Source organism: Mastigocladopsis repens PCC 10914 (genome assembly GCF_000315565.1).
Taxonomy (GTDB): Bacteria; Cyanobacteriota; Cyanobacteriia; order Cyanobacteriales; family Nostocaceae; genus Mastigocladopsis; species Mastigocladopsis repens.
This window is the reverse complement of the sequence record NZ_JH992901.1, coordinates 921,442-979,112: the sequence shown is the minus strand read 5'-3', so window position 1 is coordinate 979,112 and position 57,671 is coordinate 921,442. Positions and strand designations below refer to the sequence as shown.

The following is a 57,671-nucleotide window of genomic DNA, read 5'->3' as shown; positions in this document are numbered from 1 at the left end:
CAGATATTAGTGGCGATCGCCACAGGTCGAATTGGGGATATAGCCCTTGACGACTTACATCGCCCACAAACCTTCTTCAACACCTATACCCAAACAGGTTGCACCCGCAACATCCACTTTGCCTACAAAGCATCAACCACCGAATTTGGTCAGCGTAAAGGATGCTTATTCTACGACTTAGGCTGTCGTGGACCAATGACCCGTTCCTCCTGCAACCGCATTTTGTGGAACCGCGTTTCCTCCAAAACCCGCGCTGGAATGCCTTGTCTAGGTTGCACCGAACCCGAATTCCCCTTCTACGACCTCAAACCCGGAACCGTATTTAAGACACAAACCGTAATGGGAGTTCCCAAAGACTTGCCCGCAGGAGTGAACAAAAAAGATTATGCCCTAGCCTCCATCGTAGCAAAAGACACAATGCCTCCTTGGGCAGAAGACGACTTTTTTACGGTTTAAGACCTTCTATGAAAATGTCAATTGTTTAAAAATGAAACCACAGATGCACACAGATACACACAGATAATTTATCTGCGTCCATCTGCGTCCATCTGCGGTTCCAAATACTCTTAAACCGGATTTTTGCAGGAAATCTATTAGTAGCAAAGGACAAGACAAAATGGGAATTCAAACATTAGACATATCGCCACTGGGGAGAGTAGAAGGCGATTTAGATGTGCGAGTGGAAATAGAAGATGGGCAAGTCGTCAACGCTTGGACACATGCCGAACTCTTCCGAGGATTTGAAGTTATCCTACGCGGTAAAGACCCCCAAGCAGGATTAATTGTCACACCTCGTGTGTGCGGTATTTGCGGCGCTTCCCACCTCACCAGTGCAGCTTGGGCATTAGATACTGCTTGGGGAACAGAAGTCCCGCGCAATGCGATTTTGGCAAGAAATTTAGGTCAAATTGTTGAAACAATCCAAAGCATACCCCGCTACTTTTACGGTTTATTTGCAATTGATTTGACCAATAAAAAGTATCGCTACAGCCATTTTTATCCAGAAGCTTGCAGACGCTTTGCAGCATTTACTGGTAAGTCTTACGAACTTGGCATCACAATTTCTGCCAAACCTGTAGAAATTTACGCCCTCTTCGGCGGTCAATGGCCCCATTCTAGTTATATGGTTCCTGGTGGCGTGATGTGTTCGCCTACCTTAACAGACGTGACTCGCGCTTGGTCAATTCTGGAATATTTCCGCACCAATTGGTTAGAACCAGTGTGGTTAGGTTGTTCTTTGGAACGCTACGAAGAAATCAAGACCTATGAAGACTTTATGGTCTGGTTGGATGAAAGCCCAAGCCATGCCAATTCTGATTTAGGTTTCTATTGGCGCATGGGTTTAGATATTGGTCTACATAAATATGGTGCTGGTGTGGGTAGATATGTCAGTTGGGGATATTTACCTCATGAGGCAAAATACCAGAAGCCAACGATAGAAGGGCGAAATTCTGCCCTGATTATGAAGAGTGGAGTGTACGACAGTTTCACCGACACCCACACCCTCATGGATCAGGCTTTTGTCCGGGAAAATACAACTCACTCGTGGTATGAGGAACTGACAGAGGACATTCACCCCTATGATCGCACGACCAAACCAGCCCAGAACAATGCCAAAGACTTCCAGGGCGCATATTCTTGGTCAACAGCAGTGCGTCACAAAGAACTCGGACGCTTGGAAGCAGGACCACTCGCACGTCAGTTAGTGGCGGGTGGTAAACATGGAGAATCTTGGCAGCACTTCGACGGGTTTATCCTAGATGCCTTCAGGCAAATGGGTGGTGCCAGTATCCATCTGCGGCAGCTAGCACGAGTTCACGAAATTGTCAAGCTATATCGCCAAGCAGAACGCTGCTTACGCGAGTTCCGCCTGAATGACCCCTGGTATATCAAACCCAAAGAAAAAGATGGACGTGGTTGGGGTGCAACAGAAGCCTCAAGGGGTTCCCTGTGTCACTGGCTGGAGATTGAGGGCGGTAAAATTAAAAATTACCAGATTATGGCTCCTAGTACTTGGAATATCGGACCCCGTGACGCTGAAGGAATACGCGGACCCATTGAGGAAGCTTTAGTTGGGACACCGATTTTCGACTCGACAGACCCAGTGGAGGTCGGTCATGTAGCGCGATCGTTTGACTCTTGTCTAGTTTGCACTGTTCACGCCCATGATGCGAAGACAGGTGAGGAGTTGGCGCGTTTTCGTACTGCTTAATATTGCGTTGGGTGCGTTAAGCGATCGCCTAACGCACCACCTTATCACATTCGCCTCAACGGACAGATAAAATCTTTAGATAATCAGTGGCGACCCAACCATCAGAAGAAACCCATTGGTTGGATTTCACCTGAATCCAACGCAACCCGTCATTATCTCTGCCTTCACCATACACGGAGATTCTTGACCCATTGGGAATCGAACCGAGTACACGCGCACTTGTGTCGGGACTTTCCCGAACATTTAAACCAGTCGAAGCATTGATGACCACGGCTTCTACAACAGCACCAGAAGTTTCTGGTTGGATATCTACGTGCGTTTTAAAGACATACCAGGTGTCGAATTGAGGACATCCAGGATTTCCCAGTTTCTCAAACAAAGTCACTCTGTAGTGGTCTGTGTCTGCCTCTGCTCTATCCCTAACTCTAAATGACTTCCCACTGCTAAGATTATACTTTTCACAAAGTCCTAGCTCATTTGCTTGCTTGAGACTCTGTTTGAAATTCGTTCCGTCTGAGTATGTGACTTTCAACAGGTAAGCCATCGACACATCTCCTTGTTGGATTTTTCAGCACCAATTAAATGGTAGTGTGTTTTGGAGAACACGCACACTGAGATTATTAGAACCGCAGATGCACGAGCCAGCGCCTTGCGGAGCCAGCACTGTTCGCGCAGCGTGCCCGTAGGCCTTAAACGGGTTTCCCGTCGCAGGTGGCTGGCGTTGGGGTTCCCCCCGCAACGCACTGCCTCGTCCATCTGTGGTTTTTTTTCAGAAAATCGACTTTTGTAAGAGGTTTAATACACGGCTGTAGAGACGTAGCATGCTACGTCTCTACATTATTCATGGTGGTGTATGTGATTCAAATGAGAACCGCTATAGTCAGAGCGAGCAAGAATTTCTCATTTCTATCTTACTCGTGCATAAGTTGATTTTTCTTGCACTTAATTAAAGGAGGGTGCTGGAGCTTGAAAATGGAAATATTCGCGATAGGTGGGGTATTGGTAGGGCGCTAACTAGGGATAAAAAAGGAGCTATTGAAAACTTTGAGGCATATACAAAATCGACTCATAAATATAAAGAAAACGCACAACAGGAACGTTGAATTAATGCGCTCAGTTCTAGTGAAAATCCTTTTACGGAGGAGATGAAGCGTTTATTAGAATGAGTAATACCCATGTCAAAACCATTTTAATTCTGGCAGCAAATCCGACAAATAGCTCAAGGCTGCGACTTGATGAAGAGGTACGGGAAATTGATGAAGGATTACGACGCGCTAACAAACGAGAGCAGTTTAAGCTAGAGCAAAAATGGGCAGTGCGTCAAAGGGACTTCTACCGCGCCATGTTAGATTGTCAGCCCCAGATTGTTCACTTTTGCGGACATGGTGCTGGGCAAGATGGCATAGTTTTAGATGATGAGACGGGACAGCCAGCATTAATCTCTGCAGACCCACTGGGGAGTATGTTTAAGCTGTTTGCTACCAAAGGAGTCGATTGTGTCCTTTTGAACGCTTGTTATTCAGAAGTGCAAGCTGCGGCAATTAGCCAACACGTCAATTATGTGATTGGCATGACTCAGACAGTAGGGGATAAAGCAGCTGTTGCCTTTGCGGTGGCGTTTTATGATGCGATCGCAGCAGGGGAAGAGGTGGAATTTGCCTATGAGCTTGGCTGTTCTCAAATGTTCGGTTTTTTGGCACAGCAAATTCCGGTACTGAGAAAAAAACAGTCAATTATCCCCACAGCACCCCAAATAGAAGTTATTCCTCCCAACCCCTACCAAGGATTGTCTGCATTTGGGGAAGAAGATGCAGCATTCTTTTTTGGACGAGAGATGTTTGTGAATAGCTTAGTTCAAGCGGTTCACAAACAGCCCTTGATAGCAGTGATTGGTCCTTCTGGGAGTGGCAAATCTTCTGTAGTGTATGCAGGACTGATTCCACAGTTACGAGCAGAAGGAAGTTGGCTGATTGAATCTTTCCGTCCTGGAAACCAACCGTTTTATCAGCTTGCTTCTGCATTGGTGAGTCAATTAGAACCAGAACTGGGTGAAATTAGACAACTGCGGGAAGCCGCTGGACTAGCAACAGATATGCAACAAGGCAAAGTGACCTTGCAGCAGGTAGTTTCTCGCATTACAGAACGCAATCCTGACAAACGTCTGTTGCTAGTCGCAGACCAATTTGAGGAACTTTACACCCTTTGCCAGGTGAAGGAAGAACAAGAGCGCTTTGTTAATACGTTGCTCGAAGCTATCCATCTGAAAAGTTTAACATTGGTTTTCACTTTACGGGCTGACTTCTACGGCTATGTCCTCTCCTACCGTCCATTTCGGGATGCCTTGCAGGAGTTTACACCCCAATTAGTCAGTTCTATGAGTCGGGAGGAACTACAAGCGGCGATCGCGCTACCTGCACAAAAGCTGGAAGTACAACTAGAAGATGGACTGACTCAACGAATTCTCGACGATGTGGGGCTTGAACCTGGTAACTTACCACTGTTGGAATTTGCTCTCACCCGAGTTTGGGAGAAACAACAAAACCGTGTGTTAACTCACCAGGCATATGATGAGATTGGCGGTGTAAAAAAAGCGTTAGCTAATCATGCCGAGCAAATTTATCGTCAACTTGGTGAGGGAGAAAAAAAGCAGGCACAGCGAATTTTTCTGCAATTAGTGCGTCCGGGCGAGGGAACAGAGGATACTCGGCGGCTAGCAACCCGTGCAGAAGTTGGGAACCAGAATTGGGGATTGGTGAGTTATTTAGCAGGATACCAAGCCCGTTTGGTTGTGACGGGACGCGATGACAACTCAGGAGAAGATACGGTAGAAGTTGTTCATGAAGCGCTGATTCGGGAATGGATCACTTTACGAGAGTGGATGAATGCTAACCGTCAGTTTCGCGTTTGGCAAGAACGTCTGAAGGTAGCAATCCGAGAGTGGCAAAATAACAACCATGACTCAGGAGCATTGTTGCGAGGCGTATCCTTGACCGTAGCCGAAGAATGGTTACAGAAACGCTCAGATGAAATGACGCAGGAGGAGCGAGACTTTATTCAGGCTAGCGCAAGTCAACGGGATAGGGAGAAACTGGAACGCGATCGCCGGAGGCAAAGGACAATGATTGGACTCAGTAGCTTTTCTGCGGTAGCTCTGATTTTAGCAGGCGTCGCTGGTGTGGGCTGGTGGAGAGCCGCAATAAGAGAAATTACTTCTCTTACGACTACTTCAGATGTGCTGTTGAATTCAGATGGGGTAAAAGCCCTAAAAGAAAGTTTAAAAGCTGTTGTGAAAATGCAACATACACCCTTGGTAGATGCGGATACCCGCACACAGGTAGAACTGACATTACTGAATACAGTTGACAATGTCACCGCACCGAACACCTTAGGAAGACACGCAAAAGCGGTTATTGGCGTCACCTTCAGCCCGGATGGCAAAATCCTGGCCTCTGCCAGTGCTGACAAGACGGTGAAACTGTGGGATACTGCCACAGGTCAAGTAATTCAAACCCTGAGTGGGCATACAGCCTCGGTTTGGGGCGTCAGTTTCAGCCCGGATGGCAAAATCTTGGCATCTGCAAGTCGTGACAAGACGGTGAAACTGTGGGATCCTGCCACAGGTAAAGAAATTAAAACCCTGAGTGGGCATATAGACGTGGTTAATGGCGTCAGTTTCAGCCCGGATGGCAAAATCCTGGCTTCTACTAGTGCTGACAAGACGGTGAAACTGTGGGATACTGCCACAGGTCAAGTAATTCAAACTCTGAGTGGGCATATAGACGCGGTTAGTGGCACGAGCTTCAGCCCGGATGGCAAAATCTTGGCATCTGCAAGTCGCGACAAGATGGTGAAACTGTGGGATACTGCCACAGGTAAAGAAATTAAAACCCTGAGTGGGCATATAGACGTGGTTAATGGCGTTAGTTTCAGCCCGGATGGCAAAATCCTGGCTTCTACTAGTGCTGACAAGACGGTGAAACTGTGGGATACTGCCACAGGTCAAGTAATTCAAACCCTGAATAGGCATAAAAAGACGGTTAATGGCGTCAGTTTCAGCCCGAATGGCAAAATGCTGGCTTCTACTAGTACTGACAATAACGTGAAACTGTGGGATACTGCCACAGGTCAAGTAATTCAAACCCTGAGTGGGCATACAGAAACGGTTAATGGCACGAGCTTCAGCCCGGATGGCAAAATCCTGGCAACGGCTAGTTTTGACAAGACGGTGAAACTGTGGGATACTGCCACAGGTAAAGAAATTAAAACCCTGAGTGGGCATACAAACGAGGTTAGGGGCGTCAGCTTCAGCCCAGATGGCAAAATCCTGGCATCGGCTAGTTTTGACAAGACGGTGAAACTGTGGAATTCCTCCACAAGTCAAGTAATTAAAAACCTTGGGCATACAAACGAGGTTTTTAACGTCAGCTTCAGCCCGGATGGCAAAATCCTGGCAACGGCAAGTTATAACAACACGGTGAAACTGTGGGATTCTGACACAGGTCAAGTAATTAAAACCCTAAGTGGGCATACAGACGCGGTTAATCGCGTCAGCTTCAGCCCGGATGGCAAAATCCTGGCATCTGCAAGTCGTGACCAGACGGTGAAACTGTGGGATTCTGACACAGGTCAAGTAATTAAAACCCTGAGTGGGCATACAAACTGGGTTAATGACACGAGCTTCAGCCCGGATGGCAAAACCCTGGCATCTGCAAGTCGTGACCAGACGGTAAAACTGTGGGATTCTGACACAGGTCAAGTAATTAAAACCCTGAGTGGGCATACAAACTGGGTTAATGACACGAGCTTCAGCCCAAATGGCAAAATCCTGGCATCTGCAAGTCGTGACCAGACGGTGAAACTGTGGGATACTGCCAAAGGTCAAGTAATTAAAACCCTGAGTGAGCATACAGACCAGGTTTATGGCACGAGCTTCAGCCTGGATGGCAAAATCCTGGCATCTGCAAGTGCTGACAAGACGGTGAAACTGTGGGATACTCCCAAAGGTAAAGAAATTAAAACCCTGAGTGGGTATACAGACACGGTTTATGGCGTCAGCTTTAGCCCTAATGGAAAAATGCTGGCAACGGCAAGTTATGACAACACGGTGAGACTGTGGAGATGGGATTATGATAATTTACTCAGGGAAGGGTGCGCGTTCATGGGTGAGTATTTCAAAACTAATCCCGATGATGCCGATACTGAAATTGGCAAGATGTGCGATGAACGCGTACCAAATCAGTAGACATCTCCAGAAATTAATTGTGCGTTGACCATAACCCTTGTAGAGACGCGCTGTTTGAAGCGTCTCTACAGGGATTGAAATGAGTGCAGATGTGGTTCATTGATTTGAAAACCGCTGTAAAGATGCCTCGTCTGTTGGGCAAAATCAAAACTTTAATAGACATCTCCGGAAAATAAATAATTCCTGGTAAAATCATATACAAATGTATTTTTACCAAACTATTGTGGGTTCTCTATTTGAGCATATTCAACATCATCCTCTAGATGCACAGCGTTTAATTGGTCTCAAGTATGAGCAATTAGAGCAACTTTTAGAACAAGCGAGAGAGGTGCATAACCAAAAACAAGTATCATCTGAGTCTAAAAAGGTAAGAATTATTGCGGGTGGAGGAGGTCGCAGACCTAAACTGTCGTTGGAAGAGCAAATAATTTTAACTTTGACATATCTCAGACATTTAACAACATTTCAATTGCTGGGCATCCAATTTGGGGTAAGTGAGACAACTGCAAACGATACATTCAATTATTGGTTTCCAATTCTAGGAGAATTATTACCACCAAGCCTACTTGAGCAGGTAAAAAAAAACTCAAGTGACTACCAAGTTGTTCAAGAAATTTTAACCGAGTTTGAGCTAATAGTAGATAGCTATGAACAGCCAAGAGAGCGGCCTGGGGAATATGAAGAGCAAAAAGAATATTACTCTGGCAAAAAGAAAAACCATACTATGAAAAATCAAATTATCGTTTTACCTGAGGGGAAAGATATTATTGATGTAGTAGCAGGAAAACCAGGAACAAAAAGTGACATCAATTTATTTCGAGAACATCAAAAAGGATTTGACCCCAATCAGAGGTTTCATGGTGACAAAGCATACGCAGGAGAAGAATCAATCAAGACCCCAACGAAAAAGCCAAAAAAACAAGAATTAACTCCGGAACAAAAAGAACGAAATAAAGAATTGGCCAAGGAACGAATATTTGTTGAACATTTAATTCGTGTCGTGAAAATATTCCGAGTAGCCCAAGAACGGTTTCGGTTAAATCCTAATAAATATGAACAAATAATTATGACTATTTGTGGACTTGTAAGACTCCGACTTGGAACCTTAGTTTTCTCATCATAAAAGAGCGGAATAATTCTCAAGTACAATTCCTGTACATAGCCACTTATTTTTGCCCTCTTCTTAATAAGAAACATCTCAAACCCTTATTGTTACGTGTTGTCTAGCTCACTTTTGGAATTGGCGATTGCGCGAAGCGCAGTGCCCCTTGGGCAATCGCACGCTAAAAGTCACTTCGGCAAACAATTTGAGTATTTTCGGAGATGTCTAATGCAAAAGGTGCAGTAGTTCCAACGTCAACGCCGAAAAATCTCCAGACTCGTCATACTTAACAACCAATTGTTGCATCTCGGAGGCTGTCACTAGCCAATTTGCTATCATAGTAAAGGAAGTGCCAACACTTACTTTGGCTGGACAACTCACAGAAACGCCGTCAGGTAAAAAGAAAGTTTCGTGTCCTTCCCAGTCCCAGTGTAACTGAGTAGCTATGGGCGCAGAAATCTTTAAATCAGGAGTCATAGTTACAGCGGTTCCTTGCCAATTACCGGTTAAATTTCGTTCCGGTAATTGATTGACTTCACTTGACCAGTATTGACTAGGAAAGCCAGTCGCATCTTCGCGAATATTTGCCGTTCTGGACAAACTACCATGTTCGTCATAAACAATGCCTACACTATGTCTTAATTCGTTGTATCTAAAAAATAATTCAACTCCAAAATATGAGCCTGTTTTCAACTTGGTTCCAACCCAAGCAGCATGACCTGATTCAAAGAAAACGCCCTTCATCGATTCATTTTGTGGATGAAAAAGCCCATCAGGTAAGCTATTTGAGAGTTGGTTATATTCCCAACTTTGTTCCAATCTTCTGCCGTCAGCGTATGCGTAGCGATTAGTTTGAACGATTTCGGTTTCCTGTGGATTACCCCGAAAGCTTCTAAGACTTTGAAACGATTCTGTTACCTCGCCTTGGGGAGAATATCTTGTCCAAATCCCGTACCAGTCACGCAAATGGTTAGCAGTGAAATTTTTCCAATTTTGCTCTTTTAAATCCATAAAATATAGTTTTTTTAATTTTCAGGTAGTGTAACACGCCATTGTTTAACTATAGCTATTAGCCCTAAAATGTTCACAATTATTGGTTGCGGAAATCTTAACCGCAGTGACGACGCTGTAGGTGTAATAATTGCCCAACGCTTACAACAATATCTTGCTCAACATCCTCATCCTCATGTGCGAGTTTATGACTGTGGTACCGCAGGGATGGAAGTCATGTTTCAAGCAAGAGGTAGCAAAAAGTTAATTATTATTGATGCAAGTTCAACAGGTTCTGAACCAGGCGCTGTTTTTAAAGTTCCTGGGAAAGAACTTGAAGCCTTACCGGAACCGAGTTATAACTTGCATGATTTTCGCTGGGATAATGCTTTAGCCGCTGGGCGAAAAATCTTTAAAGAAGATTTTCCCCAAGAGGTGACAGTTTATTTAATTGAAGCGGACAATCTTGGTTTTGGACTAGAGTTAAGTTCTCGTGTCCAACATTCTGCTGACTTGGTTTTAGAAGAAATCACTGGAATTATTAAGCAGTATATCTTTCAGTTTTAGAATATGGAGGTTCGCGCAGCGTTCCCGATAGGAATCATTAGACTTCTTGCAAAAGTATGATTAATGGATATTTAAAACCACAGATGGACACAGATGGACACAGATAATTTATCTGCGTTTATCTGCGTGCATCTGCGGTTTTTTTTCATAAAATTGACTTTTGCAAGAGGTCTATTTTGTTTAGGTTGTAGAGACGTGCTATGGCGCATCTCTACAAAGTTTCTAAGCCGAATCGCGGTAAACTGATAGTTCATCGACTCTCATTTCAAAAGGTATTCCCTCACTTTTGGGAGGACAGACGCGAATTTTTGCACTGCTGACAATTTTCTGTAGCAATACAGCCATCCTCACAAGTTTCTGTAACACACGCCAGTTCGTCACTTGGTCTGGACATTCAATGACCAAGGTCAAAACACTCGCGTGGGTGGTTACGTACCACCGACAATTAGACAACAAATCTTGGATATTGCGATCGCACCCTTCATAGAAGTATTTGCTGATAGAATACTCAAGTTGCTGTCGCAGGATAATATCTGCTGATGTTGGTTGAATAGGGCGTGAATCCTCTTCGTAAAAAAAATACTTCCTTTTCATCTCCTTATCTCTCGAATGCTCTAACTATTTTCCAATGACCATTGTGTAGACTACGTCTTTCTTGCTATTTGATAATTGCTGTAGTTGGCAACAAAAAATCAAGTCACAGCACTATCTCTGACAAGGGTTTGATTCACACACAAATAACCCACCTTGTCATTGAAATCACCTGCTTTAACCAGAGGCTTTCGGTGATGTAATTCAGGCGATATTCCTTCTACTCGATGAATCACAGAGTAAATTTCTATCTCCTCACAATTTTCTGTTAGTATCTGTTTTTCTATTTCTTGCCAGATACTCCAGAAATCTTCTGCGGAGATAGATGTTTTTTGAAACCGCCTAATTGAGCGCCTGTTTCAAACAGTTTGGTAAAATCTTCCCTTGCCAAATTCAAATTGCGGATACTCTAGTTGCTTCTGACAACTCTGCTGCGTAGCAATTGCTTTATAACCATCTTCAAAAAATTGATTAGCTTCAAAATAATCAGTTCCACAGACAAAAGGTACTTTCAGCCTTAAACGTCTGACTTTCTTTTCTTGAAACTCACCAGAGATGGCACAAGCAGTCATAAACTCTTTATTCTCAAAACCTAAATCAGCATTGAGAGCGAGTTTATCAAAATCAAAAATTAATTGTATGTCTCTATTGTGTAGATAAGTTGAGGCTGCAATAGCACCTAGATGATGTCCGCTATCTAAAAAGCAATACCTCACACTCCTTTCTTTATATTTCCAACTAGACCTATAATAAACGGAACTCACTAAAAAAATGAATCCAATGATACGATTATTCGCTAATATATAACTCTCCAAACCATCATCAATCAATTCGTAAATCAGTGTTAGACAATGATTTGCAACTTCTAGATGATAGCTACCATCTACTATTGCCTCTCCTCCTCGAATTTGTACATAAACTTCAGTAGGATAGAGAGCGCCAGCTGATGAATTCACTCTCAGCTTCTATGGATTATCTTGATAATTTCTTTCAACAGAAATAGCGCTAGTTAGCCAGGTAAATTAATCAATAGGATTATCGACATTTAATTTCAATCTCCTATAAAACTTTGAATACACTTTAAACAGTGATGATTGAGTAAATGCATCGACATACAGCGCTTCTCATCTGAACGAAGTACTAATTTATCTGTGTCCATCTGTACGCCAGTCGCCACAACGGGGGGAACCCCCCGAAGTTTGCCCGGAGGGAAACCCTCCTTGCAACTTCTCTGTGCAAGGCGCTGGCTCGTCCATCTGTGGTTCATTATTTCTTTGTGTACCTCACCCAATTGCAAACCGCTGTAATTTGGTTCGAGCATCACCGATAGGTAAGAAAGCGAGGTGAAGAGAGCCACTGCGAACACTGCTAAAATGACACCAGTGAGTCCGTATCGGCAATGTGTAATGACGTGATTTTTAAACGATAAAAATGCCATATGGGAAAATGAAAATATTTCTTTGCGTGTCTCCTTGTCTGGTACATTCCCACGTCTTTCTTGATAAAAGCCCCAAAGTTTTAGTCTAAGGGGCTTTTGTTGATAAGCAAAAATTGTCATTCATCAGATATTTTTCAGATTGGCAAAAGCGTCACAGTATTTCTTTTAGGGTGTGGGCTTTTTCTTTTCTGAATTAACGACACCAGGTTCAGTCTTTTTTGGTCTATCTTTTGGTTGTGGAGTCTGGTTGTTAGTAGTCATATTTTAAATCCTTTGAATTAAGTACAAAATTATCTACACCCTAGAAATGGCTCATTCCAGAACGAGAATGCGAAAATACTTTATTTAACAAAAAAAAGAAAATAGAGACGCAGAAATCAAGCGTCTCTATCAGAGAGGAAACCCATTAATTGTAAAAACTAAAAATAGAAAACTTAAATCAAAAATTAAAAATTAAAAATTTTAATAAAAAGGGTTTTTAGTAAACGTTTTACTCTAATCAAGAATCCTTTGTTATTGTTATTAAAGTTTTTGAACCTGGTAGCACCAGGGTTTATTCTGCGTGGTCTACCTCTGTTAGGAGGTCTTTGACGAGTCATATATTAAGATGCTTACAACTTGTGATACACAATGGTAAATGACCAATCCGGAAAATGTCAAAAAATAATCAGCTACAACAAGAGACGCGACATGGCGCGTCTCTAAACTGGAGGACAGCTGATATTAGGCAAACGCTGAAAAATCTATATTGGGCGGAATATCCTGGATACGTCCTTGACCAACCGCACGCACTGCTTCTCTAAGAGAAACATCTCCAGTGTACAGCGCACGACCAACAATGACGCCAGTTACGCCTTGTGGTTCTAACGCCAGTAAACTTAACAAATCGGTGACAGAACTCACACCACCAGACGCAATAATAGGAATGGAAATTGTAGCCGCAAGCGATCGCAAAGCTTCTATATTCGGTCCTGAAAGGGTACCATCACGATGGATATCTGTGTAGATAATGGCGGCTGCTCCCAATTCTTGCATTTGTACAGCCAGTTGGGTTGCTAACACTTGTGAAGTTTCTTGCCAACCGCGAGTCGCCACTAGTCCATTACGAGCATCAATACCAATAACAACCTGTCCGGGAAATTCTTGACAGAGTTGTTGTACCATCTCGGGTTGTTCTACGGCTATGGTTCCTAAAATGATACGCTCTACGCCTATATTGAGTAATTGTTGCACATTGGAGCGATCGCGCAACCCTCCACCAACTTGAATAGGTACCGACACCTCTTGAGCTATTGCTTCAATTGCCGCCCGGTTGACTAATTTACCTGTTTTCGCCCCATCCAAATCAACTACGTGTAATCTAGTGGCGCCCTGTTCCACCCACTGTTGAGCCACTTCAACTGGGTTATCGTTAAAAACTTGCGATTTTTGATAATCTCCCTGATAAAGTCGCACGCAGCGACCTTCTAGTAAATCTATCGCCGGAATAACTTCCATAACATTCCTTGAAAAACTAATTTTTTTATGGGTAGTGAGTAGTGGTTAGTGGGTAGTAGTTAGTGGTAATGAATAACTGACAACCATCAACTACCAACTACTAACTACCAACTATCAACCATCAACTATCAATTCCTACTCCTGGCTTTTGGAAATCACCGCTTGCCCGAAACCCAGTACAATCAAAATATTAGAAAGCGTCAAAAAAAATTCTGCGCCTCCGTGTAGCCAATCGACATTTGCTAGAGACTTGCCATAATGCACTTGGGCATAAATTCCCGCTGGGATGGTAACGGCAACAAAGACGAGAGTGCCGTAAAAACCATACAGCGCCAAACGGGGCATTTGCGTACTGCGGCTGATAAACCACAAGAAACCCAAGTAGGGAAACAAGGAAAGGGCAAACAGGGTTTCTTTTGAAATCATCACTCCAAATTCATAGGTTTGGTGGACACAGGACTGCTAGCAGTTTTGGCATTGGTGGAACGCCAAATCAACACCGCAGCTGCCCAAAGCGTAAAATTACCGACTAACGTCATGGCAGCTTGCAGTGTTACCATCCATTCTAGAGATTCCGGATTGTCAAAATAATGCCAAGTGCAAGCACACATGGCGCTGACCAAAGCAGGTAACATAGCAAAGGACAATGCCCACCAGGCATGGTTAGCTGTCACTTCACCGTATTTCCAGATTAACCAGATGGCGGCAATCCACTCAATAACGCTAGATATATGAATAATCCAAGTAGGAATAGAAAGAGCGTGCATAAGAGGATTTTTTATGGGAATGCGGGTGTTGTTGTCAGGGTATTACGGCAAGGGAAACGGTGGGGACGAAGCTTTATTAGCAACGCTTCTACAGATGCTACCACCATCAGTAACGCCTGTGGTTCTCTCAGGCAATCCTGAGGAAACCAGCAGTCGCTATGGTGTGGAAGCACATGAGCGCATGACACCTTTAACCGTACTGCAAGCTTTACGCTCCTGTGATGCTTTTGTTTGGGGTGGCGGGAGTTTAATTCAAGATACAACGAGTGCGATTAGCCCATTTTATTATGGGGGAATCATGGCATTAGCCCAAAAAATGGGTTTGAAAACCGTTGCTTGGGCGCAGGGAATTGGTCCACTGAAGCGTCCTGTGACTCGTTGGTTAGCGCGGCAAACATTTGGTGATTGTACCAAAGTGAGTGTGCGCGATCGCGCTTCTGCGGCAATGCTCACTGATTGGCAAATTCCTTTTATCTTGGCTCCCGATCCCGTTTGGGCTTTGGAAGGTAAACCAGTTCCTGGACTTTGGGATTTACCTGCTCCCCGAGTTGCGGTGACTTTACGTTCCTCACCCCAGTTAACCCAAACTCGCCTTGCTAACCTGACTCGCGCACTGATTGATTTTCAAAAAGCTACACAAACTTTTATCTTACTGCTGCCTTTTCAAAAAAGTGAAGATTTAGCCATAGCCCAGGCAATTCAACCGCAACTTAAAGATGTCAGCCAGATTATATGTTTAGAAGAACCGCAACTTTTGAAAGGTGTGTTTCGCGGTGTGGAAATGGCAATTGGGATGCGCCTGCACAGTTTAATTATGGCAGCAAGTGAAGGGTGTCGCTGCTTTGCTCTCAGTTATGACCCTAAGGTGAATCGGTTGATGGAAGATGTAGATATGCCAGGGTGGGATTTGGCAACTTTGCCAGATGACCCTAATTTGATTGGGAAAACATGGATAGAGCATTATGCCAATGGGGATCCACTGTCAACAGAAAGAATTCAGTCTTTGGTGGATAGAGCATTAATGCACCGCGAGGTGTTGAGGGAAGCCTTAACTGAATAGACGGGTCATAGGGCAAGTATATCCGGGTAGTAGGGGTGAGCTAAGTTCATCGGTTGTTCTTAGCTGCAAACTTTTCTGTCACGAAGTCACTCCTTGGTTGGGCGGCATTTATAGCATACTGGCATCTTCTCCTAAAAATCCTGTAGTTACAATGCGTAGTAAAGGATACTCAAGTTTGTAAAAGTATGCGAAAGTTAAGTATATTCTCTCGTTAAAACTAGGAGTTCCTTGTTATACATATAAAGATAACTTGCCCCACGCCTGCATAAGCAATGCTCCTCGCACAGCAATCGCCCTCTAAAGAGTCAACAAATGCTTAAACACCTTATGCTGTCTGGATGGTTCCGCGTGCAACCATTCCTGAAATACTCTGTTTTTGTGATGCTGATTGCGCCGTTAGTAGCGGCATCAGAGCACACAACTTCGGCAAAACAAACACAAGCAGATGAAATCTCTTCCGTAACAACAGAATTTGAGTCTGTATTATCTGATTTTGTTTCAAAAGAAACGGCTACTGTGAATGAAGCTGATTTCATTGCAGTATCAAAAGCATCTCAAATAAATTCCTCTACAGAAAAATCTGACTCTATACCAATGTCTGTAGCTGTAGTTTCCCAACCGCAAATACAAATAGACGGTGAGGCTTGGACTGTAGAAGATGATTCTGCGTCAGTCCAAATACCTGACAGTGATTCATTGGCAGCGGTTGAGCTAGCGCCACCGATGACAGAATCTGACTCGGCGTCAAAACAGGTGGCGGCTAGTCAAGATGATTTAGTGCAACGATTAAAAGCCTCTAAAGTTCAAGCCTTGGCAATGAACAATGCCTCCGTCTCAAGGGAAGTGCTTGGCACTCAAACATTGGAAGCAGTTAATATCGACCTTCTCAAAGAATCACAACAAAAGTCCACAGCAGTGCCTGTCGTGGAACAACCACCCCAAGAGGCTCAAGCAGCACAGCAAGACCCCGTAGGAAGCCCTCATCCTATACCCTGGAGATGGATACAGACGACTCAAGAGGTGATAGGTTCCAAAGGTGTTTCTGGAGTGCGTTACTACCGCAGCGTGCCTGTCATTTCTCCAGACGGTAGATATGCTATGTACAGCCGCGTACAACTAGAAGTCAAACCACAAATGTACAACAGCCGCGTCAATAGCGTTCTGTTTGTAGAAGATAGGCAAACTAGGAACTTGCGCGTAGTCAGCTCAACTGCTCCGATTAACGATCCTCTGTTAAAGGCTCAGATCTCTTCGCCAAATACTGAGGCACAAGGAACGATGGCGGTATTAGTTCCTGTAAGCTGGTCACAGAAGGGCGATCGCTTTTTAGCACGCAAGTTTGAAGGGGCAATGAACACTTCCGATGTCACAGATCATGCAGTCATTTGGGAGCGCCAACAAAATCGCTCGCACAGTGTTACTCCTTCACAAGAAGAACACAAGCATGAGATTGCTGTATTATTGGGTTGGAGTAAAACTCAACCTAACCAGGTGCTGTTCCGTGCTGGCGAATTGGGCGAAGAAGAATGGCCCATGGTAACAGTTGCTTATGATGGCAAGACTGTCACTGCCACAAATGCAGATCATCCCGTTGTCTATGGTCAAAGGGTTAAAGAGCTTTGGGCAGGACCACAAGTTGCTTACAGGTAGGCAACTTCTGTCTAATTGGTCATAATCAGGAGTAACATAAACACACTAGAACCTCTACAAATTCCCAGAGGTCTTCTAGCGCCTCTTATTCGCATTTCTTACAGCCGAGTACAAATTGTGGGGTGAGGCTGAAAAAGTGCCCTATGAAGGGCGAAACGCCCATCCCACAAGATAAAGGATTTTAGTACATCCAAATATAACTGCTCTAGTGTGGGCAATTAAACGGACTTAATCCCAAAGATCACCCCTTTGTAGCTGGTAGCTATAGTGGAAGTTTTTTTTATTATAAACGATTATTCATTTAGTCATGACACTTCTGACAAAAGAAAAACCGTAAAACTACTCAGACTTATCGCTACTGTCTAACTCTGGCGTATCTTCTTGAGTTTCTTTGACTCGACGGATGGGCAAATTGGCAATTAACGCTGACGTCCGTTGATTGCTTTCTAGAGTGAACTCTAAGCCTTCTGTCTCAACTTCCACATAACGACAGACAATTTCCAAAATTTCTTGCCGCATCTTTTCCACCATCTTAGGGCTTAAGTCAGCTCGGTCGTGAGCAATTACAAGTTGCAGGCGACGTTTAACTTGAGTGCGACTGTTGTCAGCACTGCGAGAAAAAATTCGTTCCAAAATTTCGAGAATCATTGCACATCGGTTGGTTCAGACGGGTGATGGTTAAATAATTTTTGTCCACAACAACCTTCGCAAACGGGTGAAGATGTTGTCGCCAGATGAGTCTATCTCAAGAAAATCGACCGTTTCCCCTTCCAATCTACGGGCAATGTTATCAAAAGCTGTAGCAGCTAAAGAAGGATTTTCCGCTAACACTAAAGGTTCTCCGCGATTGGTCGAGACAATAACGCGCTCATCGTCAGGGATAACCCCAATCAAGGGAATTGCGAGAAGTTCCTGTACATCATGAACTGACATCATATCATTTGCCCGTACCATTGCGGGTCTGATACGGTTAATAATTAGATGAATACGCTTAATACCTTGTGCTTCTAGTAAGCCAACTACGCGATCCGCATCACGGACTGAGGCAATTTCTGGAGTTGTGACAATGAGGGCTTCTTTTGCTGGGGCAGTGGCGTTTTTAAACCCCATTTCAATTCCCGCTGGGCTATCAACCAAAACATACTGATACTTCTGCGCCAGTGCATTCACCAATAACTTCATCTGGTCAGGAGTGACCGCATCTTTGGTGCGATTTTGGGCTGCAGGTAACAGGACTAGATTGGGTTGCCGCTTGTCCTTCACCAAAGCTTGTTCTAAGCGACACTCTCTAGCTAGGACTTCAACCGCAGTGTAGACAATGCGGTTCTCTAACCCTAGCAGCAAATCCAAATTTCTCAAACCAAAATCCGCATCAACCAAAGCAACTTGACGCCCCATTTTGGCTAAAGCCATGCCCAGATTTGCCGTAATCGTGGTTTTACCCACCCCTCCTTTGCCGGAGGTAATAACAATAATGCGAGTCATGATAAAAACGAGCTCGATTAGTGATTAAAAAATATACAACAATAAAAAAGTTTTATGTTTGTTGTTTCATCCTGCTTAATAGGATTTTGGAGAAATCACTCACCCTAGTGATGCGAATTCCTTGCGGCGCAACATATGCCACCTCAGGGTAGAACTGCATCGGGGACTTCTCCGGTGCCCTAGCTACAGCATCTGCAATTCGTAATTGGGTTGGTTCCATTTGCAAAGCCATAATCAGACAATCACGATTTCCAAGGGCACCTGCATGAGCAATTCCACGTAGACGACCCCAAACTAGAATATCTCCATCTGCAACTACGATACCACCAGGATTTAAATCCCCTAAGAGAATAACATGACCAGGGTGGCGAATTTCCTCTCCAGAACGCAGCGTCTTGTCTAGATAGAGAGGTTCTACAAGGGGGGGTTTATCAGGTTTTGACTCAGTGCGAAGCGTTGTTTGTTGCTGTAGTTGTTCTACGGAATAGCCAGATGTAACGGCGGCAATGGCAGTTTGGCGACGACTGGTAGAAACCGATTTTAGGTGAATTTGAAATTGATTCAAAGTTTCGGCGAGTTCTTGAAGCTGTCTGCCATCCAACAAGCGGTCTTTCGCCACCAGATGCACGGGTGTATTGGGTGAAAAAGAGCGATCGCACGCTAAAAGCCGCAGCTTCATCTGATGCCAAATATCAGTCCAACTGAGTTCCGAAGCTGGCACTTCGGATTCGGTTGGCAAAATCAACAAAAGTTTTCCTTCCTGACTTTTAATTTGGACTTGGATATTATGATTTACCGTACTTTCTATTGACGGCGATTCCGTGAATTCTACATCCAAAAGGGCTAGATTTGACTCTATATCAGGAAGGAGACGATTTGACTCTATATCGGCAACTACAGGGTGTGACTCGATATCCGGATGGGATGAATCTAATTCGGCATCGGGACGGGATGAATTTGACTGTAAGTAAAGCAGGAAAGAATTTACCTCTGCTTCAGAGAGGATAGGATTTGACTCTGCTTCTGAAATTGACTCTATATCAGAAAGGGCAGAGATTTCCTCCACATCAGAAAAGGCTTTTTTTGACTCTAAATCAGGGATAGTAGAATCAGAAGTCATATAACACTTGCCAAAATACGCAATCCAGCAATCATCTATAGTAGATTAGTTGCAATTTGCAACAGCGTTCTTAAAGATTAAGAATCCTTACCCTGTATTTCTACTTAATCTTTTATAAGTTATTGCCAAGGCATCAGCATCACCCACATTTCCTGGAAATAGCACCACTGGTAAATTAGGAAACAGGGGATGGTCTGATGAAGTTGTCACCATTGAACAACCAGCTAAAATTTGACCAAGTAAACGCGCATAAGGTAAAGCTAAACCGTTACTCAAGACATCGTTTGAAGTAATGCCACCCTTACTGATTAAGAATCCTATATCAGAGGGTAAACTCCGCACGATATCCATTAATAAGCCTGATACCTTTGCCCCAAACTGCAATCTTGTCTTGACATCGTTAAAAGTGAGTTCCTTTCGGCTGGTGTAAACGACAGGTGTTTTAAGAGCATCATGTGCCGCTTGGACATCCTGTAGAACCTCGGTTAGCAGTGTAGCAGATTCATTGCCTACATCATCAACTAAACGTGATACATCCACTTCAACTCCCTGTGTTCCCTCTTGTTGCAACAGCACTTCTAACTGCTGAGTTGTCTTTTTCACATGGGAACCAACAATCACTGCACCTGGTTTACCTCCTCGCACATACTGTGCCATGTTTTCTGGGGCAATGGGTTGGGGAGGTAACCCTGCTAAAGCCGTTAAGATACTGGCAGCACTACGAAACAAGAAGCGTTTCCCTTGACTTGCTGCTGCAAGCACGTCTTGTGCAAAGTGGTTAAGATCCGCTTGAGTTTCACCATCCACGACAGCGCACTGGTTTCTACTAAGTTTTATCAGACGTTCCAGACTCCCAGCGCGAATATCCGCCAATAAAAATCTTTCTACCGACTCAGCACTGATACGCCCTTGAGTTTTTTCTTCTACATACCTGGGTAAGTAGCTGTGATGATAGCCAAAGACCGAATCACGGGCAAACTCGGTTTGATGCACGGGAGTGGGTACACCGTCCATCATCAAATAATGGACACTGTCGCGGGTAATACGTCCGCCTTCAAAAAACGCTGGGACAAGAAAATGAGCATCAAATGGACCGAGTTCTTCGGCAATGACATCGGTTTCAATTGGATAATGTCCCCGTAAAGTCGAATCAGAACGACTGACAATCAGAAACCCCCCGTTTTTACCTGCTTGTAGTAGATCTGAGGAAGATGAGGCTGATTTTACTCCCTCATCTCCCTCTACTCTAGATATCGCCTGTTTCAGGTTATGACAGACTTCTCTGGTAATAGATGCTGCTTTTTCTGGGGGAAGAGACCTTGTATTTGTCAGCACAAAGAAAATTGGTGAATCATCTTGCAACCCCAAGCATAAGGTGTCTACATCCCAACGCATGAGTAACAAACAACTGTGGACTGTTTGAGAACCCGTAGGGTCATCATCTAAGACAATTATTTTTGGTTTGTTGGTCATCTTTGAGTTAACGGGACGACTGTTGTGTTGGAAAGTTCAGATTGGAGAAAACCTTTGCTCAGACTTTCTGCAATTTTCTGATCTCGGCTTGTACATCAAGGGCAATCTGCAATGATTGATTTAGGAGTTGAGCATACTCGCCTGCTTGAGCGCTAAGTTGCAAGGCTTGCAGATTTGTTAAATTATTGACAACTAACTCTTGATTATTACTAAGTAACTTTTTATTATCTCTTAAAATTCGTTCTGTTTTCAAAGCGCGAACTAAATCTTCTCTAATCAGTTGCAAAGCAGCAACAACTTTTTCTCTATCACTTATACTACTTTCTGAGTTCCCAGATGTTGCCAGTTGGTCATGAATATCTATCGCTTTGATAACCGCATGATATTGATCGACTTCATCTAGAAGTATTGTGAGTGTTTTGGGACAGGTCAAACGCCGCCAAGTCCAGCGCCCAACTATGATAGCAATTGGCACTAAAATGAGTAGGATGATTCCTAAAAGAATTGAGGAACCAATTGTCGGCAGAATCATAAACGCATAAATAACCCCGACAATGATTGGAGTCAGCATGAGCGCCACAACCATTTCATTGAGAAAAAAACCCAATCGCTTCTGGTGATTTTTCATAATAGAAGGTCGGAAGACATCATTTGGAGCTAACCCAATCAAGCGTCTGAGTTCTCCCTTAGAAATTTCCAGGCTCAATAAATCTGGCTGCACAGATGCATACTCCTATGTTGAAAGGCTTGCGTATGTATGCTATTTTATGAGTCCCCTTTACGCAATTTTGCCCGCAATTCATCCTTAATACGATTGAGAATTGAACCTTCATCAAGGGTTGCCAAAATTTTACTAATGACAGCTTTAGGACCTTCCGGTCCCCAAGTTGCCCCATTGGCTAAATACGCTTTGGTTACATAGCCAATGCCATAGGAAGAAACGCCTGCGACACCAGCTTGAGTCAGTGCTACCGACAGATAAGCACCCAAGGAAGCGCCCCCAGTGGCTGGTGCAGATAGACCAAGTAATGTTTTGAGCGAACTCAAGCCCAAGTTTGCCAACAGTTCACTAGCACTGATCCCACCCATACTAAGGGCGATTTTTTGTAACAATTTTACGGCTCCAGTTTCGGTCATGGGAATGCCATAAAGTTTCGATAAACCTAGGATAAGGACGATATCTATGACCACACCACTGAGAATATCGACTACAGTGACAGGATTGAGAGCGATCGCCATTGCCTTGGTCATCACCGCCTTCCAAATTAACTGATTGGCACTTGTATCTCGAATCTTCAGTTTTCGCTGCACCAATTGCTCATTGACATTATCAGCGTACAGCATAGTGTTGAGGGCGACCAAGGCTTTACCCTCGCGGTGCAAAATTTCCAAGATTTTCAGCTTAAGTTCCTCAACTTGGGCAGATCCTGTACGCACCTGCACACCCTTGGTACCATCCGGGCGATGAACCATTGACCTTACCAATGGCGATGCGGCTGCCATGACAATTTCATCTGGTGAAAGCAATTCCCGTACCCTCTCATCCCGGATTTTTTGGTAAATCGCCATGCGGTCTGCTTCAGGATACTGGTCTACTTTGTTAAACACTAGCAAGATGGGTTTACCTGCTTCCCGTAATTGGGCAAGGGCGTCGTGTTCAACTTTCGTCATGTCACCAGCAATCACAAACAAAATCAGATCCGCCTGTTTTGCCACCTGTTGTGCCAATACGGCGCGGGTTTCACCATCAACTTCGTCTAACCCTGGGGTGTCTATCAATTCCACTTGAGATTGACCTGTACCGGGTAGAGTGACTCGCAAAGCACGTTCTTCCCCAATGGCTTCTTCAGTAATACTCCAACTTGCTGTTTGAGCATTGCGGGTGACACCATGCAAAGGACCCGTTTCAAACACTGGTTGCCCCACCAAAGCATTGAGTAGAGATGATTTGCCCCGTCCCACCATACCAAAAGCGGCTATCTGCACCACCATACGTTCTAACTTGCCCAGCATCGTTTCCAGATCGGCGATTTCCATCTCCAATCCGTCTTTTTCCTGGGGAGTGAGGTCAAGATTCGCTACCAAATTTTGCAGTGCTGTTCGTGCCTGTTTATAGTTGAGTTCTGCCTCAATGTCTTCAAACGTGAAAATGGCACTATCGAGTTGTTCCTCCCAATTAAGAGAATTTTCATCAGTGTTGGGTTCGCTGTGATGTGGGTCGGGCAAGGGCAAGGTTGAAGTCATACCAATTTCGGATTTTGAATTCTAAATTACTAAATTATTAAATGACGAATTTTAATAGACCACGTTACCATCCTAGTGATTTTTAGAATTAGATTGGGAGCTAGGCAGATGTGGAGAAATAACTAATGGCTAACAATAAAGTTTTAAAACTTTTTTCTTCCCTTCTGCCTTCTGCCTTCTGAAGATCGCCTGATGCTTCATTTGTACGAGCAGAACGCTTACGTCGCAGTCCTAAATCGTATGCTGAGTTGGCTCCTGATTTGACGGTTGAGGTGAAGTCCCCATCTGATGATTTAGAGGAACTGAGGGCAAAAATTCAAGAGTTTCTTGCTCTGGGAACCAGGGTAGGAATTCTGATCAACCCAGATGACCGGAGTATTGAGGTTTACTACTCTGGACAAGAAGCGGTGATACTTCGCGATGGGGATGTTTTGACGGTTCCTGATTTGCTTTCTGGCTGAGAAGTGCAAATTTCCGATTTGTGGGCACCAGAGTTTGACTAAGCATTTGATAGCAAAACTTAACAAATGGGCGATCGCAAATTTGAAGGGATTATAGTAGATGACAACGGCTGATAACGCCTAACTATGATCTACTGCCTCAATCCCAGTTGCGAGAAGCCCTTAAATTCTAATGGAACAGATGTCTGCCAAAGTTGCGGCATACAACTGATTTCCCTCCTGCGAAGCCGCTATCGCATTAGCCAACCATTGGGTGGCGGAGGATTTGGCAGAACTTTTTTGGCAGAAGATGAAGACAAGCTGAATGAACATTGTGTCGTCAAACAGCTCGCACCGCAAGTCCAAGGAACCAGCGCCCTGCAAAAAGCAACCGAATTGTTTCAAGAAGAAGCGCGGCGTCTGCAACAGCTAGGGGAACATCCGCAAATCCCGACTTTGTATGCCTACTTTAGGCATGATAACTACTTGTATCTGGTGCAGCAGTTCATACACGGGCAAACCTTACGACAGGAGTTGAAACAGCAGGGAGTTTTCAGTGAGGAAAAGATTTGGGAACTGTTAGCTGAACTATTACCTGTTCTCAAGTTTATCCACGAACATCAAGTTATTCACCGCGATATTAAACCCGAAAATATTATCCGTCGCTCCTCCCAAGATGCTAGGGAAGATTTAGTGCTGATTGATTTCGGAATTGCCAAACAGTTAACAGCAAGTTCTCTGGAACACACTGGTACAACCATTGGTTCCTATGGGTATGCACCAATCGAACAAATGAAATATGGTTGTGCATATCCAGCGAGTGACTTGTTTAGTTTGGGTGTGACTTGCTTTCATCTATTGACGGGGATTCAGCCATTTGGGCTTTACGTGGAACAGGGCTATGCTTGGGTGATGCATTGGCAGCAATACCTCAAGTCTCCCTTATCTGCACAATTGGTGCAGGTGCTAGACAAACTGTTGCAAAAAGATGTCGAGCATCGTTACCAGTCAGCGGATGAAGTCCTACAAGATTTGCATCAACAACCACAACCTGCCCCAATTCCACGCGATTTTTCTTTAACGCAGCCGCCGTCAAGGATCAGCCTGAGACAATCAGTTTTTCCAAACACTGTTCTGCAACCGACAATCGAGTTACAACATAAACTACTAGCGGGGGGCGTTATCCTGTTGCTGGGGTTAGGCGGGTATGCCTATTGGCAAAACTTAGGGCACACCCCAGGCTTAACTGGGCATTTAGGCGATATTAATTCCCTCGCCTTCAACCCTCAAGGTACAACCCTTGCCAGTAGCAGTGATGACAAGACTATCAAACTTTGGAATTTGAAGAACAAAAAGGGAATCCGCACCCTACACGGGCATAAAGGCATTGTTTATTCTGTTGCCATCAGCCCGGATGGTCAAACTCTTGTCAGTGGCAGTCAGGATAAGACAATCAAAGTCTGGAATCCAAACACAGGACAAGAAATCCATACCCTTGCAGGGCATTCCAGTTTTATTAATTCCGTTGCCATCAGCCTAGATGGTCAGAAAATTGCTAGTGGGAGTTATGATAACACTATCAAAGTCTGGAATCTGAAAACGGGACAGGAAATCCTCACTCTTGAAGGGCATACAGGGCATATTTTGTCTGTCGCTATCAGTCCGGATGGTCAAAAACTTGCTAGTGCCAGTGCAGACAGAACTATCAAAGTATGGAACCTGAACACAGGAAAGGAATTACGCACCCTAAACGGGCATTCAGGCGACGTTAATGCCCTTGCCATTAGCCCAGATGGGCAGTTGTTTGTGAGCACCAGCGATGACTGGAGTGTCAAACTGTGGAACCTGAACACAGGAAAGGAATTACGCACCTTTAAAGGGCATTCAGCCGATGTGAACGCTGTTGCCTTTAGCCCTGATGGTGAAAAAATTGCTACTGGTAGCGATGACAACACAGTTAAAATCTGGAACCTGAGTACGGGACAGGAAATAAGCAGCTTCAAAGGGCATTTAGGTAAGGTTTTTGCCGTCGCTTTCAGTCCAGATGGCAAGACTTTGGTGAGTGGTAGTAACGACAAGACTATCAAGATTTGGGAGGCTCCTTAACCCCTGTTATCAGGGAGACGATAGAATAATCCTAATTTTCAAAGCTTCAAAAGACGAAATATGACAATGCATCCTACTCTCCAAAGTGCATTTGCCTACCGCCGCGCTCTCAAAGTGATCACCGGCTTGAATAACTTCGATGGCGATCGCGTGGCATCAACTATCAAAGCAGCCCATCACGGTGGTGCTACTTTTGTTGATATCGCTGCCGATCCAGCTTTAGTAAAAATGGCAAAAACTTTGACAAATATGCCTGTTTGTGTATCAGCAGTTGAGCCGGAGAAATTTGTGCAAGCTGTAGCAGCGGGTGCAGATTTGATTGAAATCGGTAATTTCGATTCTTTTTATGCCCAAGGACGCAGATTTGAGGCTGAGGAAGTTTTAGCGTTGGCTCACCAAACCCGTGCTCTCCTCCCTGAAATTACTCTTTCTGTTACCGTTCCTCATATTCTGACACTGGATCAACAAGTACAGTTGGCAGAGGAACTGGTGAAAGCTGGCGCAGATATCATCCAAACCGAAGGTGGAACCAGCACCAACCCATCTCACCCTGGAACTTTGGGACTTATTGAAAAAGCTGCTCCCACTTTGGCAGCAGCCTATGAAATTTCTCGTGCTGTGTCAGTTCCAGTGCTGTGTGCTTCTGGTATTTCCAACGTCACAGCATCCCTTGCTGTTGCTGCTGGCGCTGCTGGTGTTGGTGTCGGTTCTGCCATTAACCAACTCAACAGCGAAGTCGCTATGATTGCCGCTGTACGTGGTTTGGTAGAAGCGTTGGCAACAACAAAAGTGCTGAGTCCCTAAATAATACCAATTAGTTTTTTCTTTGCTACAGATCCGATCCCCCAACGCCCCTTGATCAGGTGGTGTTGGGGGGGATCATAATGTCGCAAACATTTTTTGAATTGGTATAATCCTAAAGTCCGCCTGTACGGGCTTACTCAAGCTTACGGAAGCAGGCTTTGCTTGTGTAGCCTCAGACTTCCAGTCTGAAGGGCACTTTTCAAGAGAAAAAACAATCCTTCAGGCTATAAATCACTTGGTCTTGCTGTTCTTCTGATAACTCTGGGAACATGGGCAAGGATAAAACTTCATCGCAGGCTTGCTCTGCCACTGGCAATTGCCCCTCTTTATATCCCAAATTTGCGTATACTGGTTGTAAATGTAAAGGGCGCGGGTAGTAAACCATGGTGTTTACACCCCGCTCTTGCAATTGATTGCGAATCAAGTCTCTTTTATTGCTGAGTACACGAATGGTGTATTGATTCCAAACTCCCATACCCCCAGCCAATTCTTGGGGTGCAATGATACCAGGAATTTGATTGAGGAACTGGTGATAACGAGCCGCAACTTGTCGCCGCTGATTATTCCAAATATCTAGATAACGCAGCTTAATTTGAAGAATAGCCGCTTGGATAGCATCTAAACGGCTGTTGACACCAATTTCCTCGTAATGGTATCGATTTTTCTGACCATGCTCTTTTAGAATTCGTAGCTTTTCTGCAACTTCGGGGTTATTGGTCGTTATTGCCCCGCCGTCACCGCAACCACCAAGATTTTTGGTAGGATAAAAACTGAAGCAACCGATGTGTCCAATACTTCCTACCTTTTGTCCTGCCCAACTTGCTCCTGTAGACTGAGCGCAATCTTCTATAACAACTAAATTGTGTGCTTCTGCTATATCCATCAATCCAGTGAGATCCACAGGTTGACCAAACAGGTGAACCGGGATAATTGCTTTAGTATTGGGTGTAATTGCGGCTGCTACTTGCTCTACATTTAGATTAAACGTAGTGGTGTTGATATCAACAAACACTGGCTTGGCACCTACTGCACTGATAACTTCAGCAGTGGCGATAAAAGTAAAGGGTGTGGTAATCACTTCATCGCCCGCACCAATATTGAAAGCTCTAAGAGCCAAGAAAAGAGCATCAGTCCCAGAGTTACAGGCTACACATTTACTCACACCAGTATAGGCGGCAAACTGTTGCTCAAAGCCTGCGACAATTGGACCACCAATATAACGACCAGAAGCCAGAACTTCCAATACGGCTGCGCTGACTTCTGCTTCTATCGTGGTGTATTGTTGCTTGATGTCAAAGGCTGGGATGGAATGATTTACACTTTGAATCATGAGTTTTTATTTTATCTTGAAGATAGATACCGATGTTTGACTGTTGCTGATTGAGTTTTGAATCAAAAAGCCGCTGAAAGTCTTTTTCCTCAAATTCACGCCTTTCAAGGGTTTTTACCTAGGTTTTTTATCAAAAATGCTACCATTTCTAGGGTCATAAGGAAATGTATATCCACCAAGAACAACTACTTTTTATTAAAGTTCCCAGTAAGTCTCTTGAAAAGGAATAGGGGACAGGGAAAAAACTGTAACTTATACCTTGTAACTTATAGACACAAGAGGTAAAACTTTCATGCAGGAGCTAATCAAGCTAGATTTATTCGATTTGGCTTGTGCTGTTGGATTGATGGGCGCAGCTATAGGTTTATCTGCGTGGGAAAAAATAGGACTGGAACTCAATTTAGCTTTTGCAACAGGGAGAACCCTTCTACAACTAGCCATATTGGGATATGTTCTGGAGTTCATCTTTGCTTTAGATAATCCTTGGGCAGTTTTGGCGATTTTAGCAGTCATGCTGACGATTTCGGCAATTGTCGCACGAAATCGCATTACTCAAAAAATACCGCAGATGTTGCCCTTGGTCTGGGGAGCAATTTTTCTCAGTACAACCATGACGCTTCTTTATACCAATATCTTGATAATTCAACCAGACCGATGGTTTGAGCCGCAGTATGTGATTCCTCTAGCAGGGATAGTATTAGGTCATGCTATGAATGCTGCTGCGCTTGCTGGAGAACGTCTTGTCAGCACCATTAATGCTAGTCAGTTGGAAATAGAAACCCACTTAAGCTTGGGTGCAACACCCCAACAAGCCGTTGTACACTACCGTAAAGATGCTGTTCGCGCTGGATTGATTCCTACCCTCAATCAGATGATGGTTATCGGAATGGTGACACTACCAGGAATCATCACTGGTCAGTTACTGAGTGGCGTTAATGCTCGCGAAGCTGCATCTTACCAAATTTTGATTATGTTCATGATTGCTTTCGCCAATTTACTCACAACACTATTAGTGACTCGGGGAATATGTCGTCAATTTTTTAACTCCACCGCGCAGTTGGTGAGATGAGGGAGTGGAGGAGTGGGGAAGTGGAGGAGTGGAGGAGTGGGGAAGTGGGGAAGTGGAGGAGTGGAGGAGTGGAGGAGTGGGGAAGTGGAGGAGACAAGAAAGTCAAGACTCCCGTGTCCGCGTGTCCTCCTGTTCTCTCCCCCTACCCTCCTGGCGTATGGGTATGAATTGTATGCTCTTGAACCTCAAAGACAATCAGGGGCAAATTGGCGTTGTCACTTTCACAGTTTGTAAATTGGTGCGATAGATTAGTAATTTTGGTTGTACTACTTTATAAAGTACACTATTCATGTTTACAAATCAGATAGGACTGCTCTATCAAGTCTTGAATTTATATAAGCATTAGCCAAGGGAATTGAGAACCCTGATAAGGGTATGACCAAATAAAGTCTAAAGATGAAAAACTTCATCCCTTAAGTCACCTGTCCACCTATCCTAACTCTGTATTTGTGCCATAATTAGAATAGAGTCTATTTAAAATTTGGCATTTTCAATTTTAAAATGCTTAAGTTGCAATTCTGAAAATGCAAAATTCTCTAAAAATGAGAGTATCTTCGATATATGGTTCTATGAAGGTAAATTGACAAAAAGGCTTGTTATCGTACATACTAGCAATTTTACTGATGCAATTAATGACGTCTTTTGGAATGGGAAAAAAATAATTTTTTTGAGCTAAAAAATAAAATTATCTTATTAAATGAATTAGATGAAATTAATGCGGAAAAAGAAGGATTTATAGTCAACAGAAGCTTTATTGTGCAACTAGGGTGTAGCGTTAATGCGTTCGACAGCACCGCAGCAACCCTGAAAATGTGGCAAAAAAGGTGTGTGTCAATGGATTTGTTAGAGTACCAGGTTAAGGAATGGTTTGCGAAAATAGGCATCCCTGTATTGCCTTCGCAACGAATTGACCATCCCACGGATTTAAAACGTTTAAAAATTAGCTACCCGATTGTTCTGAAATCTCAGGTTCATGCGGGCGAACGAGCAAAAGCTGGTGGAGTCAGGTTTGTAGAAACGACCATTGATGCGATCGCCGCCGCACAAAATATCTTTAATCTACCAATTGTGGGCCAATTGCCAGAAGTGTTACTGGCAGAAGCTAAGTATGATACTGAACAAGAATTTTATTTGGCGGTAGTTTTAGATACAGCCGTCTGCCGACCAGTACTTTTAGGTTGCACAGAAGCAGACAACATTGATTGGGAATTAGCGTGCGAGAAAATGCAGCACGTCGTCGTTGAACAGGAGTTTTCCCCATTTTATGCTCGACGACTAGCATTGAAAATGGGCTTGCAGGGTGCCTTAATGCAGTCAGTAAGCACTGTTGTCGAGAAGATGTACCAGTTATTTGTAGAAAAAGACCTGGACTTGGTGGAAATCAATCCCTTAGGTGTGAGTTCCCCCGGTCAAGTTATGGCCCTCAATGGGAACATCAGCGTCAACGAACGGGCAATCGGGCGTCACCTAGATATTACTGAAATTGCTAAAAAAATGGTAAACCGTTATACCAGTAGCGAGACAATTAGGAATTTGGGCGATTGGGATGTGGTAGAAATGCACGGTAAAATTGCCATTTTGGGTAATGGTGCTGGATCGGTGATGGCAACTTTAGACTTAGTTGTTAATAGTGGTGGTAAACCTGGAGTGTGTTTAAACCTGCGCCATGCCTCTATTACTGAAACCTCACCAACAACCTTCAGAAGTCGCTTGGAAAAAGCTTTAAAAAACCTAGCGACTGATAGAAGCATTCAAGTGATACTGATTAACTTCCTGGGTAGTATTTCTCAAGGTGCCGAAGTCTCTGAAGTCATCGGCAACTTTGTGGAAAACAGTATAAGCGAGACCAAATCATATACGGCAAGGTCTAATGGCAGTAGAAACCGTAGAGAGAACCATTTTCCCCGCTTGATCGTTCGTCTTGCTGGTTCTGAGTTCCACACAGCCAGGAAATACATAGCAACACTGAAAACTCCAACTGATGCCTCTATCGTGGTGGTGGAAAATTTAGATGAGGCGGTAGCAGAAGCAGTCCGTCTTGCTAAATCAACAGCATACAGAAGGTTTTGAGCAACAAAGAACTCAGAACTCAGGAGCCGAGCCACCAGACGCTCCGCCTCCGCTCAGAATACACAATGAATTTTGTATGACTGAGTGACGAGTCATGTTTCAAAACAGGTGAATTTCTTGTCTTTTCCTCACGGAGACGCTACGCGCCGAGAGTTCCTTTCCGCAGGACTTACAACACTGACTTCGTCCTACATGGGGAAAAGAAAACTTCTTTAATAGTGAATGCTTCAGGATAGACTATCGAGTCTTTATCAGTTCTACGTTCTGTGTTCTGTATTCTTCTCAACTTATGAATTTAACACCAGACAGCAAAGTGTTAATCCAAGGCTTTTATGAATACATCACAGCAACTCATGTTGTGCAAATGAAAGCCAATGGCACGAATTTGGTCGCTGGGGTCAATCCTGGATGTGGTGGACAGCAAATGTACGGTTTGCCAGTATTCGACTTGGTAGAGGAAGTCGTGGAGCAATTTGGAGTGATTGACACTACAATCATTTGCGTACATCCCTACCAAGTTTTAGATGCAGCACTAGAAGCGATCGCATCTAATATCCGCCAAATTATCATCATTTCCCCAGGCGTGCCACCCTTGGATATGGTGGAATTACTTCGCAAAGCCGAGGCAACAGAAACCCTAATAGTGGGACCAAATAGTCCTGGTATCATCGTACCAGGGAAAATTCTCTTGGGTACTCAACCAAGTGAATTTTATACCCCTGGTTCAGTAGGCATCCTTAGTCGCAGCACCACCCTCACCTACGAAGTTGCTAGAGAAATAACCAATGCTGGCTTAGGACAATCGATTAGTGTCAGCATTGGTAGTGATGCGATTGTTGGTTCGTCTTTTCTGCAATGGCTGCAAATCTTAGATGAGGATGAAGCTACAAAGGCAATTGTGTTGGTTGGTCAACCAGGTGGTGGTCGTGAAGAAGCCGCAGCGCAATACATTGCTGAAGCAATTGATAAACCAGTCGTTGCCTATATTGCAGGTACACAAGCACCACCAGTAAAACATTGGCGTCAGACTGGAACTTTGGCGGCTGTGATAGGACGCGACCCTGATTTTGGCACAGCAAAAAGTAAATTAACCGCTTTTTCTCAAGCAAAAGTCCCAGTTGCAGAACGTCCTTCTCAGATACCAGAATTGGTAAAGAAGGCGATGAAATAGTAAAATTACTTCGCTGGTGCAAACAGTACTTTGGAGGTAGACTCGCCTGCTCGCCGCAGTTGTCGTGTAAGTTGCAGGTTCAGCAATACCAGCACGAGTACCTGACCTAACAGCAACCAAACTGTTGTTACCGTGTTGGCTAGAATTGGAAGATAGGGAAAAATAAGCAGCACGAAAGGGAAGAAACCGTAAATGCCCAGTAACTTAGAAATGATCGACGGCAATAGAATTGCTGCGCCCAGCGTACCAATTGTCCAGCTGGTCCGGTGCTGAGTTCGCATGGACATTCAGTGATTGCCTTTATCAAAGCTTGGAACAGGTCATAAGGTAGGATAGCATTTGTAACGATTGTGTTGATTCTCAAGTCTAGACAATCGCTACCATAGACAGCTTTTTTACTTTTCACTTTGCTCCTGCTGTTCTCGCCGCATTTCCTTAATTTCGGCAACGATTTCTTCAATAGTGGGATTTCCCAAGATTTTATCTCTATCTCGCGTGTAATCTCCACTACCCATATCAAATTGCTGCATAAATCGCGCCATTCCAGCAGGACCAAGAGCCTTAGTTAGGGCTTCTATTCCCAGCCCCCTAATCTCAGCCTGAGAAAGTTTAGTCACGTCTATCATGTGTCACCTCCATTACCCACTGAAGCGGGTTTTCTACTCTTACTTGTAACAAGTCTCTCCACCTTGCAGCCAAACGTAACATTCTGTCATCAATTGAGGCAACACACATCTAAATAAATCAAAAACTCCATTGGTACACTTACTAGGTATGATATTTAATCTGCAAGAATTTCTACATTAAAGATTTACCCAGTTAAAACGAACTATGGCACAGCAATACCGTGTTACCCTACTCCCCGGCGATGGCATTGGACCCGAAATTATGGCAGTGGCGGTAGATGTGCTGAAAGTCGTAGGGAAGAAGTTTGATATTCAATTTGAATTCCAAGAAGCCATTATTGGTGGTGCAGCCATTGATGCTACGGGCGAACCTCTGCCAACTGCTAGCTTGGATATATGCCGCAACAGCCATGCTGTTTTACTTGCAGCTATTGGCGGTTACAAGTGGGATACCTTGCCATCTCATTTACGCCCAGAGGCGGGTTTGTTGGGACTACGTGCGGGGTTAGGATTATTTGCCAATTTGCGTCCAGCGAAAATACTGCCCCAATTGATTGATGCTTCTTCCTTGAAACGGGAGGTTGTAGAAGGTGTTGATATTCTGGTAGTGCGCGAACTTACCGGTGGAATTTACTTTGGCAAGCCCAAGGGCATTTTTGAAACAGAAACCGGTGAGAAGCGCGGTGTGAATACGATGGCTTACACCGAATCGGAAATTGAGCGCATTGGGCGGGTGGCGTTTGAAGCCGCACGGAAACGCGGAAAGAAACTTTGTTCTGTGGATAAGTCGAACGTGTTGGAAGTTTCTCAACTGTGGCGCGATCGCATCACCAAACTTGCCCAAGAGTATCCGGATGTGGAACTCTCTCATATGTATGTAGATAATGCAGCTATGCAGTTGTTACGCGCTCCCAAGCAGTTCGATACGATCGTCACAGGTAACTTGTTTGGCGATATTCTCTCAGATGCGGCTGCTATGCTGACTGGTAGTATTGGGATGTTACCCTCTGCGAGTTTAGGTGCTTCTAATCCAGGAGTATTTGAACCCGTTCACGGTTCCGCCCCAGATATTGCTGGACAGGATAAAGCAAACCCTTTAGCACAGGTTTTGAGTGCCGCTATGATGCTTCGTTATGGTTTGAACGAACCAACTGCAGCAGATCACATTGAACAAGGAGTGTTGCAAGTTTTGCAAAGAGGCGATCGCACTGGGGATATAATGTCTCCTGGCATGAATCTTTTGGCTTGCCGCGCTATGGGTGAGGCACTTATTCAAGTCCTCGAAGCGGAATAATTGCACAGGCTCAAACCGACATTTTGGCAACTCTTGCTTAAACTTTTCGGATAAACTATTAACACAAACCTACAAAAGACTCAGTGAGTGGTGTACGCTTTAAAACAAGGACAAGCAAACTATACCAACCAAAAAAACCAGCCAGCTTTGATTGATCCTGCCGTCATCAGAGCCGCTGGTCAGATTTACCACACTTACTGTGAGGTACATCCCGAAATGACTGGGCAAGCTTCAGGAGTAGCAATTAATCGGTTTAATCACCGGGGTAAGGTGATTTTTACCAATCAACCAGTCCTCTTGCCAGAAGAATGTTTCGTGCCGTTGAATCAGATTGAATCGTATATGTATTGAGTCATTAGTCGTTAGTCATTAGTCATTAGTTAAGGCTATAACCTTTGAGCAAAGGACAAATGACAAAGGACAATTGACTTAATGGACACCTTGATAATAGTTCAGGCGAGTGTCATCGTTTTCGCCTTAGGAGCTTCTGTTGGCAGCTTCATCAATGTTGTTGTTTATCGTTTACCAGCTAGGCTGTCGATTCTTTTTCCACCTTCTCGCTGTCCCCATTGCTTAAACCAGCTCAAACCCTACGATAATGTCCCAGTGTTGGGATGGCTGTGGTTAAGAGGGCGTTGTCGGTATTGCAAAAGTAAAATTTCTATCCGTTATCCTGTGGTAGAAGGGGTAACGGGTTTTGTTTTTTTGCTAGTTTTTTGGATCTTTAAATTTTCGCTCTCTACAATAGGCTACTGGGCGTTTTGCAGTTGGTTATTAGCGCTATCGCTCATTGACCTAGATACAATGACATTACCCAACCCATTGACTAAGTCGGGTTTGGTGATGGGAATTGTGTTTCAGATGGTTTATGGTTTTTTACTAGAGGCTAGTTGGGTAGGATTAGTACATCATCTCAAGATGGCGATAGTAGGAGCAGTGCTGGGCTTATGGCTGTTTGATGCGATCGCCATCATTGGTTCAATTGTCTTTAGGAAAACTGCTATGGGTGGAGGGGATGCCAAATTAGCAGCCATGATGGGAGCATGGTTAGGATGGAAGTATTTGCTCCTGGCTAGTTTTCTTGCTTGTGTGGTGGGAGTAGTGGTAGGTGGCGGCACAATGAAATGGGGACAAAAGATACCTTTTGGTCCTTTTCTCGCTGTAGGAGCAGTTATTGCTCTATTTGGCGGTGAAGCTATTTTGTCTTCTTATTTGCGCTTATTCTTCTCAACCAGTTGAAAAAGGAAAATCAAAAGTTGTAGAGACGTGCCATGGCACGTCTCTACAAAAGTCTTCTTCATCTCGCGATTCCCAATTACACTATAACTGTAAATCTCATCACCCCATCTATCTTTAGGCTTTTGGTAATATCATCGTTGTGACTTGGATCACCCTCTTAACAACAAGTAACCGTTGGCAAGCAGAACTGATGCAACAACTGCTTGCATCTCATGATATAGCAACAAAAATTATTGATTTGGGGGTGAAATCTTATTTGGGGGCTGGGACTCCTGCGGCTTTGCAGGTACGTGCACAAGACAAGTGGACTGCGTTGCTGCTTTTAAGTCCCCCTGAAGACGAGCAAGAGACTTGAATTGGTTTACGTATTTTCGTTAAGCTGGCAACCAAAGATGTATGCGGAAGGTCTGATTTGCTTACAAGACGAATTTGAATAAGTAGTCATTAGTTATGAGTCATTAGTCATTAGTATGGACAAAGGACTAATGATAAAAAACTAAGAGCGACCACAAGCGACTTAACATATTTTGGACATACTATCCACTCAAATAAGATAAAAATGGCGAACAACGAAGAATCACGCGGTTTAAAGTCTCTATTAGATTGGTTTGCAAATCGACGGAAATCAGGCTCTACCATACTGGAACGCCAAGAACGTGAAATTGCTGATGGGCTGTGGCATAAATGTTCTAACTGTGGGGTCTTGACATATACCAAAGACCTGAGAGCTAACCAGATGGTTTGTGTTGAGTGCGGACATCATAATCGAGTAGATAGCGATGAGCGCATTCGTCAATTGATTGATGCAAACACTTGGAGACCAATAGATGAGCATTTGCGTCCTACCGATCCACTGCAATTTCGCGATCGCAAACTATATATTGACCGCCTGCGGGAAATGCAGGATAAACTTGGCTTAATCGACGCCGTTAAAACTGGTTTAGGTCATATGAATGGTTTACCCGCTGCTCTTGGGGTCATGGACTTCCGGTTCATGGGTGGAAGCATGGGTTCGGTGGTAGGAGAAAAACTGACCCGTTTGATTGAGCAAGCGACTCAGCGACGCTATCCTGTGGTTATTGTTTGTACCTCTGGTGGAGCGAGAATGCAGGAAGGGATGCTTTCGCTGATGCAAATGGCGAAAATTTCAGCAGCTTTGCAACGTCATCAGGAAGCACGGCTACTGTACATTCCCGTTTTAACGAATCCCACGACAGGTGGTGTAACGGCTAGTTTTGCCATGTTGGGAGATATCATCTTGGCAGAACCGAAGGCTACGATTGGCTTTGCTGGTCGGCGAGTGATTGAGCAAACCTTACGGGAAAAACTGCCAGATGACTTTCAAACTGCGGAAGATTTGCTAAAGCACGGTTTTGTCGATGATATTGTGCCTCGTACTCAGATCAAGAAAACTCTAGCACAGTTGATTGCTTTGCACCAGCCACCCGCACCAACGACAACTCATAATAATATGGTGGTTTGGGAGACAAGGACTTTGAGTTCTACCGCTGCTGAGTAACAGGAGTGGGGGATAAGGAGACACCCCCTCCCCTTGTCTCCCCATCTTAGTTTGCAGCGTCAAAAGCGTCGCTTTCAAAAGCAACTGTTTGGATCAACTGTCTAACCTTGAGCTACCTGTTTGCGCCCTTGCCAGACTTGTCTCATCTGGGAGAAAGATTGCCCTCGCCCTTCTTGCACAAAGATCAGGGGAACAATCGCTGCGAGTCGGAACGCAGCGGAGATGATGAACAATCCTGATAAACCACCAAACGAAGGATTTTGTGCTATGAAGCCGCCTATGATTGTGCCCAAAGCACCGCTAACCCCAGCAATGGCAGATGCGATCGCAAAATAGATGGACTGATTTTTAGCTGGTGTTACCTCTATTTGCAGATTGTTGTTGCACAAGTCAAGCGCCGCCCAATTCCCTCCGATGAAAATGTGTATCAGCGGCAACCACAACCACAGGTCAATCAGGTTAGTACTAATCCCCAGCCATAGCAACGGTACGCTTGCAGCCACCATCCCTATAACCAGCAAGATTGGACGATTGCCTATCCTGTCTGCCAACTTGCCCCACAGAATAAGCATCAGCAGATTCGCTCCAGCCTGAAGGCTGCCATAAAGCGTTACCCATCTCACATCTAGATTTAGTGTGTCCAGCATATAGAGGTTGAAGAAGGGGAGGCTGAGGTTAGCGGCAAACATCCATGAGCTGAAATAGAGCAGAAACTTTAAAAAGTTAGAGTTCTTCCAGATGCTGTCACCAGCAGTTGCATCCTTGCCAAGCTCGATATTTTTTAGCTGCTCCTCAGTATTATTACTTTTATCAATTGTATTATACAAAACAGCATTTTTGGAAGAAGACCTGGTGGGAGAAGCGTTTTGTACCTGTGGGTTCACATCCACCTTGAAGTACTGACACCCCAAGCTCACAAGCCCCGACAGAATGCCGACAAGCAGAACCACTCCATAACCTTGCAGAGTTCCACCTGGCCAGGTTGATACAGCTAGACCTGCCAAAGGTACACACACCAAATTGGTCAGGCTGGAAACACTGTTACGTAATCCGAAATACCGCCCCCGCAATCGCCGGGGGACGAGCGTTGCCATCCAACTTAGCCATGATGCACCCCCTAGCGCACCTAAGAGATTGCTCATAAGAACAATCAAGAGCGTCAGTACCACCAGCTGGTGGGTATTAATTTTTCCCCAGCTTGCCATAGTAATGCCAATAGCTAGAATCAGCCAGAGTAGCCGAGAAGGTCCATAAATGCAAAGGCAATACCAGAAACGGCTGGTTGAGCGTTCCGACAGGTATGCACCAAACGGCTGAATGAGATTCACGACCATCGGGATAGAGGACAGCATCCCAAAAACTACTGGTCTGGCATCCAATTCTACTAAGAAATTACTTAGCAAAATCCCGCCACTGGTAATGGAGAAAAATGTTGAAAAGATAGCATCCACAGTGGAGGCTCTTAAACTAGTGCGAATAGCATCCTTAGAAACTCGAGGGCTGGGTTTTGAGCTAAGAGAGTGTGGTGTTTCCGGAACTGTAATCTGGGTGACTTCAGGCGCAAGAGGAGCAGCCTTAATCTGCGATATTTCGGGAGCAAGAGGAGCCGTTTCAAGGGGAACAAAATCCATGACCTATCTCTACTGGTTGGTGATGCATCTCAAGCCGTACTGGCAATTTTTCGTTATTCTAGCTTGCATTTCTCAACAAAAATTTAGACAGAGAAAAAATCAATCCTGAGCTACAGAGGCAATATATAAAGTGACAGAATTTTTTATTCACTTGTGATGCGAACCAACGTGTTGAAATTTTTGGGACTGTTGGTGGCGATCGCCCTCTCGTTTATTGGTTGTCACAACCTGCTCTTTCCTAACGCCTCAAGAGCACCAGCCGCAGTCACGATCAAACTTGGTGGTTGGATAGCAAGTCCAGCAGAGCAAAAACTATTGAAAGAAGTCCTACAAGACTTTGAAGCACAAAACCCAGGTATCAAAGTTAGGCATGAGGTCATCAACGACCAATACATGGATGTCATAAAAACCCGCTTAGTTGGTGAAGCAGCTCCTGATGTCTTTTATCTAGATGCTCTTGAGGCTCCTTTCTTCATGAGCCAGAATGTTCTAGAACCGCTTGATGCATATATTACCCCCGAATTTGACCTAGCTGACTTTGAAGGAACGCTACTCAATAGCTTTAAGTACGGTAATCATATTTATGGTTTTCCCAAGGATGATTCCACACTTGCTTTGTTCTACAACAAAAAAGCTTTTGCAGCCGCCGGGTTAAGTACTCCTCCAACAACTTGGGAGGAACTACGCACCTACTCACAGAAGTTGACTGTAGACCGTAACCGCGATGGCAGAATTGATCAATATGGTTTTGGGGAAATCCCAGAGTTAGCGCGTCAGGCTTACAAAATCAAAGCCTTTGGTGGACAACTCGTAGACCAAAATGGTTATGCAGCATTTGCCAGTGATGCTGGATTGCAAGGACTACAATTGGCAGTAGACCAGTATCAAAAAGACCGCTCCTCTGCACAAAAATCTGATGTTGGAACCAACTCAGGCAGTGAAATGTTTGGTCAGGGTAAGGTTGCAATGGTGATTGAGGGTAACTGGGCAATTCCTTACCTAACAGAAACCTTTCCCAATCTGGAGTTTGCTACAGCACAAGTCCCTACCATCAATGACAATAAAGGCACAATGGTCTTCACTGTTGCCTATGTGATGAACAAGGAAACCCAGCATAAAACCGAAGCCTGGAAGCTTATTTCCTACCTCACGGGTAAAGAAGGTATGACAAAGTGGACGAAAACAGGCTTCGCTCTGCCATCCCGTAAATCTGTTGCCCAGAAATTAGGCTATGACCAAGACCCCCTACGGGCTGCACTTGTGGCAGGGGTGGATTATGCTATGCCTTGGCAAGCAGGTGAGTATCCAGCAGCGATTATGAACAATTTCGACAACCAGTTTGTCAGCGCCTTATTGGGACAGCAACCACTACATCAGGCAATGCAGCAAGCGCAGGATGAGGCTAATGAACTGATTAAGGCGAGCGCTATGGAGTAGTTGTGAGACTCAAAAACTCGCAACAGAAATTCTTAAACACCCAATATACGGTCTGAGGATCAATACATTCCACGTAAGAGTTACGATAAATAATCATGCACCACCCATCGCTACAGTCGGGTTGGTGCGCGATGACTCGGAGGTTCATTTGTGATTGAAACCAGAAGGCTACGGAGAAACGCCAGGTCAAACATAACACAAGACCTGGCAGGGTATCTGTTTATGATGCCAACCATTTTGGTGTTAGGCACGTTTGTGGTGCTACCCATTCTCTGGGCTGTTTTTCTTTCCCTGCACAAAGTTCAACTTCTTGGTAGTATTGAGTACGATTTTATTGGCTTTCGTAACTTCACACGACTGATTGAAGATGAACGTGTTTGGATTGCTTTGGGAAATACAGCCCAATACGTTGCAATTGTTGTACCAATCCAAACTGTCCTGGCTTTAATTCTGGCTGTGACTCTCAATTCTGGCATTCGAGGCAAAAACTGGTGGCGCATCCTTTACTTTTTGCCAACAGTCACCTCCTCAGCCGTTTTGACGTTGATTTTTATGTGGATTTACAACACCAATGGGTTGCTCAATGATTTTCTCGCTTTTGTAGGATTACCTACCTATAACTGGTTGGGAGATCCAGCAGTTGCGCTCAAAGGCATCATGCTCATGAATATTTGGTCAACTGCGCCATTTTACATGGTGATTTATTTAGCGGCGTTGCAGGGCATCCCTCGTTCGCTCTACGAAGCAGCAGCGCTTGATGGAGCCAATGGCTGGCAGCAGTTTATTCATATTACTATTCCCATGCTCAAACCCGTCACCTTCTTTGTGATGACGATGGGAGTGATTGGCACTTTTCAACTGTTTGACCAATCCTACATTTTTTCTAACGGCACTGGCGGACCCAATAACGCTACTCTTACCGTAGTTTTACTAGTATATCAAGCTGTCTTTCGTAACTTGCAGATGGGTTATGGGGCGGCGATCGCCTTTTTGCTTGCAACAGTTATCATTGTTGTTACTTTAATTCAGCGGCGGTTTTTTGGAGGCGAAAAAATTTAATACAAGTTTCTTAGCCGAAAGCTGTTTATTTCTAATGGAGTCAAAAATGTTATTAGAACTTAAGCGATTAGAAGTACCACCAGGACAGAAAGTACTGTTAAGAGATGTTAGTTGGCAAGAATTTGAAGCCATTCTAGAAGAATTAGGAGAACATCGTGCTGCAAGGATAGCTTATGACAATGGAATGCTAGAAATTATGACACCACTACCTGAACACGAGCGTAATAAAGAGATTATTAGCGATTTAGTCAAAGCACTTCTTGAAGAACTAGACATTGAATTTTTGCCTTTAGGTTCTACAACTTTTAAAAATCAATTTATGAACAAAGGCATCGAGCCTGACAACTGTTTTTATATCCAAAATGAAGCAGTCATTCGAGGCAGAGACAAACTCGACTTAACAGTAGACCAACCTCCAGACTTAGTGTTAGAAATTGATGTGAATTCCCGCACTCACCCTAGTATTTATGAAGCATTAGCAGTACCCGAATTGTGGCGCTTTGAAAAAGGCAAATTACAAATTAATGTTCTGCAAAACGGTAAATATTTTGAGTCTACGTCCAGCCCAACCTTCCCTCATTTCCCCCTTCATCAAGTCATGCCTGAATATCTCCAAAAGTGCAAAACTATGGGTAGAAACAAGACTATGAGAGCTTTTCGAACTTGGGTAAGAGAAATAATTAGCAAATAGCAAAATCGGTATTTCTTTGATACCAACACTTCAATAAACGCAGGGGGATGTGATGGCACAGATTGTAATTACGGGTGCAGGTCCGACTGGTGCAGCACTTGCCTTACTTCTTGTAAAACGCGGTATCGCAGTGATATTGATTGAGGCAGCGAAGGATTTCCATCGAGTGTTTCGTGGCGAAGGGTTAATGCCGAGTGGGTTGGATGCACTTGAGCAAATGGGATTATCCACGATACTGGAACGTATTCCTCATCGACAACTCGACGCATGGGAGTTCATTGTGGGCGGAAAGTGGTTGTTTCGAGTTGAGGAGCCAATGGGGGCAGATCGACCCTGTACACTGGTGTTGCAACCGCCGTTGCTTGAAGCAATGATTGCCCAAGCTCAGGCTTACCCTGGATTTGAATTTATACAAGGTGTTTCTGTAAAGGATTTACTCTGGATTAATCATCGAGTTGCGGGTGTGACACTGGGCGATGGACGTGAAATTTCCGCCGAACTCGTGATTGGGACGGACGGTCGGAATTCGGTTGTACGACAACGCGCAGGGTTGCAATTGGTACGCCAGCCAAAGGATGTGGATATTCTCTGGTTCAAACTTGCTGCCAGTCCCAGGTTCGCTGCAAACAATGTATTTTATTCCATTCTTAATAAGGATTGCGGATTCAGCATTTTTCATGGGGCAGAGGAAGGGAAACTGCATCTGGCGTGGGTGATGTCCGCAGACGATAGAACCGACTGGAAGCAAACAAAGTGGGCAGAAGTTTTTGCGTCGCTATCACCCTCATGGATGGCAGAACATTTCCGTAGCCATGCAGGCACTATCGAAACCCCGATTCGGCTATCAGTTGTGGTTGGTCGTTGTCCAAGCTGGTACGCGCCAGGAGTTTTGCTTCTGGGTGATGCTGCACACCCAATGTCTCCCGTCCGCGCTCAAGGAATCAATGTAGCATTGCGTGATGTCATTGTCGCCGCTAATCATCTTGTACCGCTATTTCACGCAGAAGCTGGGCACGAAGAGATTGACGCGGCATTATCGCGCATTCAAGCGGAACGTGAGCCAGAAATTATCCGCGCTCAACAACTCCAGATAGAGGAAGCCGCACAAGGGGAACAACTGCGAAAAAATGCACTCATACGTTGGCTATTGATTCAACTTGCTCCCTTAGTTCGAAAAAGAATTCAACAGTCTTGGCTAAAGCGACAGCATGAAATGCGCCAGGGTATAACGCAGGTGCATTTGACTGTTTAAAGGATAATGGCTTAATGTCAACACTACCTTACCGTAGTTATACTGCTATACCACGCTGTATTTCGTAACTTGCAGATGCGATATGCAGCGGCGATCGCCCCTTGGGCGGCTCCCTTTGGGAGCATCGCCTTTTTGCTCGCAGCAGTTATCATTGTTATCACTTTGATTCAATGGCGGTTTTTTCGAGGCGAAAGAATTTGACCAATATCTCTCGCACCTGGTGGCTCAAAGTACTGCTGTACGTCGTAGTGACACTGTATGCAGTCATTACCCTCATTCCTTTTTTGTGGGCGCTTTCGGCATCATTTAAGCCGCTACCTGAAATTGTTAGCGGTGAACCTAATTTCCTACCCAAAAACTTTACTCTCGACAACTACAAACAAATTTTTTTCCAAGAACCGCTGTTTCTGCGTTGGTTGTTTAACAGCGTGGTCATTGCTACTAGTGTTACTGTATTAAACTTGTTGTTCAACTCAATGGCTGGTTATGCCTTGGCAAGGCTACGCTTTCGGGGTAGGCACTTCTGGTTCTTCCTTATTTTGGCAGTGTTGGCAGTACCCGCACAGATAACCTTAATTCCCACATTTTTGATTTTGAAAGCTTTCGGCTGGCTGAATTCCTATCAAGGTATGATTGTCCCTAGCATGGTCAATGCTACTTTTATTTTCATGATGCGGCAGTTTTTCATTAATTTTCCTAAGGAATTGGAAGAAGCTGGGCAATTGGATGGATTAAATACGTGGGGCATTTTTCGGCATATTGTTCTCCCTTTAGCAAAATCGGCACTAGCAGCACAAGCCGTTTTTGTATTTATGGGAAGTTGGAATAATTTCTTGCTACCTATAGTTATCTTGTTTGACCCAGAAATGTTTACCTTACCTTTGGGATTGAATACTTTTAAAGGTCAATTTATTAGCTATTGGAATTATATTATGGCGGCTTCTATGGTGTTTACTTTGCCAGCTTTGGCTATTTACGCATTTTTTAATAGGTATTTTATTGAAAGTGTGACGTTTACAGGGGGGAAGGGCTAGGCAATTCACAATTCAAAATGCTATGAGAGCCATCTTATGCTTTTAAGAGAAGCTACCCTTAAACGATTTACCAATGATTGCAAGAGTCCATTTAGACACTTGGCGCACAATTTATCGTGGTATTGTGCCAGATGAGTACCTAGCTCAATCCTATGAAAAACGCGAACGTGGTTGGGAGCAAATCCTTAGCAGTGCCAAAGACAGTGAAAACTTTACATACATACGTTGCTCTTGACCCATCAGGACAGATTGTAGGCTTTGCCTCAGGTGTGGAGCGTACGGGAGACCCTGTCTACAAAGGTGAACTCAACGCCATCTATATCCTTAAGAGTCACCTAGGAAGCCACCAGTATTTTGGGGAACAAATTGCACTCCTGACGTGATATTGGTATTACAGCAGCTCAATCTCTACCTGAAGCGTTATGGGTTTTGCAGATCTGTCAATTGCCGAGATAGCAGCAGACTACAGTGTTTCTGTGGAAAAGGTGCTATCTGTGTGTGACAAACTCTTAATTGCCTATAAAAACCCTAAGACCCGTTTGGCTTTAGAGGATGCAAAGGCAGTTATTACCCAAATTTTGTCTGAAACACACCCAGAAGGTACTAGTAACTCAGTTGGGGAAACCGAAGTTACCTAAGACGGGTCTCGCGCTTTAGCTAATGGCTAATGACAACGAAGAATTAGCCATTAGCAATTAGCCCGAATGAGGTTGAGAATCGCCATTTTAGCTGTGTTGAGCGTCAAAATTGTTAAGGGGAAAAATGTTTAGAAGATTATTTGGCATTTTTGCAGCTACTATTTTGCTGACATTTCAATTTATTGTCGGTAGCGCCACAGCAGTGGAACTGGATGAAGCTACCCGCACGGTGCCATTAAATGAGAGTGGTGACACGGTTGTCCTCAGCCTTAAACAAGTCAAAGAAGGCAAACGCCTATTTCAATACGCTTGCGCCCAATGTCATGTTGGAGGTGTTACCAAGACAAACCAAAACGTGGGACTCGATCCTGAAACTCTAGCACTAGCTACACCAAACCGTAACAACATTGAAAGTTTGGTGGACTACATGAAAAACCCCACTACATACGACGGGGAAGAGGAGATTTCCGAATTACATCCCAGCACCAAGAGTGCAGATATTTTCACAGAAATGAGAAATCTCACGGATGATGACTTGGAGGCGATCGCCGGTCATATTCTCCTGCAACCAAAGATTATCGGTGAAAAATGGGGTGGCGGTAAAATTTATTACTAAAGCCCATTTGAGGATTTAGTCATTAGTCATTAGTCATTAGTCATTAGTCATTAGTCATTAGCTGCTTATATTAATGACTAGGGATCAGTGACTAGTGACTTCCGCTAGTTTCTCTATCTCTGACAACACTCAAAGGCGCTAACTCCCCACGAGATAACATTAATGCGTTTGTTGCTTTTATACGGAAACCTATAAGGTACAATGGTGGTGAATGAACTTTTTTTGCCGTCAGGTAACTCCAGGTTTGTTATCCCAACAGGATGTGGAAAGTTTAGCTGCTTTCGTTGTCACAGCAGCACCAAAGGCTCCTGGTTGGGGTAATCAAGATTTTTGAAAAGTCATTAAATACTCCTCAACTAAAAACAGAAATCTATTCTCTTACTGATTGTTTTTTCTCTGATTAGAGAGATGCATTTTTGCGTTTCCGAGTCAAGAGGTCATTGCTGATTGCATTCAATTTAACTATTAATGGCTCGCCATTGTTTAAAAAAACTTGCATCTACGACAGATTGTCATATTTAGGCTTAATTTTATTTAAAATGAATAAGTGAAAATAAAACCTGCTGTTAGGAGAAAGCCATGAAATTTATTGCGTCAAGTTTACGGCGCTTTAGTTTAGCACTGTTAACAATTTTTTTAGTTGTTAGTAGCTTCGCTGTTTTCGCTCCCAGTGCTGCGGCTGAGACATATACTGTAAAGCTGGGTAGTGACAAGGGCATGCTGGCATTTGAACCAAATAAGTTGACAATTAAACCAGGCGACACAATTAAATGGGTGAACAACAAAGTTCCTCCCCATAATGTTGTGTTTGATGCTGCTAAAAACCCAAACAAGAGCGCCGATCTAGCTAAATCTCTGTCTCATAAGCAGTTGCTGATGAGTCCTGGTCAAGAATATGAAACAACTTTCTCAGCAGACACACCTCCTGGTGACTACACCTTCTACTGCGAACCTCATCGTGGCGCTGGCATGGTAGGCAAAGTTACTGTGCAAGGCTAGATGTAACGCTGTTGACAAAAAACACTTCGTCGTGCTAATTAGCGAAATTCGCTCCTAGGTAACATAGCCTAATGTTAGGGTAGTGAGTATAAGGAGTGATCAGCGGTGACAAGTTTTATCCTCGTCTGAGATGTTAGTAGCAACGGAGGGGGGTAAGCTCGTCACCGCTAATTTTGATAAATTTTTCAAACGAGATGTATCCAATATCTATGAGCACGAGTGAGTGAGAACTGTATAAAAGAGTAGTTCTTTTAAGGCTTCTAGCAGCCCTAGAATAGTAACTGAAGACGGTGTTTTGAGTGGCTGGAGGCTAGTTGCAAGGAGAATCTCTTGAGAAGAGTTTTATTTATCTTTATATTCGCGATCGCCCTGTTCCAATTTACATTCATTCATACAGCATTTGCAGGCGAAATATCCAACGGTGGCAAAATCTTTAACGCTAACTGCGCTTCTTGTCACATAGGTGGTGGTAACATCCTCATTGATGAAAAAACTTTGAAAAAGGAAGCTTTATCAAAGTACCTGGAAAATTATGATGCGGACTCAATTCAAGCGATTATCTACCTGGTGCAAAATGGGAAAAATGCAATGCCAGCATACAAGAGTAAGTTGAGCGAACAGGAGATTCTAGAGGTAGCTGCTTACGTTTTTCAGAAAGCGGAACAAGGCTGGCAAGGTAGCTGAAAAATTTGCAAAAAGACAACCCTCTGAAACACTAGAGGGTTTTTTGTTATTGGGAAGTAAGCCAAGGAATTTTAGATAAGGTTATTGGTTCGTTATCAGCGCTGACGACGAACATATTCTCAATTCCTCATCTAACTGTTTTTATTGTTCTTGATTGCCCCCGTGTCTTTTGTCTCTGAATTCACGCAACTGTCTGATTAGTTTTTTACTAGATTCAACAGAGGTAGCAGGCAGATTGCTACTGACTTCTTGCTGAGAAGCTTGTTCTTGATTAGCTGGCGGTGCAGATGTCGTCTGCTTCACAACCACCTGCTGCTGTGATGTTTGTTGTTCTGTATCGGTTTGTGAAGAAGACGCAGACTGCCTCACAACTACCTGTTGCCTTGACGTTTGTCTTTGTTGATTGGCTTGTGGTGCGGAGGTTGTCTGTCTTTGAATCACCTGTTGCCGAGATGTTTGTCTTTGTTGATTGGCTTGTGGTGCGACGCTCGTCTGACGGCTTTGGGATACTTGTTGATTGACTGCCTCTGGACGCAAAGGCTGAGTCAGCTTGACTTTTTGCGGTTCTTTAGATGGTAGTGAATTGACCTCGACTGGACGCAAACGTTGAATAAGGCTTCGTTGTGCTTGAGTTATTGGTTGTGTTTGATTGACTTGAGATGAGGTTGACAGTTCTGGTGCAGGAGTTTTAGAAATGTTGCTGCTGTTAGACTTAAACGAAATGTTAAATGGGTAAAACTTGGGCTTGCCATTTGCTTGGACAGGATTTTTTTGGAAATATTCCCTGAAATATTCCCTGACAGATGTTTTGAGGTCAGAGGAGACGGAGTTATCGTGAAAGCCTATAGATTCTACTTGACCTGCACCATTGATTACCAAATCACCCTCAACGTTGCCTTCTTCCTCCGCTTTAGCATTGATTATTGCGGCTATAGGCTGCTTCGTTTCTAAGTCAGGATATTGCTTTTTGGCTTCACTGAAACGCTCTACAAAAGTCTTGGGTTTCGACGCCAACTGCTCAGTGGCTAGTGATGGCGACTCAGGTACTAGTGATGGCAGCTTAGGTACTGTGAAATTAGAACCTTGCGGCAATTGCGGGAGGTTTTGCCCTCTCAGGGCTATACTATTATCCCCAGCTAGTGGAGGTTGTACAACTGGCGTGACTAGCTGTTGTCTAGCAACTTGTGATCCCTCACCCCCAGACTCAGTGGTTTGTGTGGCGGTACTTCCCTCTGAGGAAGATGCAGCAGGCATCTGCTCAGACCTAACAGGAGCAGAAGTATTAATCATTTCCTGTGCCTGAGATATGTTAGCGGCCTGCACTGAAGGCACATTGTAAGGAATTCTGGAAGACTCCAGCGGCTTAGATTCGCCTAATTGTACCCTGTCTACATAACGAGGAAACGGTCTTACTTTCGTACTAAAGGAGGGACTAGGTTGCAAATCTCTCTGGGAAAGAATTGGCAATGACTGGCTTTTAGGCAAGGACGCAATGGCTATGTTATTTGTTCTGGGAAGCGGGGGTAGTATTAGATCGGTAGAAGCCGCTGCTGGTGGCATGGGCGGCAATGATGGAATTGATTGATTGGCAAAGCTTGGCGGGGGAACTTGTGGTAGTACGGGCGCTTGAGGTTGTAACGATAGTTGTGGCGTGCCCGGTTTTGGCAGACGGCTTTGTTCAGCCTGACTTAATTCAACAAGTCCAACGCTGTTTTTTGATGATGCTTCTTGTTTGGGTTTGGAATCCATTGGCACTATCGGCAGCAGCAACGCAATAGCACCGTGAATACCAACAGATGCTATGGCTGCTATTCCAGTAGGCTGGCTTAAGAATTCTGGTAGATTTTTCAGGAGGGAGACGTAGGACATAGCTGTTATCGTTCACTCGGCTCGGTTGCAGTTATCTAGCAATTTTATCTTTGAGGTAACATTGAGGTAACATATAGTAGAACGGAAGCGTCCCTCTACAAATAATAGCTTCCTGTCGGGAATTAGAAACAGGAATAACACCAATTTTTGGACTTATGGCTTGTTATGTTTTTTCAAAACGACGCATTTTTTCTTAAAAAGTTGCATTTGCTACGGCTATGCTTGCAAAAGCATTATCTTTATAGAATTTAACTTTTTCTTCCAAGTCCGGGCACTTGCGTAAGGCTGGGTATACAATGATATCTAATAGGGTTGCCTTTTCCACAATCAAAAATGCCATTACCGACAGTTATTTTGCCTGGATATCTAGAAAGCGCGATCGCTTACCGTCCACTAGAAAAATCCTTGCAACAGTTGGGTTTTCCCACGGTCACGGTACCGCTGCGACGGCGTGACTGGATACCCACTCTTGGCGGAAGACCTATGACGCCTATTTTGCGGCAACTCGATGATACGGTCAAGCAGATATTACAGCGATGCAATGCGTCTCAAATTAACTTAATTGGTCACTCAGCAGGAGGTTGGATATCTCGTATCTACCTTGGAGAAAAACCTTACTTAGGACGCGGTGAAATCAAGTCATCTATATGGCAAGCTTACCCTTTGGTAGGAACTCTGCTCACTTTGGGGACACCTCATGTTAGCCAAGAACGCTGGACGCGTTGGAATTTGGATTTTGTGAATCAAAACTATCCAGGAGCATTTTACAAAAATGTTCGCTACGTTTGTGTTGCCGGAAAAACGATCTTTGGGCAAAGACGGCGGGGTAGTTGGTTAGCTTACAGTAGTTATCAGTTAACCTGCGGCAAAGGTAACACTTGGGGTGATGGAATTATACCCATTGAAGCTGCTCATCTTGAGGGGGCGGAAAATCTTGTTATTGAGGGAGTCAAGCATTCTCCCAGAAGTTCTCCACGGTGGTACGGTTCACCAGAACCGTTACAAGCTTGGTTGTCTTATTTGATTTAAAAAAGTTATCAGCTAGGTGAGTCCTGATCTCTCCTCAAAAAATAACTATTCTTAATAATTCTTAGTTAAACTCGTAATAAAAGTAAATAAAGAGTTAAGAATAGGAGCACTCAGTTATGCACAACACTCAGTCTGATGTAGTTCTGCGGCGAATAACGACGATATTATCGGTAGTCATCATTACCCTGACCTTGGTTGGTGCGACTACTGGAATTTTGCTGTCCTTTTACTATGAACCAGCAGCAGGTAGAGCTTACCAGTCGTTAAAAATCATTGATACGGAAGTCCCATACGGCTGGTTGTTCCACAAAGCACACCAGATTGCTGGTAACGCGGTTGTTGTCATTGCCCTGATTCAAATTGTGGTCATGTTTATCAGCAGACAATTTCGTAAGAGTTGGCTGACTGCTTGGATAAGTGCAATTTTGTTTACCCTAAGTGCAATTGGATTGGGTTGGACAGCAATGATCCTCTCTTGGGATCAAGAAGGATTTTGGCGTTTTAGCATCGAACTGGGAACCATAGAAGCTATTCCTTTTGTCGGTTCCGTATTGCGAGACATCTTAACTGGTGGTGGAGCCATTAGCACCGTAACTGTCCAGCACCTTTACACAATACACAGTTATCTCATCTCGGTTGCTGCCTTAGTTCTAGCTGTAGTGCATTTATTGAGTGTGCTTTGGCAAGAAAAGCAAATGAAAAAAATGTATGCTCAAGGAGCACCGGAAACTGGTGAGCGACAGCAGCAACCATTGAATGCTGAAGGCTAACGCATTTAAGTGGGAGCATCGCTGGTGGAAAGTTGAGATTTTGCCAACGGTATTTCTTCAACCTCCGGTAATTTTTCCAGAGCGAGGCGAGTTGACTGATTACCACCCGACAGGCGTTTTAAAAGGTGTGGTCTGGGATCGTGTAACAGATAGATAATGCGATCGCCAACCTTCCACTCTTCGGTTGCGGGCATAACCTGAAGATGTTCTTCTCGTTCTACCAATAGGGGTATCAACTCGCCATCTCTAATCAATGCCTGCATATGCTCCTGTTGAAGGTCAAAATCAGATTCATTGAGTGTCGTTGTCCCCAACTTGACTCGTCCGTCGTTCACATACTCATTCCAAGTCTTAATTGGTAAGTCTGGGATGAAAGCCTGGTTAACTTGACTCTCATTGGTAGAGGTGGTTGCTTGGGGATCGCGGGGGAAAACTGCCAGGACACGCGGCGGGTTAAACTCTTCTGTCGCACGTTGCGCTAAGACAAAATTGACCTCACCATTACTGGTCATTGCCAGAAAAGTTCCCATTGAGGCAAGTCCCGCTTCTTCCAATACACCAGTATCCAAGGCGCTGCTGGCTATAACCCTGAGATTTTGTGCTTCTGCTTGTTCGCAACGTTTTGGGTCAGTGTCAATCATCACCACTGCTTCTCCCCGTTCTTGAAACAACCTGGCAATCAGTAGACTCAAAGGATTACAACCCACAATCACCGCCCCAGTGGCGTCTTTTGAGGTGATTTGCAGAAACTTGGCAACCCACCCAGCCGTTAGCCCTTGGCAGACCACGGTCATGATAATTGTGAGAAACACCAAAGCTTTGATTGCTTCACCACCGTTAACACCGCGCTGCGTCAGTAAAATTGCAAACAAAGAAGCAACGGAGGCAGAAACTATTCCTCTTGGGGAAACCCAGCTTAAAAACAGTTTCTGTCGCCAGTTAAGACCACTGTTCCAGGTACACAAGAGGATGTTAATTGGGCGAACGACAAACATCAGTACCAGAACTGTGAACACACCGCCCCAACCCAAGGCAAACACACTGGCAATAGATAGATCAGCAGCTAGCAAAATGAAGAGCACCGAAACACTGAGAATCGTCAGTTGACCTTTGAAACGTCTCAACAATCTTTCTTCTGGCACCGAGGAAGCTCCAAAAACGACTCCTGCAACGACAACTGCCATCAGTCCCGAATCGCTGCGAATCATCTGCGATAGGGCAAATAAGCCCCACAACCCCGCTAAGACGACCAGGTTTTTCACCTCAAATGATAGAAAATTGGCACGTTTGCTAACTAAGGACATCAGCCAGCCACCTGCTGCACCAATCACGCTACCAATGCCAAGGCGCAGTATGAGACTACTCATTGCTGTGATGAAGTCAGTGTGGTCGTTTAATAACGTGTTTAGCACCACGACGGCGAGGATAGCTCCCACTGGGTCGATGAGAACGCCTTCCCCTTCCAAAAGCGTTGCTACTTGTCGATCCACATTGATTTGTTTGAGCAGAGGACTAACAACGGTTGGTCCTGTCACCACAACTAAGGAAGCGTAGAGAAAAGCAATAGGCCAAGGGAATTCACCCAGCCAGTGCGCCGCCATGCTGCCCCCAAGCAGTGTGATCATGGTTCCCAGGGTGACGAGCAATTGCAGGCTAGTCGAAACTTTGCCTAACTCTCGCAGATCCAGGTTGAGTCCGCCTTCAAACAAAATGATTGCTGTTGCCAAAGCGACGATAACTTCCAGCCCAGTGCCTAGCATATGAGGGTGCAACAGCCCAATGCCATCAGAGCCAAGCAAAATGCCAAACATCAGCAAAAAGACAATGCTGGGTACCCGAAGGTATGCAGCCAGCACCTGGGCGCTAATACCTGCAAAGACGGTAATCACCATCTGCAGGGTGATTTCAAAAGATGCTTCCATGCGGTAGATTTTGAGCGATGTATTTCAAAATCTTTTGTAAAAGATAGTTAATATTAACTTTACTGGGTGCGACAGCACACCCACTGTCCCTTACTAAATTGAGCTTTTTTATCATACTTAGTTTGATATAATACAATAGTTTGGGTTTCTGGTGAAACAACTGTGACGATTGTTCGTAAGTAAAGAATGAGCAGAACTCTTTCATTGACCAATCAAGAACTCAGGGATCAGAACACCCAAGAAGAATGAACCCTGCCATAGGATATGGGGTGATTGTAAATTCTGGATTTTGCTCCCTGAGTTATTCTCATTTTTAGGCTTTTTTGCTGGTACACAGTTGGAATTTGCCAATTTCTCTTCTTGCTATATTTTTTTCCAAAAGCTGTTGACATCAGCAGCGAAAATCGTTAAATTTATATAAGTCTCAACCAAACGCCCCCATCGTCTAGAGGCCTAGGACACCTCCCTTTCACGGAGGTAACGGGGATTCGAATTCCCCTGGGGGTACTAAAATAATAAAAATTAAGAAAAAAGCAAAGAAGATGGAAGGTAGACAGGATAGCTTACTTCCTCTTCTTTCTCCAATCTTCATGTTCCTAATGCCCTTTTGCGAACTGCGAGAAGATTCAAGCGCATATCGTTACTGAGACGACGTTCAATCATTCCCACTGGCATAGTACGTTTAGGCAAAACTTTGACAGTATAGCACAGAGCAGTTCCCACAATATTATCAAGGGAACAAGGTTCTAATAGCCAGCTACCAGAGAAGTCTTTAAAATCTCCTTCTACCATACGGAAATTAATTTCCTTAAGGAATTTTTCCTCTAAATCGAGAACAACACGCGCACAGAAGTTGAAGCGGAGAAAGCGCCCAGATCCTACTTGTTCTAGACGAATCCCTCCTTGAGGATGCTTAACTAGGCGACTTTTAGCTAGGCTGGGGACGAAGTCAGCTAAGGCTTCATAATCTGTTAGGACTTTCCAGACTTGTTCAACTGGTTGCGGAATTTGAAGCTTAGCAGTTATTTGTCGCTGTCGCTCTGCTATTTTCTCGATTTGCACTTCCACAGGTTGTAAATCAACTGCATCAACAGCCAAATTCAATTCTAGGTCGCTGTTGTCGCCGATGGCGGATAAATCCAGTTCCTCTTGTTTGTTGTGTTCTTCAGTCACTTTTTAGAATAGGAGTCACTTTGTTGGGAAAATTGGGGCAGCGTCAGAGTGAAGGAGATTTTACTCAAGCTAGAATCCTTAATGGGCGTACTCTCCACCGCAATCGACCCATTTAGATGTTGCACTAAAGACTTGACGAGCGCAAGCCCCAAGCCAGTCCCTGGAGTCCATCTTCCTCTACCCCGACGGAACCTGTCAAATATGTAAGTAGCTTCTTCTTCTGAGATGCCACGTCCTATATTAGTCACCTTAATAATAACTTGATCGAGTTGTTGATTTACTTGGTGAGTCGCTTGCAAATGAACAACAGTATCTTGTTCCGAGTATTTACTAGCATTTGTTAACAATTCCTGCACAATCCGGTCAAAACTCTCTACTTCAGTTTGCACTGTAAGTGGAGAATCAGGCAAATCTAAAGAAAGGCATAAGCCTTTCTCTGTTAGTTTAGTGTCAAAAGTGACTGCTAAATCACGAATTCTCGCATTTAAATCGGTAGTTTCTAATTGCGGACGTTCATTATGGGTTGCTAATTCTTGGAGCGTTAGTAAGTCATTAATCAAATTAATTTCATCGGTGCAATCTTGCTCAATCATATCGGCGTATCTAACCTGACGCTCGTTCAATTGACCCATTTGACGTAAGTTAAGGATAGCCAAACGAATTCTTGTTAGTGGATGGCGCAAGCGATCGCTGATATTGCTTAAAAATTCATCCTTCAAATCGTTAAGTTTCTGCAACTGCTCAGTCTGCTGACGTTTTACTTCGTAGAGTTTTGCTTGGACTTCCAAACTACGTTGCAGTTGTGCTGTGCGTTCATCTACCAATGTTTGTACTTGTCGCAGTGTCTGTGTCTGAATTATGGCGTTGCTCAGTTGAGCACAGACCATTTCCACTATATTTAATTCTGCTGATTGCCAACTGCGAGCATTTGTTTGCTGTAATACCAAAAATCCCAAAACTTTGCCTTGAATCTCTAATGGCATTAATAGCACTGCAGGCAAGACTTCTAGTGCAAATACTGGGGCGACTGTTAAAGTATCTTGTAAATCGGTATCATCATTAATCATTAATGGTTTTCCAGAATCTAGAAAGGCACGCTGGCATAAACCACAGTCAGAAATAAAAAAAGAACTATCTGAAGTGTCTGATTTTGTTGTCAGGGAAGTTTCTGTTTCCTTAGACCATTCACCCACAACAGTGGCTTTTGCTTTGGGAATTTGTTTTTTTTGTCGAGTTCTAAACAGCGGATCTGTATACTTCAGTAGTATAAGCAAACCACGTTCCACTTGGAGAGCTTCAGATGTAGAAGCAATCGCTAACTGAAGCATTTGATTCAACTCCAGGTTGCTACGACTTAATATAGTTAGTTGCTTGATCAAGCTTTGATGCTGAACGCAAGTTTGCAGATACTGATTTTGATGGGCAATCTGCTGTGCTTGTGCTACTTGAGAAAATGCGATCGCGCAAGACGACTCCACAGCTTTTAATAGCTGTTTTTCTGGTTGACTCCAATCGTAGGGCTGCGATTTAATCAGACTAATCACGCCGTTATTGTTGCCAGCCAACCGAGTAGGAATTGCCAAAACAGCCTTTATCGTCACCGGCAAAGATTGACGTCCAATTGGCAAACTTTTTTCAATCGTTGGAATATCCTCAATAGTCAATGTCTCAGAAGCGCATTCTATTGAAAACATCTCCTCTGTCTGAGGGGACTCTAAATTCTCTTGCGCGCACCAATGAGCAGATATTGCCTCGCCGGACACCTCAGCTGACACTGTCACTAAGCTACAGCAATCTACTTTAAAAGCAACTCCTAACAATTGGGCAATATCTTGCAGCATATTTGTCGGAGTCGAGCTATTGGCGATGATTTTATTAATTTTTTGTACCAACTGGTAGGCAGGTTCTTCCTGATGCTGCATCAGCTTGACCGGGTATTTTTGCTGTCGTTCTACTTCATCTAGGCACTTTGACAACGATAAAGGCTTGTTCATTCTTAGCACGCTCTTAAATATTGACCCCATTTTCTAAAGTAAGCAACCTCTTGGCTTATCATTCACCCAAAGCTTGTGCTACTGTACCCTGAGGAACGGCAAATCTTGCTTTAAAATTGTCTTTCACCTGTTATAGCCCCTTTCTATTTAAGATGACCAATAGAGATGACCAAATCCTCGTATCTTAAACCAATCTCTCTTTAGGTAAAAACTCTCATGAACATATTAAGATGCTGTAGCAAAAGAATTTTTGAGTGTTCTTCGGCTTTAATAACTTGCTAACCTTGACCTAGGATATCCTGCATGCCTCCACACATAAACCGTAATTTCTCTGGACTTGAGGCTAAAACTCAGTAAATTCTATCCGCGTTAACACTGATTATCGATGAGAAAAACAAGTAATATTTTTTTCATGTTATGTATTTTTGAATGAGTTCAAATCCGGCTGAACCGACTGAAAGAAAATACTACCAACACAAAGCTTCAGACAACTTTTATGGTCTATTGCCTCAAACAGCCAAAAATTCTCTTGCGTGTTGTTGTCTGACTCATATTCTTTACAATATTTTACTTCTTGCTCAGGCACAAGGTTTGCATATGCTGCCCAAACAACATTAATCGTCTGGAAGGCATCCAAACCTATTAGGGCTAACAATCTTCCAATTTGATGAGTGCATAACCCATTCTCTACTTATTAAATTGACTCATCACAAAAATGGAAAAAAATATGAATGCAGCACAGTTGCAATATCACACAATGCAACCGTGCTGCATTTGTTGAACAAAAGTTTAACCAGCTAAACTCTCGACACTCAGAGGAACCATATCACCATTTCTCGTAAGTCCCAGCAACATCGGTTGTTTCGGTTGAATGAGTTGTCCTGTGAGTACACAGCGTTCTTCTTGTTGTGCTGTTGCAGCTATGCTAGCGCGAATATCGGCTCGCGAAAATCGTGGCTTCCACTCACCTGATTTTTGCTGGACGTAATTCCAGAGAATGTCTCGAATCAGAGCTTGATATCCCTGATTGCCAGCTAGTTCTTTGAGTTTATCTTTCAATTCCCGTTCTAGACGGATGCTGGTGACTTCCATGTCAGTGGTTGGAGTGCGAGCGATTGTATGCATGACTTTTTCTCCTTAAAGTATGGACAGGATAGTAATACAAGTGTAGTATGTTTAAAGGAATGTTCAATAGGTGAAATTTTCTGTGAAATCCGTTTACCCCATCTCTACTTCCTTGCGTGTTGCCAACTGCCGATTTAGTTGGAAATTAACTGCTGTGGGAGTGGAGTATTTATTTATGGGAGACGGTAGCCCGAATAAATGGCAACTCACAGAGGGTAATCATGATTTTCGATATGCCAGTATTAGTGTGCTGAATGCAGCACCAAAACTAGAACGACGAAGCGGGTGGTACAGGCAACAGAATGCCGTACCAATATAGAAGCAGAAGACTTAAAGGTCAAATTCCAACCCCCGCTTCAATATAAAAAGAAGCGGGGGTTTGTTTATAAGGAGTCAAGCTGTGACAAGCGCGATGCAAGTTTTAGACCAATCCGTGGTGGTGTTTTCTCAAAATTACTTGCCACTGTGTCGGGTTAATATTAAGCGGGCGATTGTACTGTTAGTGACAAATAAGGCTGAACCACTAGACTTTTCCACCGAAAGCGGATGGGAAGTTCACTCACCTAGCTTGGTACTTTATGTACCAAAACTTATTCGCTTAAAAATTGCAAGTATTGAGCGGATGTGGAAAGTTCCCCCAGT

At 44.0% G+C, this 57,671-nt stretch carries 56 protein-coding genes, 1 tRNA gene and 3 pseudogenes (2 of these 60 only partly in view); 35 read left to right on the top strand and 25 right to left on the bottom strand.

Annotation, left to right across the window (positions count from 1 at the left end; translation table 11 throughout):
* Together MAS10914_RS0106670 and MAS10914_RS0106665 are read left to right on the top strand one after the other, a co-directional pair.
* On the top strand, positions 1-456 hold the 3' portion of the coding sequence (locus tag MAS10914_RS0106670) for a hydrogenase small subunit (RefSeq protein WP_017315133.1). The gene continues 507 nt to the left of window position 1, outside the view; the window shows 456 of its 963 coding nt (coding positions 508-963); its start codon lies beyond the left edge, outside the window; the stop codon is at positions 454-456.
* A gap of 160 nt (positions 457-616) precedes the next feature.
* A complete protein-coding gene (locus tag MAS10914_RS0106665) occupies positions 617-2,212 on the top strand; it encodes a nickel-dependent hydrogenase large subunit (protein ID WP_017315132.1) in 1,596 nt (531 codons plus the stop codon).
* Between the two features lie 55 nt (positions 2,213-2,267).
* On the opposite strand, the gene MAS10914_RS0106660 is transcribed toward MAS10914_RS0106665, so the two are convergent.
* Positions 2,268-2,756: an SH3 domain-containing protein gene (locus MAS10914_RS0106660; protein ID WP_017315131.1), complete on the bottom strand. Its 489-nt coding sequence runs from the start codon at positions 2,754-2,756 to the stop codon at positions 2,268-2,270.
* A gap of 618 nt (positions 2,757-3,374) precedes the next feature.
* On the opposite strand from MAS10914_RS0106660, the gene MAS10914_RS0106650 reads away from it, so the two are divergent.
* Positions 3,375-7,454, top strand: coding sequence for an nSTAND1 domain-containing NTPase (locus MAS10914_RS0106650; RefSeq protein WP_017315129.1), 4,080 nt, complete (start codon positions 3,375-3,377; stop codon positions 7,452-7,454).
* A 202-nt stretch (positions 7,455-7,656) separates the two neighbouring features.
* Positions 7,657-8,577, top strand: coding sequence for an IS5/IS1182 family transposase (locus MAS10914_RS0106645; protein WP_017314084.1), 921 nt, complete (start codon positions 7,657-7,659; stop codon positions 8,575-8,577).
* A gap of 204 nt (positions 8,578-8,781) precedes the next feature.
* On the opposite strand, the gene MAS10914_RS0106640 is transcribed toward MAS10914_RS0106645, so the two are convergent.
* Positions 8,782-9,567, bottom strand: a complete 786-nt coding sequence (locus MAS10914_RS0106640; RefSeq protein ID WP_017315128.1) for a DUF3598 family protein — start codon at positions 9,565-9,567, stop codon at positions 8,782-8,784.
* Between the two features lie 69 nt (positions 9,568-9,636).
* On the opposite strand from MAS10914_RS0106640, the gene MAS10914_RS0106635 reads away from it, so the two are divergent.
* A complete protein-coding gene (locus tag MAS10914_RS0106635) occupies positions 9,637-10,113 on the top strand; it encodes a hydrogenase maturation protease (RefSeq protein ID WP_017315127.1) in 477 nt (158 codons plus the stop codon).
* A 222-nt stretch (positions 10,114-10,335) separates the two neighbouring features.
* Here MAS10914_RS0106635 and MAS10914_RS0106630 read toward each other — a convergent pair whose 3' ends face one another.
* The 6 genes and pseudogenes from MAS10914_RS0106630 to MAS10914_RS0106605 all read right to left on the bottom strand — a co-directional run bounded on the left by MAS10914_RS0106630 (position 10,336) and on the right by MAS10914_RS0106605 (position 14,406).
* Positions 10,336-10,707, bottom strand: a complete 372-nt coding sequence (locus MAS10914_RS0106630; RefSeq protein WP_017315126.1) for a hypothetical protein — start codon at positions 10,705-10,707, stop codon at positions 10,336-10,338.
* A gap of 101 nt (positions 10,708-10,808) precedes the next feature.
* Positions 10,809-11,819: pseudogene (locus tag MAS10914_RS35385) on the bottom strand (SagB/ThcOx family dehydrogenase); the annotation flags it as partial.
* Positions 11,756-12,262, bottom strand: coding sequence for a hypothetical protein (locus tag MAS10914_RS35380; protein ID WP_017315124.1), 507 nt, complete (start codon positions 12,260-12,262; stop codon positions 11,756-11,758). The gene MAS10914_RS35380 and the pseudogene MAS10914_RS35385, both read right to left, overlap by 64 nt.
* 603 nt (positions 12,263-12,865) lie before the next feature.
* Positions 12,866-13,639 (bottom strand): 1-(5-phosphoribosyl)-5-[(5-phosphoribosylamino)methylideneamino]imidazole-4-carboxamide isomerase, encoded by a 774-nt coding sequence (gene hisA, locus MAS10914_RS0106615; protein WP_017315123.1) that lies wholly within the window; start codon positions 13,637-13,639, stop codon positions 12,866-12,868.
* A gap of 135 nt (positions 13,640-13,774) precedes the next feature.
* On the bottom strand, positions 13,775-14,065 hold the full coding sequence (locus MAS10914_RS0106610; protein WP_017315122.1) for a DUF3593 domain-containing protein: 291 nt from the start codon (positions 14,063-14,065) through the stop codon (positions 13,775-13,777).
* Positions 14,065-14,406, bottom strand: a complete 342-nt coding sequence (locus tag MAS10914_RS0106605; protein WP_017315121.1) for a DUF2499 domain-containing protein — start codon at positions 14,404-14,406, stop codon at positions 14,065-14,067. Before MAS10914_RS0106605 ends, MAS10914_RS0106610 begins: the two co-directional genes overlap by 1 nt.
* A 19-nt stretch (positions 14,407-14,425) precedes the next feature.
* Between MAS10914_RS0106605 and csaB the strand changes: the two genes are divergently transcribed.
* Entirely contained in the window at positions 14,426-15,466 is a 1,041-nt protein-coding gene (gene csaB / locus MAS10914_RS0106600; RefSeq protein ID WP_026082377.1) for a polysaccharide pyruvyl transferase CsaB, read from the top strand.
* 312 nt (positions 15,467-15,778) lie between these two features.
* On the top strand, positions 15,779-17,116 hold the full coding sequence (locus MAS10914_RS0106595) for a hypothetical protein (protein ID WP_017315119.1): 1,338 nt from the start codon (positions 15,779-15,781) through the stop codon (positions 17,114-17,116).
* A gap of 339 nt (positions 17,117-17,455) precedes the next feature.
* Here MAS10914_RS0106595 and minE read toward each other — a convergent pair whose 3' ends face one another.
* The 6 genes from minE to MAS10914_RS0106565 all read right to left on the bottom strand — a co-directional run bounded on the left by minE (position 17,456) and on the right by MAS10914_RS0106565 (position 23,438).
* Positions 17,456-17,764, bottom strand: coding sequence for a cell division topological specificity factor MinE (gene minE, locus MAS10914_RS0106590; protein ID WP_017315118.1), 309 nt, complete (start codon positions 17,762-17,764; stop codon positions 17,456-17,458).
* A 30-nt stretch (positions 17,765-17,794) separates the two neighbouring features.
* Complete coding sequence (gene minD / locus MAS10914_RS0106585) at positions 17,795-18,601, bottom strand: septum site-determining protein MinD (protein WP_017315117.1); 807 nt, start codon at positions 18,599-18,601, stop codon at positions 17,795-17,797.
* A 52-nt stretch (positions 18,602-18,653) separates the two neighbouring features.
* A complete protein-coding gene (gene minC, locus MAS10914_RS0106580; protein ID WP_017315116.1) occupies positions 18,654-19,721 on the bottom strand; it encodes a septum site-determining protein MinC in 1,068 nt (355 codons plus the stop codon).
* An 87-nt stretch (positions 19,722-19,808) separates the two neighbouring features.
* Complete coding sequence (locus tag MAS10914_RS0106575; protein WP_017315115.1) at positions 19,809-21,194, bottom strand: four-carbon acid sugar kinase family protein; 1,386 nt, start codon at positions 21,192-21,194, stop codon at positions 19,809-19,811.
* A gap of 58 nt (positions 21,195-21,252) precedes the next feature.
* Positions 21,253-21,915: a hypothetical protein gene (locus tag MAS10914_RS0106570; protein WP_017315114.1), complete on the bottom strand. Its 663-nt coding sequence runs from the start codon at positions 21,913-21,915 to the stop codon at positions 21,253-21,255.
* Positions 21,916-21,959: 44 nt separating this feature from the next.
* Positions 21,960-23,438 carry a GTP-binding protein gene (locus MAS10914_RS0106565; protein WP_017315113.1) on the bottom strand — a complete coding sequence of 493 codons (1,479 nt, stop codon included), beginning with the start codon at positions 23,436-23,438 and terminating at the stop codon, positions 21,960-21,962.
* A 194-nt stretch (positions 23,439-23,632) separates the two neighbouring features.
* Here MAS10914_RS0106565 and MAS10914_RS35375 point away from each other — a divergent pair.
* From MAS10914_RS35375 to MAS10914_RS0106550, 3 genes and pseudogenes are all read left to right on the top strand, one after another.
* Positions 23,633-23,899 (top strand): annotated as a pseudogene (locus tag MAS10914_RS35375) (Uma2 family endonuclease); the annotation flags it as partial.
* 126 nt (positions 23,900-24,025) lie between these two features.
* Complete coding sequence (locus tag MAS10914_RS0106555; protein ID WP_017315111.1) at positions 24,026-25,984, top strand: serine/threonine-protein kinase; 1,959 nt, start codon at positions 24,026-24,028, stop codon at positions 25,982-25,984.
* A gap of 60 nt (positions 25,985-26,044) precedes the next feature.
* Positions 26,045-26,788 (top strand): DUF561 domain-containing protein, encoded by a 744-nt coding sequence (locus tag MAS10914_RS0106550; RefSeq protein WP_017315110.1) that lies wholly within the window; start codon positions 26,045-26,047, stop codon positions 26,786-26,788.
* Between the two features lie 199 nt (positions 26,789-26,987).
* On the opposite strand, the gene MAS10914_RS0106545 is transcribed toward MAS10914_RS0106550, so the two are convergent.
* On the bottom strand, positions 26,988-28,118 hold the full coding sequence (locus MAS10914_RS0106545; protein ID WP_017315109.1) for a DegT/DnrJ/EryC1/StrS family aminotransferase: 1,131 nt from the start codon (positions 28,116-28,118) through the stop codon (positions 26,988-26,990).
* Positions 28,119-28,410: 292 nt separating this feature from the next.
* On the opposite strand from MAS10914_RS0106545, the gene MAS10914_RS0106540 reads away from it, so the two are divergent.
* The 3 genes from MAS10914_RS0106540 (at position 28,411) to MAS10914_RS0106525 (ending at position 32,428) form a co-directional block, all read left to right on the top strand.
* Positions 28,411-29,187 (top strand): ABC transporter permease, encoded by a 777-nt coding sequence (locus tag MAS10914_RS0106540; RefSeq protein ID WP_017315108.1) that lies wholly within the window; start codon positions 28,411-28,413, stop codon positions 29,185-29,187.
* A gap of 834 nt (positions 29,188-30,021) precedes the next feature.
* Complete coding sequence (locus MAS10914_RS0106530) at positions 30,022-31,257, top strand: succinate--CoA ligase subunit beta (protein WP_026082376.1); 1,236 nt, start codon at positions 30,022-30,024, stop codon at positions 31,255-31,257.
* A 289-nt stretch (positions 31,258-31,546) separates the two neighbouring features.
* Entirely contained in the window at positions 31,547-32,428 is an 882-nt protein-coding gene (locus MAS10914_RS0106525; protein ID WP_017315105.1) for a succinate--CoA ligase subunit alpha, read from the top strand.
* Positions 32,429-32,433: 5 nt separating this feature from the next.
* On the opposite strand, the gene MAS10914_RS0106520 is transcribed toward MAS10914_RS0106525, so the two are convergent.
* Both MAS10914_RS0106520 and MAS10914_RS0106515 read right to left on the bottom strand, forming a co-directional pair.
* Positions 32,434-32,715, bottom strand: coding sequence for a hypothetical protein (locus MAS10914_RS0106520; protein WP_017315104.1), 282 nt, complete (start codon positions 32,713-32,715; stop codon positions 32,434-32,436).
* Between the two features lie 108 nt (positions 32,716-32,823).
* The gene (locus MAS10914_RS0106515) at positions 32,824-33,054 is read right to left on the bottom strand and encodes a hypothetical protein (protein ID WP_017315103.1); all 231 of its coding nucleotides are present in this window, start codon (positions 33,052-33,054) and stop codon (positions 32,824-32,826) included.
* Between the two features lie 205 nt (positions 33,055-33,259).
* On the opposite strand from MAS10914_RS0106515, the gene leuB reads away from it, so the two are divergent.
* The 5 genes from leuB to accD all read left to right on the top strand — a co-directional run bounded on the left by leuB (position 33,260) and on the right by accD (position 37,106).
* A complete protein-coding gene (leuB, locus tag MAS10914_RS0106510) occupies positions 33,260-34,348 on the top strand; it encodes a 3-isopropylmalate dehydrogenase (RefSeq protein ID WP_017315102.1) in 1,089 nt (362 codons plus the stop codon).
* A gap of 90 nt (positions 34,349-34,438) precedes the next feature.
* Positions 34,439-34,699 carry a hypothetical protein gene (locus MAS10914_RS0106505; RefSeq protein ID WP_026082375.1) on the top strand — a complete coding sequence of 87 codons (261 nt, stop codon included), beginning with the start codon at positions 34,439-34,441 and terminating at the stop codon, positions 34,697-34,699.
* Between the two features lie 81 nt (positions 34,700-34,780).
* Entirely contained in the window at positions 34,781-35,587 is an 807-nt protein-coding gene (locus MAS10914_RS0106500; RefSeq protein WP_017315100.1) for a prepilin peptidase, read from the top strand.
* Between the two features lie 139 nt (positions 35,588-35,726).
* Entirely contained in the window at positions 35,727-35,942 is a 216-nt protein-coding gene (locus MAS10914_RS0106495) for a putative signal transducing protein (protein WP_017315099.1), read from the top strand.
* 204 nt (positions 35,943-36,146) lie between these two features.
* Positions 36,147-37,106, top strand: a complete 960-nt coding sequence (accD, locus tag MAS10914_RS0106490; RefSeq protein ID WP_017315098.1) for an acetyl-CoA carboxylase, carboxyltransferase subunit beta — start codon at positions 36,147-36,149, stop codon at positions 37,104-37,106.
* A 101-nt stretch (positions 37,107-37,207) separates the two neighbouring features.
* Here accD and MAS10914_RS0106485 read toward each other — a convergent pair whose 3' ends face one another.
* Positions 37,208-38,737 carry an MFS transporter gene (locus MAS10914_RS0106485; RefSeq protein WP_017315097.1) on the bottom strand — a complete coding sequence of 510 codons (1,530 nt, stop codon included), beginning with the start codon at positions 38,735-38,737 and terminating at the stop codon, positions 37,208-37,210.
* Between the two features lie 156 nt (positions 38,738-38,893).
* Between MAS10914_RS0106485 and MAS10914_RS0106480 the strand changes: the two genes are divergently transcribed.
* The 4 genes from MAS10914_RS0106480 (at position 38,894) to MAS10914_RS0106465 (ending at position 43,176) form a co-directional block, all read left to right on the top strand.
* Positions 38,894-40,174, top strand: coding sequence for an ABC transporter substrate-binding protein (locus tag MAS10914_RS0106480; protein WP_017315096.1), 1,281 nt, complete (start codon positions 38,894-38,896; stop codon positions 40,172-40,174).
* Between the two features lie 150 nt (positions 40,175-40,324).
* Positions 40,325-41,233 carry a carbohydrate ABC transporter permease gene (locus MAS10914_RS0106475; protein ID WP_026082374.1) on the top strand — a complete coding sequence of 303 codons (909 nt, stop codon included), beginning with the start codon at positions 40,325-40,327 and terminating at the stop codon, positions 41,231-41,233.
* A gap of 46 nt (positions 41,234-41,279) precedes the next feature.
* Complete coding sequence (locus MAS10914_RS0106470) at positions 41,280-41,924, top strand: Uma2 family endonuclease (RefSeq protein ID WP_017315094.1); 645 nt, start codon at positions 41,280-41,282, stop codon at positions 41,922-41,924.
* A gap of 52 nt (positions 41,925-41,976) precedes the next feature.
* Positions 41,977-43,176 carry an FAD-dependent monooxygenase gene (locus MAS10914_RS0106465; protein ID WP_017315093.1) on the top strand — a complete coding sequence of 400 codons (1,200 nt, stop codon included), beginning with the start codon at positions 41,977-41,979 and terminating at the stop codon, positions 43,174-43,176.
* A 23-nt stretch (positions 43,177-43,199) separates the two neighbouring features.
* On the opposite strand, the gene MAS10914_RS36120 is transcribed toward MAS10914_RS0106465, so the two are convergent.
* Positions 43,200-43,328 (bottom strand): hypothetical protein, encoded by a 129-nt coding sequence (locus tag MAS10914_RS36120; protein WP_269635045.1) that lies wholly within the window; start codon positions 43,326-43,328, stop codon positions 43,200-43,202.
* 18 nt (positions 43,329-43,346) lie between these two features.
* Here MAS10914_RS36120 and MAS10914_RS0106460 point away from each other — a divergent pair, with 18 nt between their 5' ends.
* From MAS10914_RS0106460 to petJ, 8 genes and pseudogenes are all read left to right on the top strand, one after another.
* Positions 43,347-44,210 carry a carbohydrate ABC transporter permease gene (locus MAS10914_RS0106460; RefSeq protein WP_017315092.1) on the top strand — a complete coding sequence of 288 codons (864 nt, stop codon included), beginning with the start codon at positions 43,347-43,349 and terminating at the stop codon, positions 44,208-44,210.
* A gap of 152 nt (positions 44,211-44,362) precedes the next feature.
* On the top strand, positions 44,363-44,593 hold the full coding sequence (locus MAS10914_RS33970; protein ID WP_156818101.1) for a hypothetical protein: 231 nt from the start codon (positions 44,363-44,365) through the stop codon (positions 44,591-44,593).
* Between the two features lie 39 nt (positions 44,594-44,632).
* A complete protein-coding gene (locus tag MAS10914_RS0106450) occupies positions 44,633-44,848 on the top strand; it encodes a hypothetical protein (RefSeq protein WP_017315090.1) in 216 nt (71 codons plus the stop codon).
* A gap of 124 nt (positions 44,849-44,972) precedes the next feature.
* A complete protein-coding gene (gene psbV, locus MAS10914_RS0106445) occupies positions 44,973-45,464 on the top strand; it encodes a photosystem II cytochrome c-550 (RefSeq protein ID WP_017315089.1) in 492 nt (163 codons plus the stop codon).
* A 116-nt stretch (positions 45,465-45,580) separates the two neighbouring features.
* A pseudogene (locus MAS10914_RS36610) lies at positions 45,581-45,679 on the top strand (photosystem II cytochrome PsbV2); the annotation flags it as partial.
* A complete protein-coding gene (locus tag MAS10914_RS36115; protein ID WP_017315088.1) occupies positions 45,676-45,798 on the top strand; it encodes a cytochrome c family protein in 123 nt (40 codons plus the stop codon). The pseudogene MAS10914_RS36610 and the gene MAS10914_RS36115, both read left to right, overlap by 4 nt.
* A 245-nt stretch (positions 45,799-46,043) precedes the next feature.
* Positions 46,044-46,463, top strand: a complete 420-nt coding sequence (petE, locus tag MAS10914_RS0106435) for a plastocyanin (protein WP_017315087.1) — start codon at positions 46,044-46,046, stop codon at positions 46,461-46,463.
* 330 nt (positions 46,464-46,793) lie between these two features.
* Positions 46,794-47,147, top strand: a complete 354-nt coding sequence (petJ, locus tag MAS10914_RS0106430) for a cytochrome c6 PetJ (RefSeq protein WP_017315086.1) — start codon at positions 46,794-46,796, stop codon at positions 47,145-47,147.
* Positions 47,148-47,288: 141 nt separating this feature from the next.
* Here petJ and MAS10914_RS29710 read toward each other — a convergent pair whose 3' ends face one another.
* Entirely contained in the window at positions 47,289-49,016 is a 1,728-nt protein-coding gene (locus tag MAS10914_RS29710; protein WP_017315085.1) for a hypothetical protein, read from the bottom strand.
* Positions 49,017-49,349: 333 nt separating this feature from the next.
* Between MAS10914_RS29710 and MAS10914_RS0106415 the strand changes: the two genes are divergently transcribed.
* Complete coding sequence (locus MAS10914_RS0106415) at positions 49,350-50,045, top strand: esterase/lipase family protein (RefSeq protein ID WP_017315083.1); 696 nt, start codon at positions 49,350-49,352, stop codon at positions 50,043-50,045.
* A gap of 116 nt (positions 50,046-50,161) precedes the next feature.
* Entirely contained in the window at positions 50,162-50,815 is a 654-nt protein-coding gene (locus MAS10914_RS0106410) for a cytochrome b N-terminal domain-containing protein (RefSeq protein WP_017315082.1), read from the top strand.
* A gap of 5 nt (positions 50,816-50,820) precedes the next feature.
* Here the strand turns inward: MAS10914_RS0106410 and MAS10914_RS0106405 are convergent, their stop codons facing one another.
* The gene (locus MAS10914_RS0106405) at positions 50,821-52,737 is read right to left on the bottom strand and encodes a cation:proton antiporter (RefSeq protein WP_017315081.1); all 1,917 of its coding nucleotides are present in this window, start codon (positions 52,735-52,737) and stop codon (positions 50,821-50,823) included.
* A gap of 434 nt (positions 52,738-53,171) precedes the next feature.
* On the opposite strand from MAS10914_RS0106405, the gene MAS10914_RS0106395 reads away from it, so the two are divergent.
* A tRNA-Glu gene (locus MAS10914_RS0106395) sits at positions 53,172-53,244 on the top strand.
* 81 nt (positions 53,245-53,325) lie between these two features.
* Here the strand turns inward: MAS10914_RS0106395 and MAS10914_RS0106390 are convergent.
* From MAS10914_RS0106390 to MAS10914_RS0106375, 4 genes are all read right to left on the bottom strand, one after another.
* Positions 53,326-53,910 (bottom strand): SRPBCC family protein, encoded by a 585-nt coding sequence (locus MAS10914_RS0106390; RefSeq protein WP_017315079.1) that lies wholly within the window; start codon positions 53,908-53,910, stop codon positions 53,326-53,328.
* Complete coding sequence (locus MAS10914_RS0106385; protein WP_017315078.1) at positions 53,907-55,904, bottom strand: sensor histidine kinase; 1,998 nt, start codon at positions 55,902-55,904, stop codon at positions 53,907-53,909. Before MAS10914_RS0106385 ends, MAS10914_RS0106390 begins: the two co-directional genes overlap by 4 nt.
* A 415-nt stretch (positions 55,905-56,319) precedes the next feature.
* Positions 56,320-56,559: a hypothetical protein gene (locus tag MAS10914_RS35370; protein ID WP_017315077.1), complete on the bottom strand. Its 240-nt coding sequence runs from the start codon at positions 56,557-56,559 to the stop codon at positions 56,320-56,322.
* A gap of 134 nt (positions 56,560-56,693) precedes the next feature.
* Positions 56,694-57,029, bottom strand: coding sequence for a ribbon-helix-helix domain-containing protein (locus tag MAS10914_RS0106375; protein WP_017315076.1), 336 nt, complete (start codon positions 57,027-57,029; stop codon positions 56,694-56,696).
* Positions 57,030-57,099: 70 nt separating this feature from the next.
* Between MAS10914_RS0106375 and MAS10914_RS32650 the strand changes: the two genes are divergently transcribed.
* Both MAS10914_RS32650 and MAS10914_RS0106370 read left to right on the top strand, forming a co-directional pair.
* Positions 57,100-57,348 (top strand): hypothetical protein, encoded by a 249-nt coding sequence (locus MAS10914_RS32650; protein WP_071599802.1) that lies wholly within the window; start codon positions 57,100-57,102, stop codon positions 57,346-57,348.
* 81 nt (positions 57,349-57,429) lie between these two features.
* On the top strand, positions 57,430-57,671 hold the beginning of the coding sequence (locus tag MAS10914_RS0106370; RefSeq protein WP_026082371.1) for an HNH endonuclease. 277 nt of this gene lie beyond the right edge of the window; 242 of the gene's 519 nt are visible here — the first part of the coding sequence; the start codon lies at positions 57,430-57,432; the stop codon falls past the right edge of the window.

Coding starts and splice junctions, on each gene's coding strand:
- MAS10914_RS0106665 (WP_017315132.1), top strand. CDS start 617: ATGGGAATTCAAACATTAGACATATCGCCACTGGGGAGAGTAGAAGGC.
- MAS10914_RS0106660 (WP_017315131.1), bottom strand. CDS start 2,756: ATGGCTTACCTGTTGAAAGTCACATACTCAGACGGAACGAATTTCAAA.
- MAS10914_RS0106650 (WP_017315129.1), top strand. CDS start 3,375: ATGAGTAATACCCATGTCAAAACCATTTTAATTCTGGCAGCAAATCCG.
- MAS10914_RS0106645 (WP_017314084.1), top strand. CDS start 7,657: ATGTATTTTTACCAAACTATTGTGGGTTCTCTATTTGAGCATATTCAA.
- MAS10914_RS0106640 (WP_017315128.1), bottom strand. CDS start 9,567: ATGGATTTAAAAGAGCAAAATTGGAAAAATTTCACTGCTAACCATTTG.
- MAS10914_RS0106635 (WP_017315127.1), top strand. CDS start 9,637: ATGTTCACAATTATTGGTTGCGGAAATCTTAACCGCAGTGACGACGCT.
- MAS10914_RS0106630 (WP_017315126.1), bottom strand. CDS start 10,707: ATGAAAAGGAAGTATTTTTTTTACGAAGAGGATTCACGCCCTATTCAA.
- MAS10914_RS35380 (WP_017315124.1), bottom strand. CDS start 12,262: ATGACAATTTTTGCTTATCAACAAAAGCCCCTTAGACTAAAACTTTGG.
- hisA (WP_017315123.1), bottom strand. CDS start 13,639: ATGGAAGTTATTCCGGCGATAGATTTACTAGAAGGTCGCTGCGTGCGA.
- MAS10914_RS0106610 (WP_017315122.1), bottom strand. CDS start 14,065: ATGATTTCAAAAGAAACCCTGTTTGCCCTTTCCTTGTTTCCCTACTTG.
- MAS10914_RS0106605 (WP_017315121.1), bottom strand. CDS start 14,406: ATGCACGCTCTTTCTATTCCTACTTGGATTATTCATATATCTAGCGTT.
- csaB (WP_026082377.1), top strand. CDS start 14,426: ATGCGGGTGTTGTTGTCAGGGTATTACGGCAAGGGAAACGGTGGGGAC.
- MAS10914_RS0106595 (WP_017315119.1), top strand. CDS start 15,779: ATGCTTAAACACCTTATGCTGTCTGGATGGTTCCGCGTGCAACCATTC.
- minE (WP_017315118.1), bottom strand. CDS start 17,764: ATGATTCTCGAAATTTTGGAACGAATTTTTTCTCGCAGTGCTGACAAC.
- minD (WP_017315117.1), bottom strand. CDS start 18,601: ATGACTCGCATTATTGTTATTACCTCCGGCAAAGGAGGGGTGGGTAAA.
- minC (WP_017315116.1), bottom strand. CDS start 19,721: ATGACTTCTGATTCTACTATCCCTGATTTAGAGTCAAAAAAAGCCTTT.
- MAS10914_RS0106575 (WP_017315115.1), bottom strand. CDS start 21,194: ATGACCAACAAACCAAAAATAATTGTCTTAGATGATGACCCTACGGGT.
- MAS10914_RS0106565 (WP_017315113.1), bottom strand. CDS start 23,438: ATGACTTCAACCTTGCCCTTGCCCGACCCACATCACAGCGAACCCAAC.
- MAS10914_RS0106555 (WP_017315111.1), top strand. CDS start 24,026: ATGATCTACTGCCTCAATCCCAGTTGCGAGAAGCCCTTAAATTCTAAT.
- MAS10914_RS0106550 (WP_017315110.1), top strand. CDS start 26,045: ATGACAATGCATCCTACTCTCCAAAGTGCATTTGCCTACCGCCGCGCT.
- MAS10914_RS0106545 (WP_017315109.1), bottom strand. CDS start 28,118: ATGATTCAAAGTGTAAATCATTCCATCCCAGCCTTTGACATCAAGCAA.
- MAS10914_RS0106540 (WP_017315108.1), top strand. CDS start 28,411: ATGCAGGAGCTAATCAAGCTAGATTTATTCGATTTGGCTTGTGCTGTT.
- MAS10914_RS0106530 (WP_026082376.1), top strand. CDS start 30,022: ATGGATTTGTTAGAGTACCAGGTTAAGGAATGGTTTGCGAAAATAGGC.
- MAS10914_RS0106525 (WP_017315105.1), top strand. CDS start 31,547: ATGAATTTAACACCAGACAGCAAAGTGTTAATCCAAGGCTTTTATGAA.
- MAS10914_RS0106520 (WP_017315104.1), bottom strand. CDS start 32,715: ATGTCCATGCGAACTCAGCACCGGACCAGCTGGACAATTGGTACGCTG.
- MAS10914_RS0106515 (WP_017315103.1), bottom strand. CDS start 33,054: ATGATAGACGTGACTAAACTTTCTCAGGCTGAGATTAGGGGGCTGGGA.
- leuB (WP_017315102.1), top strand. CDS start 33,260: ATGGCACAGCAATACCGTGTTACCCTACTCCCCGGCGATGGCATTGGA.
- MAS10914_RS0106500 (WP_017315100.1), top strand. CDS start 34,781: ATGGACACCTTGATAATAGTTCAGGCGAGTGTCATCGTTTTCGCCTTA.
- accD (WP_017315098.1), top strand. CDS start 36,147: ATGGCGAACAACGAAGAATCACGCGGTTTAAAGTCTCTATTAGATTGG.
- MAS10914_RS0106485 (WP_017315097.1), bottom strand. CDS start 38,737: ATGGATTTTGTTCCCCTTGAAACGGCTCCTCTTGCTCCCGAAATATCG.
- MAS10914_RS0106480 (WP_017315096.1), top strand. CDS start 38,894: ATGCGAACCAACGTGTTGAAATTTTTGGGACTGTTGGTGGCGATCGCC.
- MAS10914_RS0106470 (WP_017315094.1), top strand. CDS start 41,280: ATGTTATTAGAACTTAAGCGATTAGAAGTACCACCAGGACAGAAAGTA.
- MAS10914_RS0106465 (WP_017315093.1), top strand. CDS start 41,977: ATGGCACAGATTGTAATTACGGGTGCAGGTCCGACTGGTGCAGCACTT.
- MAS10914_RS36120 (WP_269635045.1), bottom strand. CDS start 43,328: ATGATAACTGCTGCGAGCAAAAAGGCGATGCTCCCAAAGGGAGCCGCC.
- MAS10914_RS0106460 (WP_017315092.1), top strand. CDS start 43,347: ATGGCGGTTTTTTCGAGGCGAAAGAATTTGACCAATATCTCTCGCACC.
- MAS10914_RS33970 (WP_156818101.1), top strand. CDS start 44,363: ATGAAAAACGCGAACGTGGTTGGGAGCAAATCCTTAGCAGTGCCAAAG.
- MAS10914_RS0106450 (WP_017315090.1), top strand. CDS start 44,633: ATGGGTTTTGCAGATCTGTCAATTGCCGAGATAGCAGCAGACTACAGT.
- psbV (WP_017315089.1), top strand. CDS start 44,973: ATGTTTAGAAGATTATTTGGCATTTTTGCAGCTACTATTTTGCTGACA.
- MAS10914_RS36115 (WP_017315088.1), top strand. CDS start 45,676: ATGAACTTTTTTTGCCGTCAGGTAACTCCAGGTTTGTTATCCCAACAG.
- petE (WP_017315087.1), top strand. CDS start 46,044: ATGAAATTTATTGCGTCAAGTTTACGGCGCTTTAGTTTAGCACTGTTA.
- MAS10914_RS29710 (WP_017315085.1), bottom strand. CDS start 49,016: ATGTCCTACGTCTCCCTCCTGAAAAATCTACCAGAATTCTTAAGCCAG.
- MAS10914_RS0106415 (WP_017315083.1), top strand. CDS start 49,350: ATGCCATTACCGACAGTTATTTTGCCTGGATATCTAGAAAGCGCGATC.
- MAS10914_RS0106410 (WP_017315082.1), top strand. CDS start 50,162: ATGCACAACACTCAGTCTGATGTAGTTCTGCGGCGAATAACGACGATA.
- MAS10914_RS0106405 (WP_017315081.1), bottom strand. CDS start 52,737: ATGGAAGCATCTTTTGAAATCACCCTGCAGATGGTGATTACCGTCTTT.
- MAS10914_RS0106385 (WP_017315078.1), bottom strand. CDS start 55,904: ATGAACAAGCCTTTATCGTTGTCAAAGTGCCTAGATGAAGTAGAACGA.
- MAS10914_RS0106375 (WP_017315076.1), bottom strand. CDS start 57,029: ATGCATACAATCGCTCGCACTCCAACCACTGACATGGAAGTCACCAGC.